The 53,763-nt window shown below is 60.5% G+C and carries 58 protein-coding genes and 2 pseudogenes (2 of these 60 only partly in view); 27 read left to right on the plus strand and 33 right to left on the minus strand.

Annotated features, from left to right (window positions below; all coding sequences use genetic code 11):
• Both glyS and glyQ read right to left on the minus strand, forming a co-directional pair.
• Window positions 1-1,167, minus strand: the 5' portion of a protein-coding gene (gene glyS / locus ATY02_RS01045) for a glycine--tRNA ligase subunit beta (protein ID WP_068576615.1). The gene continues 888 nt to the left of window position 1, outside the view; 1,167 of the gene's 2,055 nt are visible here — the first part of the coding sequence; the start codon lies at window positions 1,165-1,167; its stop codon lies off the left edge, out of view.
• Window positions 1,164-2,117 (minus strand): glycine--tRNA ligase subunit alpha, encoded by a 954-nt coding sequence (glyQ, locus tag ATY02_RS01050; protein WP_003177094.1) that lies wholly within the window; start codon window positions 2,115-2,117, stop codon window positions 1,164-1,166. Before glyQ ends, glyS begins: the two co-directional genes overlap by 4 nt.
• Window positions 2,118-2,198: 81 nt before the next feature.
• On the opposite strand from glyQ, the gene ATY02_RS01055 reads away from it, so the two are divergent.
• The 3 genes from ATY02_RS01055 (at window position 2,199) to ATY02_RS01065 (ending at window position 3,165) form a co-directional block, all read left to right on the plus strand.
• Window positions 2,199-2,693, plus strand: coding sequence for a DNA-3-methyladenine glycosylase I (locus ATY02_RS01055; protein WP_068576618.1), 495 nt, complete (start codon window positions 2,199-2,201; stop codon window positions 2,691-2,693).
• A 122-nt stretch (window positions 2,694-2,815) separates the two neighbouring features.
• Window positions 2,816-3,013: a hypothetical protein gene (locus ATY02_RS01060; RefSeq protein ID WP_070412911.1), complete on the plus strand. Its 198-nt coding sequence runs from the start codon at window positions 2,816-2,818 to the stop codon at window positions 3,011-3,013.
• Window positions 3,013-3,165, plus strand: coding sequence for a hypothetical protein (locus ATY02_RS01065; RefSeq protein ID WP_020302123.1), 153 nt, complete (start codon window positions 3,013-3,015; stop codon window positions 3,163-3,165). The genes ATY02_RS01060 and ATY02_RS01065 overlap by 1 nt, the downstream gene beginning before the upstream one ends.
• A gap of 48 nt (window positions 3,166-3,213) precedes the next feature.
• Here the strand turns inward: ATY02_RS01065 and ATY02_RS01070 are convergent, their stop codons facing one another.
• The 6 genes from ATY02_RS01070 to ATY02_RS01095 all read right to left on the minus strand — a co-directional run bounded on the left by ATY02_RS01070 (window position 3,214) and on the right by ATY02_RS01095 (window position 10,367).
• On the minus strand, window positions 3,214-3,765 hold the full coding sequence (locus tag ATY02_RS01070; RefSeq protein WP_083235629.1) for a DNA-3-methyladenine glycosylase I: 552 nt from the start codon (window positions 3,763-3,765) through the stop codon (window positions 3,214-3,216).
• 56 nt (window positions 3,766-3,821) lie between these two features.
• Window positions 3,822-4,175: a hypothetical protein gene (locus tag ATY02_RS01075; RefSeq protein ID WP_020302125.1), complete on the minus strand. Its 354-nt coding sequence runs from the start codon at window positions 4,173-4,175 to the stop codon at window positions 3,822-3,824.
• A gap of 535 nt (window positions 4,176-4,710) precedes the next feature.
• Window positions 4,711-6,132: a hypothetical protein gene (locus tag ATY02_RS01080; RefSeq protein ID WP_139146118.1), complete on the minus strand. Its 1,422-nt coding sequence runs from the start codon at window positions 6,130-6,132 to the stop codon at window positions 4,711-4,713.
• Window positions 6,133-6,206: 74 nt separating this feature from the next.
• On the minus strand, window positions 6,207-7,610 hold the full coding sequence (locus ATY02_RS01085; RefSeq protein WP_070412913.1) for a relaxase/mobilization nuclease domain-containing protein: 1,404 nt from the start codon (window positions 7,608-7,610) through the stop codon (window positions 6,207-6,209).
• A gap of 1 nt (window position 7,611) precedes the next feature.
• Window positions 7,612-8,388 carry a hypothetical protein gene (locus tag ATY02_RS01090; RefSeq protein ID WP_139146119.1) on the minus strand — a complete coding sequence of 259 codons (777 nt, stop codon included), beginning with the start codon at window positions 8,386-8,388 and terminating at the stop codon, window positions 7,612-7,614.
• 278 nt (window positions 8,389-8,666) lie between these two features.
• On the minus strand, window positions 8,667-10,367 hold the full coding sequence (locus ATY02_RS01095; protein WP_020301430.1) for a recombinase family protein: 1,701 nt from the start codon (window positions 10,365-10,367) through the stop codon (window positions 8,667-8,669).
• A 52-nt stretch (window positions 10,368-10,419) separates the two neighbouring features.
• Between ATY02_RS01095 and ATY02_RS01100 the strand changes: the two are divergent.
• From ATY02_RS01100 to ATY02_RS01110, 3 genes and pseudogenes are all read left to right on the plus strand, one after another.
• Window positions 10,420-10,506 (plus strand): annotated as a pseudogene (locus ATY02_RS01100) (DNA-3-methyladenine glycosylase I); the annotation flags it as partial.
• 91 nt (window positions 10,507-10,597) lie between these two features.
• Complete coding sequence (locus tag ATY02_RS01105) at window positions 10,598-11,485, plus strand: lysophospholipid acyltransferase (protein ID WP_068576623.1); 888 nt, start codon at window positions 10,598-10,600, stop codon at window positions 11,483-11,485.
• A gap of 72 nt (window positions 11,486-11,557) precedes the next feature.
• A complete protein-coding gene (locus ATY02_RS01110) occupies window positions 11,558-11,797 on the plus strand; it encodes a PilZ domain-containing protein (RefSeq protein WP_068576625.1) in 240 nt (79 codons plus the stop codon).
• Window positions 11,798-11,950: 153 nt separating this feature from the next.
• Here the strand turns inward: ATY02_RS01110 and ATY02_RS01115 are convergent, their stop codons facing one another.
• The 5 genes from ATY02_RS01115 to def all read right to left on the minus strand — a co-directional run bounded on the left by ATY02_RS01115 (window position 11,951) and on the right by def (window position 16,527).
• Window positions 11,951-12,268: a tetratricopeptide repeat protein gene (locus tag ATY02_RS01115; protein ID WP_068576627.1), complete on the minus strand. Its 318-nt coding sequence runs from the start codon at window positions 12,266-12,268 to the stop codon at window positions 11,951-11,953.
• A gap of 33 nt (window positions 12,269-12,301) precedes the next feature.
• Window positions 12,302-13,675, minus strand: a complete 1,374-nt coding sequence (gene trkA / locus ATY02_RS01120) for a Trk system potassium transporter TrkA (RefSeq protein WP_068576629.1) — start codon at window positions 13,673-13,675, stop codon at window positions 12,302-12,304.
• A gap of 24 nt (window positions 13,676-13,699) precedes the next feature.
• Window positions 13,700-15,010, minus strand: coding sequence for a 16S rRNA (cytosine(967)-C(5))-methyltransferase RsmB (rsmB, locus tag ATY02_RS01125; RefSeq protein ID WP_068576631.1), 1,311 nt, complete (start codon window positions 15,008-15,010; stop codon window positions 13,700-13,702).
• The gene (gene fmt / locus ATY02_RS01130) at window positions 15,007-15,951 is read right to left on the minus strand and encodes a methionyl-tRNA formyltransferase (protein WP_068576633.1); all 945 of its coding nucleotides are present in this window, start codon (window positions 15,949-15,951) and stop codon (window positions 15,007-15,009) included. The genes rsmB and fmt overlap by 4 nt, the downstream gene beginning before the upstream one ends.
• 69 nt (window positions 15,952-16,020) lie before the next feature.
• Window positions 16,021-16,527, minus strand: a complete 507-nt coding sequence (def, locus tag ATY02_RS01135; RefSeq protein WP_068576636.1) for a peptide deformylase — start codon at window positions 16,525-16,527, stop codon at window positions 16,021-16,023.
• A 310-nt stretch (window positions 16,528-16,837) separates the two neighbouring features.
• On the opposite strand from def, the gene dprA reads away from it, so the two are divergent.
• Window positions 16,838-17,941, plus strand: coding sequence for a DNA-processing protein DprA (dprA, locus tag ATY02_RS01140; protein WP_068576639.1), 1,104 nt, complete (start codon window positions 16,838-16,840; stop codon window positions 17,939-17,941).
• Window positions 17,942-17,995: 54 nt separating this feature from the next.
• A complete protein-coding gene (locus tag ATY02_RS01145) occupies window positions 17,996-18,553 on the plus strand; it encodes an L-threonylcarbamoyladenylate synthase (RefSeq protein ID WP_068576641.1) in 558 nt (185 codons plus the stop codon).
• 49 nt (window positions 18,554-18,602) lie between these two features.
• On the opposite strand, the gene ATY02_RS01150 is transcribed toward ATY02_RS01145, so the two are convergent.
• The gene (locus ATY02_RS01150) at window positions 18,603-19,580 is read right to left on the minus strand and encodes an NADPH:quinone reductase (RefSeq protein WP_068578028.1); all 978 of its coding nucleotides are present in this window, start codon (window positions 19,578-19,580) and stop codon (window positions 18,603-18,605) included.
• Window positions 19,581-19,747: 167 nt separating this feature from the next.
• Here ATY02_RS01150 and hemF point away from each other — a divergent pair, with 167 nt between their 5' ends.
• Window positions 19,748-20,665, plus strand: a complete 918-nt coding sequence (hemF, locus tag ATY02_RS01155; protein ID WP_068578031.1) for an oxygen-dependent coproporphyrinogen oxidase — start codon at window positions 19,748-19,750, stop codon at window positions 20,663-20,665.
• 34 nt (window positions 20,666-20,699) lie between these two features.
• Complete coding sequence (gene aroE, locus ATY02_RS01160; RefSeq protein ID WP_068578032.1) at window positions 20,700-21,521, plus strand: shikimate dehydrogenase; 822 nt, start codon at window positions 20,700-20,702, stop codon at window positions 21,519-21,521.
• Between the two features lie 133 nt (window positions 21,522-21,654).
• Here aroE and ATY02_RS01165 read toward each other — a convergent pair whose 3' ends face one another.
• The 3 genes from ATY02_RS01165 to betC form a co-directional block, all read right to left on the minus strand.
• Window positions 21,655-23,223: a SulP family inorganic anion transporter gene (locus ATY02_RS01165; RefSeq protein WP_068578034.1), complete on the minus strand. Its 1,569-nt coding sequence runs from the start codon at window positions 23,221-23,223 to the stop codon at window positions 21,655-21,657.
• Window positions 23,224-23,408: 185 nt separating this feature from the next.
• A complete protein-coding gene (choX, locus tag ATY02_RS01170; protein WP_068578036.1) occupies window positions 23,409-24,341 on the minus strand; it encodes a choline ABC transporter substrate-binding protein in 933 nt (310 codons plus the stop codon).
• Window positions 24,342-24,363: 22 nt separating this feature from the next.
• Entirely contained in the window at window positions 24,364-25,878 is a 1,515-nt protein-coding gene (gene betC, locus ATY02_RS01175) for a choline-sulfatase (RefSeq protein ID WP_068578038.1), read from the minus strand.
• Between the two features lie 114 nt (window positions 25,879-25,992).
• Between betC and ATY02_RS01180 the strand changes: the two genes are divergently transcribed.
• Complete coding sequence (locus tag ATY02_RS01180) at window positions 25,993-26,943, plus strand: choline sulfate utilization transcriptional regulator (protein WP_068578039.1); 951 nt, start codon at window positions 25,993-25,995, stop codon at window positions 26,941-26,943.
• On the opposite strand, the gene ATY02_RS01185 is transcribed toward ATY02_RS01180, so the two are convergent.
• Window positions 26,909-27,388 (minus strand): DoxX family protein, encoded by a 480-nt coding sequence (locus tag ATY02_RS01185; protein ID WP_068578041.1) that lies wholly within the window; start codon window positions 27,386-27,388, stop codon window positions 26,909-26,911. The two genes, ATY02_RS01180 and ATY02_RS01185, sit on opposite strands and share 35 nt — an antisense overlap.
• Window positions 27,389-27,447: 59 nt before the next feature.
• Window positions 27,448-28,386: a 4-hydroxybenzoate octaprenyltransferase gene (gene ubiA / locus ATY02_RS01190; protein ID WP_068578043.1), complete on the minus strand. Its 939-nt coding sequence runs from the start codon at window positions 28,384-28,386 to the stop codon at window positions 27,448-27,450.
• Window positions 28,387-28,600: 214 nt separating this feature from the next.
• On the opposite strand from ubiA, the gene ATY02_RS01195 reads away from it, so the two are divergent.
• Window positions 28,601-29,599, plus strand: coding sequence for a LysR family transcriptional regulator (locus ATY02_RS01195; RefSeq protein ID WP_068578046.1), 999 nt, complete (start codon window positions 28,601-28,603; stop codon window positions 29,597-29,599).
• Between the two features lie 3 nt (window positions 29,600-29,602).
• Here ATY02_RS01195 and ATY02_RS01200 read toward each other — a convergent pair whose 3' ends face one another.
• The gene (locus ATY02_RS01200) at window positions 29,603-30,262 is read right to left on the minus strand and encodes an NAD(P)-dependent oxidoreductase (RefSeq protein ID WP_068578048.1); all 660 of its coding nucleotides are present in this window, start codon (window positions 30,260-30,262) and stop codon (window positions 29,603-29,605) included.
• Window positions 30,263-30,344: 82 nt separating this feature from the next.
• Between ATY02_RS01200 and ATY02_RS01205 the strand changes: the two genes are divergently transcribed.
• On the plus strand, window positions 30,345-30,671 hold the full coding sequence (locus ATY02_RS01205; protein ID WP_068578051.1) for a DOPA 4,5-dioxygenase family protein: 327 nt from the start codon (window positions 30,345-30,347) through the stop codon (window positions 30,669-30,671).
• 39 nt (window positions 30,672-30,710) lie between these two features.
• On the opposite strand, the gene ATY02_RS01210 is transcribed toward ATY02_RS01205, so the two are convergent.
• From ATY02_RS01210 to trpB, 3 genes are all read right to left on the minus strand, one after another.
• Window positions 30,711-31,157 (minus strand): RcnB family protein, encoded by a 447-nt coding sequence (locus ATY02_RS01210; RefSeq protein WP_068578053.1) that lies wholly within the window; start codon window positions 31,155-31,157, stop codon window positions 30,711-30,713.
• Window positions 31,158-31,279: 122 nt separating this feature from the next.
• Window positions 31,280-32,092 carry a tryptophan synthase subunit alpha gene (gene trpA / locus ATY02_RS01215; protein ID WP_068578055.1) on the minus strand — a complete coding sequence of 271 codons (813 nt, stop codon included), beginning with the start codon at window positions 32,090-32,092 and terminating at the stop codon, window positions 31,280-31,282.
• On the minus strand, window positions 32,092-33,312 hold the full coding sequence (trpB, locus tag ATY02_RS01220; RefSeq protein ID WP_022642233.1) for a tryptophan synthase subunit beta: 1,221 nt from the start codon (window positions 33,310-33,312) through the stop codon (window positions 32,092-32,094). The genes trpA and trpB overlap by 1 nt, the downstream gene beginning before the upstream one ends.
• 124 nt (window positions 33,313-33,436) lie before the next feature.
• Here trpB and ATY02_RS01225 point away from each other — a divergent pair, with 124 nt between their 5' ends.
• Window positions 33,437-34,330 carry a LysR family transcriptional regulator gene (locus ATY02_RS01225; protein ID WP_068578057.1) on the plus strand — a complete coding sequence of 298 codons (894 nt, stop codon included), beginning with the start codon at window positions 33,437-33,439 and terminating at the stop codon, window positions 34,328-34,330.
• A 23-nt stretch (window positions 34,331-34,353) separates the two neighbouring features.
• Here the strand turns inward: ATY02_RS01225 and ATY02_RS01230 are convergent, their stop codons facing one another.
• Entirely contained in the window at window positions 34,354-34,680 is a 327-nt protein-coding gene (locus tag ATY02_RS01230) for a DUF883 family protein (protein WP_068578059.1), read from the minus strand.
• A gap of 157 nt (window positions 34,681-34,837) precedes the next feature.
• Between ATY02_RS01230 and ATY02_RS01235 the strand changes: the two genes are divergently transcribed.
• Window positions 34,838-35,053 carry a dodecin gene (locus ATY02_RS01235; RefSeq protein ID WP_022642236.1) on the plus strand — a complete coding sequence of 72 codons (216 nt, stop codon included), beginning with the start codon at window positions 34,838-34,840 and terminating at the stop codon, window positions 35,051-35,053.
• Window positions 35,054-35,187: 134 nt separating this feature from the next.
• Window positions 35,188-35,412 (plus strand): DUF1161 domain-containing protein, encoded by a 225-nt coding sequence (locus tag ATY02_RS01240; RefSeq protein WP_068578061.1) that lies wholly within the window; start codon window positions 35,188-35,190, stop codon window positions 35,410-35,412.
• A gap of 73 nt (window positions 35,413-35,485) precedes the next feature.
• On the opposite strand, the gene ATY02_RS01245 is transcribed toward ATY02_RS01240, so the two are convergent.
• Window positions 35,486-36,487: an LLM class flavin-dependent oxidoreductase gene (locus tag ATY02_RS01245; protein WP_068578063.1), complete on the minus strand. Its 1,002-nt coding sequence runs from the start codon at window positions 36,485-36,487 to the stop codon at window positions 35,486-35,488.
• 238 nt (window positions 36,488-36,725) lie between these two features.
• Here ATY02_RS01245 and ATY02_RS01250 point away from each other — a divergent pair, with 238 nt between their 5' ends.
• Complete coding sequence (locus ATY02_RS01250; RefSeq protein ID WP_068578065.1) at window positions 36,726-37,157, plus strand: OsmC family protein; 432 nt, start codon at window positions 36,726-36,728, stop codon at window positions 37,155-37,157.
• A 143-nt stretch (window positions 37,158-37,300) separates the two neighbouring features.
• The gene (locus tag ATY02_RS01255) at window positions 37,301-37,534 is read left to right on the plus strand and encodes a DUF1161 domain-containing protein (protein WP_022642240.1); all 234 of its coding nucleotides are present in this window, start codon (window positions 37,301-37,303) and stop codon (window positions 37,532-37,534) included.
• A gap of 6 nt (window positions 37,535-37,540) precedes the next feature.
• Here ATY02_RS01255 and ATY02_RS01260 read toward each other — a convergent pair whose 3' ends face one another.
• Together ATY02_RS01260 and ATY02_RS01265 are read right to left on the minus strand one after the other, a co-directional pair.
• Window positions 37,541-37,960, minus strand: a complete 420-nt coding sequence (locus ATY02_RS01260; protein ID WP_068578067.1) for a hypothetical protein — start codon at window positions 37,958-37,960, stop codon at window positions 37,541-37,543.
• 47 nt (window positions 37,961-38,007) lie between these two features.
• A complete protein-coding gene (locus ATY02_RS01265) occupies window positions 38,008-38,424 on the minus strand; it encodes a hypothetical protein (protein ID WP_068578069.1) in 417 nt (138 codons plus the stop codon).
• A gap of 59 nt (window positions 38,425-38,483) precedes the next feature.
• Here ATY02_RS01265 and ATY02_RS01270 point away from each other — a divergent pair, with 59 nt between their 5' ends.
• A complete protein-coding gene (locus tag ATY02_RS01270) occupies window positions 38,484-39,563 on the plus strand; it encodes an aminopeptidase (protein WP_068578071.1) in 1,080 nt (359 codons plus the stop codon).
• 64 nt (window positions 39,564-39,627) lie between these two features.
• Here the strand turns inward: ATY02_RS01270 and ATY02_RS35880 are convergent.
• The 3 genes and pseudogenes from ATY02_RS35880 to ATY02_RS01285 form a co-directional block, all read right to left on the minus strand.
• Window positions 39,628-39,714 (minus strand): annotated as a pseudogene (locus ATY02_RS35880) (transposase); the annotation flags it as partial.
• 20 nt (window positions 39,715-39,734) lie between these two features.
• Window positions 39,735-40,385: an HAD family hydrolase gene (locus ATY02_RS01280; RefSeq protein WP_068578073.1), complete on the minus strand. Its 651-nt coding sequence runs from the start codon at window positions 40,383-40,385 to the stop codon at window positions 39,735-39,737.
• 28 nt (window positions 40,386-40,413) lie between these two features.
• Window positions 40,414-40,959 (minus strand): gamma carbonic anhydrase family protein, encoded by a 546-nt coding sequence (locus ATY02_RS01285; protein ID WP_068578075.1) that lies wholly within the window; start codon window positions 40,957-40,959, stop codon window positions 40,414-40,416.
• A gap of 88 nt (window positions 40,960-41,047) precedes the next feature.
• On the opposite strand from ATY02_RS01285, the gene prlC reads away from it, so the two are divergent.
• On the plus strand, window positions 41,048-43,126 hold the full coding sequence (gene prlC / locus ATY02_RS01290; protein WP_164823614.1) for an oligopeptidase A: 2,079 nt from the start codon (window positions 41,048-41,050) through the stop codon (window positions 43,124-43,126).
• The gene (locus ATY02_RS01295; RefSeq protein WP_068578077.1) at window positions 43,123-43,410 is read left to right on the plus strand and encodes a YheV family putative zinc ribbon protein; all 288 of its coding nucleotides are present in this window, start codon (window positions 43,123-43,125) and stop codon (window positions 43,408-43,410) included. Before prlC ends, ATY02_RS01295 begins: the two co-directional genes overlap by 4 nt.
• A gap of 116 nt (window positions 43,411-43,526) precedes the next feature.
• Here the strand turns inward: ATY02_RS01295 and ATY02_RS01300 are convergent, their stop codons facing one another.
• Entirely contained in the window at window positions 43,527-44,183 is a 657-nt protein-coding gene (locus tag ATY02_RS01300) for a tyrosine-protein phosphatase (RefSeq protein ID WP_068578079.1), read from the minus strand.
• Window positions 44,184-44,481: 298 nt separating this feature from the next.
• Here ATY02_RS01300 and ATY02_RS01305 point away from each other — a divergent pair, with 298 nt between their 5' ends.
• Genes ATY02_RS01305 through ATY02_RS01315 form a run of 3 tightly spaced genes read left to right on the plus strand, consistent with a single transcriptional unit; the run spans window position 44,482 to window position 48,335 of the window.
• Window positions 44,482-45,231, plus strand: coding sequence for a gluconate 2-dehydrogenase subunit 3 family protein (locus ATY02_RS01305; RefSeq protein WP_068578081.1), 750 nt, complete (start codon window positions 44,482-44,484; stop codon window positions 45,229-45,231).
• Window positions 45,232-45,233: 2 nt separating this feature from the next.
• Complete coding sequence (locus ATY02_RS01310) at window positions 45,234-47,018, plus strand: GMC family oxidoreductase (protein ID WP_031320868.1); 1,785 nt, start codon at window positions 45,234-45,236, stop codon at window positions 47,016-47,018.
• Between the two features lie 12 nt (window positions 47,019-47,030).
• Window positions 47,031-48,335: a c-type cytochrome gene (locus ATY02_RS01315; protein ID WP_068578084.1), complete on the plus strand. Its 1,305-nt coding sequence runs from the start codon at window positions 47,031-47,033 to the stop codon at window positions 48,333-48,335.
• A 45-nt stretch (window positions 48,336-48,380) separates the two neighbouring features.
• Here the strand turns inward: ATY02_RS01315 and ATY02_RS01320 are convergent, their stop codons facing one another.
• The gene (locus ATY02_RS01320) at window positions 48,381-48,737 is read right to left on the minus strand and encodes a hypothetical protein (protein WP_068578086.1); all 357 of its coding nucleotides are present in this window, start codon (window positions 48,735-48,737) and stop codon (window positions 48,381-48,383) included.
• Window positions 48,738-49,035: 298 nt separating this feature from the next.
• Here ATY02_RS01320 and ATY02_RS01325 point away from each other — a divergent pair, with 298 nt between their 5' ends.
• The gene (locus tag ATY02_RS01325) at window positions 49,036-50,094 is read left to right on the plus strand and encodes a PA0069 family radical SAM protein (protein WP_068578088.1); all 1,059 of its coding nucleotides are present in this window, start codon (window positions 49,036-49,038) and stop codon (window positions 50,092-50,094) included.
• A gap of 202 nt (window positions 50,095-50,296) precedes the next feature.
• Here the strand turns inward: ATY02_RS01325 and ATY02_RS01330 are convergent, their stop codons facing one another.
• On the minus strand, window positions 50,297-50,947 hold the full coding sequence (locus tag ATY02_RS01330) for a hypothetical protein (protein ID WP_068578090.1): 651 nt from the start codon (window positions 50,945-50,947) through the stop codon (window positions 50,297-50,299).
• Window positions 50,948-51,370: 423 nt separating this feature from the next.
• Between ATY02_RS01330 and coxB the strand changes: the two genes are divergently transcribed.
• Both coxB and ctaD read left to right on the plus strand, forming a co-directional pair.
• Entirely contained in the window at window positions 51,371-52,498 is a 1,128-nt protein-coding gene (gene coxB, locus ATY02_RS01335) for a cytochrome c oxidase subunit II (RefSeq protein WP_068578092.1), read from the plus strand.
• Window positions 52,499-52,577: 79 nt separating this feature from the next.
• A protein-coding gene (ctaD, locus tag ATY02_RS01340) for a cytochrome c oxidase subunit I (protein WP_068578094.1) crosses the window boundary here: on the plus strand, window positions 52,578-53,763 show its 5' portion. 410 nt of this gene lie beyond the right edge of the window; only the first 1,186 of its 1,596 coding nucleotides appear in the window; its start codon is at window positions 52,578-52,580; the stop codon falls past the right edge of the window.

Raw genomic sequence — 53,763 nt, forward strand, 5'->3', positions numbered from 1 at the left:
CTTGGAGAGGATACCGGCACGGGCTGCACGCTGGGCGTCGCCACCGATACGCGGGGCAATGAAGGCGGCCAGCTTGGAAACACGCTCGGCCTTGTCGTAGACGCTGCCCAGCTTCTCCTGGAAAACCACGTTCTGCAGGCGCTGGTTGAAGTCCTCGAGTTTCTGCTTCTTGTCTTGCTTGAAGAAGAACTCGGCGTCGGTCAGGCGTGGGCGCACGACTTTCTCGTTGCCCTCGATGATCTGGCGCGGGTCCTTGCTCTCGATGTTGGCCACAGTGATGAAGCGCGGCAGCAGCTTGCCGTCCACGTCCAGCAGGCAGAAGTACTTCTGGTTGTCCTGCATGGTGGTGATCAGGGCTTCCTGGGGCACTTCCAGGAACCGCTCCTCGAACGAGCACACCAGCGGTACCGGCCACTCCACCAGGGCGGTGACTTCGTCCAGCAGGTCGGCCGGGACGATGGCGGTGCCTTCCTGCATGCGCGCCAGTTCCTCGGTACGCTTGCTGATCAGCTCGCGGCGCTCGTTGGCGTCGGCCAGCACGTAGGCGGCGCGCAGGTCGGCCAGGTAGTTGGCCGGCGCGGTGATGCGCACGCTCTCTGGGTGGTGGAAGCGATGGCCACGGGAGTCACGGCCGGCCTTCTGGGCCAGGATGGTGCAGTCGATGACCTCATCGCCCAGGAGCATGACCAGCCACTGGGTCGGACGCACGAACTCTTCCTTGCGCGCAGCCCAGCGCATGCGCTTGGGAATCGGCAGGTCGTTGAGCGAGTCCTCGACGATGGTCGGCAGCAGGCTGGCGGTCGGCTTGCCCTTGATGCTCTGGCTGTAGCGCAGCTTCGGGCCGCTCTGGTCGATCTCGCTGAGGTCCACGCCGCACTTCTTGGCAAAGCCCAGGGCCGCCTGGGTCGGGTTGCCCTCGGCATCGAAGGCGGCCTGGCGCGGTGGACCGTCGAGGTTGACGCTGCGGTCCGGCTGTTGGGTCGCCAGTTGGGTGATCAGCACTGCCAGGCGCCGTGGCGCGGCATAGACGTGCTTGGCTTCAAAGCTCAGGCCAGCGCTCTGCAGGCCTTTTTCGATGCCGGCCAGGAAGGCTTCGGCCAGGGTGCCCAGGGCCTTGGGTGGCAGTTCTTCAGTGCCCAGTTCAACCAGAAAATCTTGCGCACTCATTGTGCCGCCTCCAACTTAGCCAACACTTCATCACGCAGGTCCGGGGTCGCCATCGGGAAGCCCAGCTTGGCACGGGCCAGCAGGTAGGCTTGCGCGACGGAACGCGCCAGGGTGCGCACACGCAGGATGTACTGCTGGCGCGCGGTCACCGAGATGGCGCGGCGTGCATCCAGCAGGTTGAAGGTGTGCGAGGCCTTGAGGACCATTTCATAGCTCGGCAACGGCAGCGGCTGGTCCAGCTCGATCAGGCGCTTGGCTTCGCTTTCGTAGAAATCGAACAGTTCGAACAGCTTCTCGACGTTGGCGTGCTCGAAGTTGTAGGTCGACTGTTCCACTTCGTTCTGGTGGAACACGTCGCCGTAGGTGACCTTGCCGAATGGGCCGTCAGCCCAGACCAGGTCGTAGACCGAATCCACGCCCTGCAGGTACATGGCCAGGCGCTCCAGGCCGTAGGTGATTTCGCCGGTCACCGGGTAGCACTCGATGCCGCCAGCTTGCTGGAAGTAGGTGAACTGGGTCACTTCCATGCCGTTGAGCCAGACTTCCCAACCCAGGCCCCAGGCGCCCAGGGTCGGCGATTCCCAGTTGTCCTCGACGAAACGGATGTCATGCACCAGCGGGTCCAGGCCCACGTGCTTGAGCGAGCCCAGGTACAGCTCCTGGAAATTCTCGGGGTTGGGCTTGAGGACCACCTGGAACTGGTAGTAGTGCTGCAGGCGGTTGGGGTTCTCGCCGTAGCGGCCGTCAGTGGGGCGGCGGCTTGGCTGCACGTAGGCGGCGTTCCAGGTTTCCGGGCCGATGGCCCGCAGGAATGTAGCGGTGTGGAAAGTGCCGGCGCCTACTTCCATATCGTAGGGCTGAAGTACCACACAACCTTGCTCGGCCCAGTATTGCTGGAGGGCGAGGATCAAGTCTTGGAAGGTACGCACGGCTGGCGTAGGCTGGCTCACGAAATTCACCTGTTACTTGGGCTGCGATTTAAGGAGCGGGAGTATACCCGATTCAGTCCTGCGCACGCCCCCTGGAGCCTTATGCCACGCTGCTTTTGGTGTACCGATGATCCGCTGTACATGGCTTATCACGATCAGGAGTGGGGCGTGCCGCTGCGCGATGGGCAGCGCTTGTTCGAGTTGTTATTGCTCGAAGGGTTCCAGGCCGGGTTGTCATGGATCACTGTGCTGAAGAAGCGCGAGCATTATCGACAAGTGCTGTTCGGCTTCGATGTGCAGCGGGTGGCGCAGATGAGCGATGCCGAGATCGAGGACCTGATGCAGGATCCGGGCATCATCCGCAACCGCCTCAAGCTCGAGGCCGCACGGCGCAATGCCCAGGCCTGGCTGGAGCTGGACGATCCGGTGGCGTTCCTCTGGTCCTTCGTCGGTGGTGTGCCCAAGGTCAACCATTTCGCCGATCGCAGCGAGGTCCCGGCGGTGACGCCCGAGGCCGAGGCCATGAGCCGTGGCCTGCGCAAGGCCGGTTTCACCTTCGTCGGCCCGACCATCTGCTACGCCCTGATGAAGGCGTAGTCAATTCGTATAAAGAATCGGCAAGCTTCTGCTTGACCAGTAAACGCTTCAATGATATCAAGACGCCACGGTCTAATGGACTATATTTTTGACAGCCGTTTATGGGTTTGAGGGAAACACAAATGTTCAACTGCAAAAAGTGTGATGAAGAAGTTTCAAACGCAAAAATGGCAGGCTTGGTGATCGGCCAAATCGGACGTGAAACTGCGCAGGCGAAAGGACTTTCGCCACAATCGAAGGCAGATTTTATTGCTGGTCTGTTGAGCGGCGCAAAGATTCAGTGCCCTAACTGCAGCAGCACGAACTGGAATTATAGCTAATGGCTATCCTGATAGTTCTGGTCGTAGCTATCGTTTTTTTTGTTATGCTTTTCAAGAATCCTAAGCTGCTTTTTAAAGGCATTGGTCTTCTTTTCACTCTGCCTAAATTGATCTTGGCAGAAATGGTGAAGCAACAAGAGCGTAAAAAATGACCATATGCACTCGGTTTTCCGAGTGCATATAATAATTTAATTCAAAAATCATACCGTTTCAGTCTTATAGCAGTGGCAGTCTGTTGTATGGTCGTTAACCATACCTACCGCTTGAAGATAGGAATAGCAAATCGTCGGGCCAACAAATTTAAACCCTTTCTTTTTAAGTTCCTTACTCATTTTTAAAGACAGTTCGTTTTGAGTGGGAATATCAGAATGACTTTCGTAGTTATTTATAATTGGTTTCCCGTCAACGAATGACCAAAAATATTCAACTGGATTATCCAGCGCAAGCCAAGCTTTTGCATTTTCTCGCACCGCATTAAATTTTGCTCTATTTCGAATTAATGAAGAATCTTGCATCAGTTCATCAATTTTGGAATCTGGCATTAAAGCGAGTTTTTCAGCATCAAAATTATAGAGTGCTTGGCGAAAGTTCTCACGGCGCTTTAAGACTAATATCCAAGACAGTCCAGCCTGAAAACCTTCTAACAGTAGTTTTTCAAAGAGGTGGCGGGCATCGTATGAGGGAACGCCCCATTCTTCATCATGATACTTCTGATAAAGTGGGTCATTTGAACACCAAGCGCATCGCTGTATATCAGTCATAAGAACGCCCTATGAAAAGGGCATTATACGGCTTTGGTGATAGGTCGTTAAAGCATTTTTCTGAAATGGTCAGTCATTTGACTATCAAGATAATCTTTGTATTTATGCGCCAACGACTTCGCCAATTCATCAAGATTTCTTGAAAGTTTATTTTTATTGTTGCCACTGAATTTGATGAATTTGGACAACTCGGTAATATTAATTGATTGGCTAAACAGTTCTTGGCAAAGTTTTTTTGCGAGTGTTTGCGTGAGGATATTACTTTCTTGTTCATTGATATAGACCAGAATATTTATTTTAAAACTCTGCAATGCTCTCCTTAATGCCTGCGTCTGTTCACCGCCTTTTTTACCATTGTTAGATAAAGCCTTTTTTTGTGCGTCTGATAATGTATGTATCATAATGATGAAAATTTGTTATACCTCCATCATAACATATTGATTTGGCGATATATGCTTAAAGCAAAAAAGAACACACGCCTTTTTCAAAGGCGTCGAGAGTGAGATTGTTAAAGTTATCTTGAATAGACTTCTACAACCTCATTGCATGAGCCATCTTGGTATTTAAATCTATGAGCTTCCGTTATTAAGTGATTGTCAGAGGTGCGAGCTGATTTGAAATATGTTTTTGACACGCAATTGAAAAGGTTAATATTCTCTTGTCTTTGTTGTTCTTTGGCTCTTTCAGTTCTATTGTATTCAGCAATGGCTTGCTCATGTGCAGCTTTTGAAAAGGCGTTTGGATTGACATAAAGAACAAATACAAAAAAACAAAATGCAATAAATATAATGTCGCAGATTTTACAATATCCCATGGAAATAATTCTTGTTATATCTGAATTTTACATTTTTGCTTTTGATTTTGCTTTAAAAAAAGGCACATTTTTTTTCACACACATATGGTAAACAGGACAAAAAGTGCAACTAACAAAAAGCCTCAAATGAGGCCGTTTTTCTTCCTTGTATAATATGTTCGGCGACTTATGCCCAGAGCAACCCAAGGCTCTGATTTTGATTCCCCTGATTGTTTTTTCATACCTTGCTCACGCCTTAAAACTTCTTTTTTCTCTCTGTCCCTTCTTCTTTTTTCATTGTCAGAAATGATGGTTTTAAGGTGTTTCTGTTCTTCTTCTGTGATGTTGAAAACGCTTATTAAGTGGGAGTTTCTTGGAGTATAAAGCGGAATATAGTCATTATGTTTTATTGCATTTATCGACGTTTCAAGATTGTATTGTCTAACTCTATTTTCAAGAGTGCTTAAATCAGTAAAGCACCAGTTATTATCCTTGAAAATTTTCTGGCCGATTTTTTCTGCTTGGTCACGAAATTCAGCGTAATTCATTCGTCCAGTCACACACATAAAATTGCAAATCCAAAATGTGAAATTTATGCGCTCGCCTTCTACATCGCCACGCATTTCGATCAATTTTAGGAGGTCTTCATAGCGTGCTTTTGCAAGGCTTCTTGTGTTTTTCGCTATGAAATTCTTGCTTGGTTTTTGCTTTTCTTCATTAGCAACTGGCAATGACATTGCTTTTTTGATGACTGGTTGAACCTCTTTCAAAACTCTTGGTTTAGGTTCTTTTTTCTTACCCAAGACTTTATCAATATCTTCTTGCTCTGTATGTGGTTCGAGAACTTGAAGCAGATAGTCAAAGCTGTGGTTTTCATGCACCTCTAACAGTTCAGCACGTTTACCTGTTTTTCCGTTTATCGTTCCGCATAGGCGGAGCAAACGAGCAACATCAAGCGCTTTTGTATCAGACCCAAAATCTTCGAATAGTTTATTAATTACTCGCTGGGCGATTTTCCATTTTTGAACATTTAAAGGCGTTCTATATTTGCCTTTTCTGTTCTTTTTAGACAATTGAAAAACTGGCTGTTTTTCTTTGAAAATCCATTTTAAATAATACCCATTGCCTGAATACATTATTGTTGGATAAGGTAAATTATTAAGATGGCATAGCTCTTTAACGTCATTAATTAGTTTTTCATGTGTAGTGTCTTTATATAGTTCAGTCTTGTATGTGTCTAAATCGCAAGACAACATAACGAGATTGCATAGCCTTTTTTCGCTTCTTCCGAAGCTGAATTGATTAGATGTTATATAGCAGTTTTCAGCATCACGATATAATTCAAGAGTCTTGTCTAAACTTTGGACTTCGTATGACTCTTGCTTAAAGCCATTTGGATAATGCTCGCCTTTAAGGCATATCGCTACTTTGGCGAATTTAGGATAGTCTTTTAACTCACGTTCTGACTGAATATGATAGTTTAAGGGTTCAAAAATATTTTCAAAAAAGTTTGTTAACGGTCTTGCTTTTTGAAATTGTGCGGTATAATAAGTATGTAAGTTCAATTGAAATAATGTTTGGTCGTGCTTTCATTATAACAATTAAAAATTAAAATCAAGTCCCTAATGGGACTTTTTCTTTATTTATATTTATATAAGTTCCTGCGCTTTTTGTCTTCTTCCTCTTTTACCGAAGTATTGTCTACCGTGGCATTGAGAGGATGCTGGCGCTGAACCGGCTCGGCGGGTGCTGTGGCTTCAACGACCGGCGGTTTTGTATTTGTCAGCAATTCCAGTTGAGCCTGGAACGGCTCATGGTCAAAGGTTTTGTAACGCTCTGGATGCAGTGAATACCTTTCAAGCAACTCTTTCAAATCTTGCGCCTTTGGGGTGTAGCCTTCGATTTGCAAGCCCATCAGTGAGCCTACAAGCCACGCTTTTTTACGAAACGCATCACCACCAAAGAGATCGTATTTTTTGCCGCCATCACGCTCTTGGAGAGCCTGAAAACCGGCTTTAATGCTCATTTCAGTAGGGTTTTGAAAACTACAAGTTTTGTCTTGAATTGTGAAACTTGATTTGAATTTTGGGTTATTGCTGGTGAAGGTCTTGCCGTCCTGACTATCGAATTTTTGATAAAGCAGTTTTTTCTTGTTTGGTTGGTCAAAGTTTCGCTCTGGCGATATAGCACCAAAGCCACACGGTTCAGCGGTATCTGGTCTTGGGGGTGAATCCTCATAACTGCGCATTAACTCTATTAAACGACCTTCATCGTCAATTTTAAAGTGCTGTAAGAGCTTGTTAATCTGCAAGCCCATAGAGCTTGGTTTTATTGATATTGTGCCTTTGGTGATATAATACCCTGACGCTTTTGAAGGGTCTTTTTTGCTATTGTTTAGCTTGATTGTGTAACCGTTCAATTTTAGTTGGTCAAAAAATTGATGTGCTGTTTTTGACTTTTCAAGCAATGATTTCAGTTCTTTCTTATATTTTGCTTCATCGCTTTGTTTGCCAGAATGATGCTCAAATTTTTTTGCGCCAGCGGTTAGGTTGATACGATTTTCGTCATTTCGTGATTGTTTGATTTTGTCATTTTTCAATCCGTATTTGGTTTCTAATTCTTGTGCAAGATTTTCAATTTCTCGATAATTGTTTTTTCTGAAAAAAGGCTTATTGTCAAAATTACGATTTTCCATAAGCAAATGTATATGAGGGTTTGCAGTGTCTCGATGAATCGCAAAAACATAGTTTCTGTTTTTACCAAAATGCTTTTCAACAAATTCATCAGCAATCTTTTTTAATTTCTCATCAGACAATTGGTCATGACTTTCTTCAAAACTAATGACATAGTGCATTTCATTAGATTTCTGTTTTTCTGTTAACCTACTATTGAAATCGTCTTGAATGTCTTGCGCTGATTGCTTTAAATTATTAGCATCAATAGGAATGTTGCCACCTATGGCTGAACATTTTTTATCATTGAAAATGTAGGTGGCAAGATTTTTTGTGTTTGGTTTTATACGTGGGATTTCTTTGATTAGCATATTAAACCTCGGCGCTAATCATTTTCCTTAAACCAGCAAGGGAGCTTAAAATCTCTTTGTGAAGATCGGGAAAAATCTCTAAAAAATATTTGTTGAATTTCTCAACTGTTGCATTTGAAAATCTTTCATGAGCATAATCAGCATGGGTTTTGAAATTAGCATATCTATCTGCATTCAAATTAAAAAATGGTGATGCAAACGCTGACTGATAAATCTTTAACTCACTCATAAATTGAAAGAACAAATCATCAAATGTAAGTCTCTTATTTTCTTTCTTGAATAACTTGAACTTGGTTTTAATGAGAGAAAAATCTTTTTCCGAGTAGGTAAGATTTAGTTTTTTTATTTTCAAACCATCATCAGGTATTGGCATTGCCTCTGACAAACATTTAGCACTGACAGATGGCTCTGCTCTAAAAGTTCGAGAACTAAACAGAAGCTTTGAAAGGTCTACTCTTGACTGTCTTATTTGACGAATGATTTTATCTGCATCTGGTGTTCTGTGATGAGGATTGTCTTTTAGATATGTTGAGTAATTAGTCGTAAGGTTTGCAAGATATTGATTATAATTTCTCAATACAGCTTCGCTGTTGTTTTTAGCAATTATGTATGTGGCGCAACCATGTAGTATGTAATCCTTGAATGCTTTTGCAATTGAAAAAGCATTGGCTGAACTTCTATTAAAGCTGGCAATGAAGTCTTCTAAAATCTCATGATTGACTTCTGTTAAGCATGGGCATATTCGTTTTACTGGTGTTGCTTTTTTTGATGTTGTCATAGTGCTGAATAATTATTTTATACACTAATTTTAACATATTTTATTTTCAAAACCGCCGTTAAGCATTTTAGGATATGACCCTTGTGGGAATATCCTTGTCCCGACGATAGTAGGGCAAGCATAAAAAGCAAACATACCGTAAGGTTATGTTTGAGGGAAAACCGCCAGGGTTGACCGTCTTTTTATTCTGCTTGCTTCTTTTGATTACGCTTTTGATGTGATAGTTGTAAACAACCCATTTGATTTCATTAGTTATAGCAGAAGAAAAAAACGGATTTTTAATCCGGTTTTTTGTTGTGCTGATTGATTTCAATTATTGGCATAGATGCAGAGTCAAACATTTCGAAAACCTGACCTTCATTTTCTTCTGCATATGGGTCTGTCTGGTCTTCATGAATTACTAAATCAGAGGTTTGATTTTCTGGTAAATCATGCTCATATCTGTTTATAAAATCGTCTTGCTTGTGATAACTGATTTCAGTTTCGAGCCTATCACCTACTGAAATCTCAATGATAAAATCGCAACCAATTTCACCTTTTAAAATTGAAATTTCGGCCTGATTTGTTCTTAGAATTTTATTGATTACTGCACGCTGTTCTTCATCATTTAATGCTGTATCAAGTTGTTCATAGTCAAAAATTGCAGTCTCATTTTGTGAGCGCTTCAAAGCATTTTCTGCTTTGAGTTCATCAATACTTTTTTGAATTTCATCAGAATCTTTTTCAAGTTCTTCAAGTCGATTGACAAGAGACTTTGAGACTGTGCCCAGTTCGATTGCGTTCAAAATATTTGATTTTTGTTTTTCTGCTTTTAGCAAGTTCGATCTTAATTTTTCAATTTCTGCGTCGTCGATTTTCGTTTTTTGAGCCAAAGATTTTGTAAGAATTGATAGATTTACTTCATTGAAAAATACACGCTCAACATCATCATAGTCATACCATAGCCGACCTTTATCAATACATTGGTTAGTCTCTGATTTAGTGCAAACCAGATATTTCTTTTCTCCTTTTTTCCATTTCATATGTGAAAGTCGCATAGGTGCAAAGCAGTAACTGCAAGTCATGACATTGCGAAAAATATTTTTAAATCCTGAAACTCTGCCAGTCGATTTTGTGGTTCTTCTGCTTTGAATTTCTGCACGCAACTCTTCAAATTCTGCTCTTGAAATCAAAGCAGGGTAATAGTCATGAATGACTTCGCCCTGGACTCTGATTTTGTTTCCAGCTTCATCATATTCAATGCGATGAGTCTGCAAATCACCACATACCGCAGAGCGATTTAATAGATGCGAGACGGTTTCTTTTGAAAAAATCTTTGATGATTTTCTTTGTTCATTGATTTTAGCGGTTGCGGTATACATGCCATATGTCTTTAAAAGAGAAAGACATAATTTCACATCTGTGGCTTCTGGTTCTTTGAATTCAATCCAATCTGCGGTTCTGATAAGCCAGAACGGCAAAGAGCCATAAACAACATTTTTGTCTTTTGCTTTTTCACGCCGTGCTTGATGCTGGCGAGTAATACGGTCAGATTTTGTTCTGCTTTCTTCGTGAGCACGATAAAGCAATGTCTGAATTTCAATGCCTTCAATAAACTGATTTTCAGAATTTATTGAATATCGCTTATATGGTGAGAGTGTCGCAATATCTACGCCATTCTTGATAATATCGAGAATTACAGCATGTGCCAGATAACCGCCTTGGCGTGAAATGCGGTCAAAACTTTCAATTACGAGAACAGAACCTTTTTCAATTTCTCCTTTTTTGACCCTATCAAGAAAGTCTTTGATAGCGCCTTTTTTGATGTTCTTGCCATTGAACGATGAAAGCCTATCGAGAAAAACCGGCTCAACCAGTTCACCGTTATTTTCCTGCAAAAATCGCTCAATCTGGCCGAGCTGGCGGCGTTCAGAGTCGCCTTTTGCTTGCTCTACGGTGGACATGCGTATGTAGGCATAGACTGGTGTGCTACGGTGCATTTCTGTGGCTCCTGTGCCGTATACAGCGCATCATAGCGCTATACGAACAGGTTATGCCTGTATGCAGGCCTCGGGCATGGTCATGGACCACACCCGCGACTGCGATCGCTACCCCAGCCTCAGCTCCCCGGTGCCATGAGCGCCATGGCAGGCGCTTTCGCACAGGCGCCGATGGCCGGTTAGAATAGCCGGCTGCGACTAGGCCATGACCAAGAGATCAGGAGTCATCTGTGGATAAGTTCAAAGGCGCCCTGCTGGTGGGAGCCCTGCGGTTGTTTGCCCTGCTGCCCTGGCGCGCGGTGCAGGCGGTTGGCGCGGCCATCGGCTGGATCATGTGGAAGACGCCCAACCGCTCCCGCGAGGTGGTGCGCATCAACCTGGCCAAGTGTTTTCCCCAGATGGACCCCGCCGAGCGCGAGCGTTTGGTCGGGCAGAGCCTGAAAGACATCGGCAAATCGTTGACCGAAAGTGCCTGTGCCTGGATCTGGCCGGCCGAGCGCTCCATTGCCCTGGTGCGTGAAGTCGAGGGCCTGGAGGTGCTCCAGGAGGCCCTGGCCTCGGGCAAGGGCGTGGTGGGCATCACCAGCCACCTGGGCAACTGGGAAGTGCTGAACCACTTCTACTGCAGCCAGTGCAAACCGATCATTTTCTACCGTCCACCCAAGCTCAAGGCCGTGGACGAGCTGTTGCGCAAGCAGCGGGTACAGCTGGGCAATCGCGTGGCGGCCTCTACCAAGGAAGGCATCCTCAGCGTCATCAAGGAAGTACGCAAGGGCGGCTCGGTGGGCATTCCCGCCGACCCGGAACCGGCTGAATCCGCAGGTATCTTCGTGCCCTTCTTCGCCACCCAGGCGCTGACCAGCAAGTTCGTGCCCAACATGCTGGCCGGCGGCAAGGCGGTCGGCGTGTTCCTGCACGCCCTGCGCCTGCCCGATGGCTCGGGCTACAAGGTGATCCTCGAAGCGGCCCCGGAAGACATGTACAGCACCGACACCGAGGTGTCCTGTGCGGCCATGAGCAAAGTGGTCGAGCGCTACGTGGCGGCTTATCCGAGCCAGTACATGTGGAGCATGAAGCGTTTCAAGAAGCGTCCGCCCGGAGAGGCGCGCTGGTACTGACAGAGCTGGCACGGTCTGTGGATAACCCCCTTCCAGGTGTTATCCACAGCACACTGGAGAAGGGCGCAGAAGATGTCCGATCACCGCAAGTCGTTTCGTATCAAGATTTCCCACGAAAGCATCGGCGAATGCCTGGGGCAGACCCGCAACCTGTCGGCCAGCGGGGTCTATGTGCAAAGCCCGCAGTTGGCCCGCCTGCCCAAGGGCGCGGTGGTTTTCGGCCAGGTGCAGGGACTGCCGGTGGCTGCACCGCGGGTACGCATGGAAGTGGTGCAGGTGGACGCCGAAGGAATCGCCTTGCGCTATCTCTGAGCCCGGCCCTGTAGCCGCTGCCGAGCCCGCGAGGCTGCGAAAAGGACCGCAGGGCCTTGCTTGGCGGTCTTTCGCTGAGCCTTTGGTGATCTTGAGAGCCCCCGCGAACATTCCGCTCGTTCGCCGCCTGTGACAGCGGCTACAGGGTGATGGTCAGCCTTGGGACTGGCGCTCGAGTTTTTTCAGGAACACGGTCATTTCCTTTTCTGCCTGTTTGTCGCCCTGGCTCCGGGCCGCCTCCAGGCCCTGTTCCCAGGCCTGGCGCGCCGCTTGTAGCTCGCCCTGCCCTTGCAAGGCCTTGCCCAACAGCTTCCAGGCCGCAGAGTACTTCGGGTCCAGGGTCACGCACTGTTGCAGGTGGGTGGCGGCCCGGGCGTGTTCGCCCAGGTCCAGGTAGCCCTTGCCCAGGCCAAAGCGCAGCAGGGGGTTATCCACACCCTTGGCGAGCATTTTTTCCAGCGATTCCAGCATTGTCGTCACTCCTGTGGACAAGACAGCGTTCGATCAGAAGAAGCTCAGGCCCACGTGGAACAGCTTCTCCACATCGCGGATATGTTTTTTATCCACAAGGAACAGGATCACATGGTCCCCGGCTTCGATCACCGTGTCGTCGTGGGCGATCAGCACTTCTTCGTCACGGATGATCGCGCCGATGGTGGTGCCCGGCGGCAGGCCGATGTTCTCGATGGTACGACCGATCACCTTGCTCGACTTGGCGTCGCCATGGGCGATGGCCTCGATGGCTTCCGCCGCACCCCGGCGCAGGGAATGCACGCTGACGATATCGCCGCGCCGCACGTGGGCCAGCAAGGTACCGATGGTCGCCAGCTGCGGGCTGATGGCGATGTCGATATCGCCACCCTGGATCAGGTCGACGTAGGCCGGGTTGTTGATGATGGTCATGACCTTCTTCGCCCCCAGGCGCTTGGCCAGCAGCGAGGACATGATGTTGGCTTCGTCGTCGTTGGTCAGGGCCAGGAAGATATCGGCGTCGGCGATGTTCTCTTCCAGCAGCAGGTCGCGGTCCGAGGCGCTGCCTTGCAGGACCACGGTGCTGTCCAGGGTATCGGAGAGGTAGCGGCAGCGGGCCGGGTTCATCTCGATGATCTTGACCTGGTAGCGACTCTCGATGGCCTCGGCCAGACGCTCGCCGATCTGCCCGCCGCCAGCGATGACAATGCGCTTGTAGGATTCCTCGAGCCGGCGCATTTCGCTCATTACTGCGCGGATATGGGCCTTGGCGGCGATGAAGAACACTTCGTCGTCGGCTTCGATCACCGTATCGCCGGTAGGCATGATCGGCCGGTCGCGGCGGAAGATCGCCGCCACCCGGGTCTCGACATTGGGCATGTGCTCGCGCAACTGGCGCAGTTGCTGGCCGACCAGCGGACCGCCGTAGTAGGCCTTGACCGCCACCAACTGGGCCTTGCCTTCATAGAAGTCGATGACCTGCAGGGCGCCGGGATGCTCGATCAGGCGCTTGATGTAGTTGGTCACCACCTGTTCCGGGCTGATCAGCACGTCCACCGGGATGGCGTCGTTGTCGAACAGGCCGGCGCGAGTCAGGTAGGCGGCCTCGCGCACTCGGGCGATCTTGGTCGGGGTGTGGAACAGGGTGTGGGCGACCTGGCAGGCCACCATGTTGGTTTCGTCGCTGTTGGTCACCGCCACCAGCATGTCGGCATCGTCCGCCCCGGCCTGGCGCAGCACCGTGGGGAAGGAGCCGCGGCCCTGCACGGTACGGATGTCCAGGCGGTCACCGAGGTCGCGCAGGCGTTCGCCATCGGTATCGACCACGGTGATGTCGTTGGCTTCGCTGGCCAGGTGTTCCGCCAGCGTGCCGCCTACTTGGCCAGCGCCGAGGATGATGATCTTCATCCACTACTCCCTAGATTCTTGTGCTTACCCGCGCGAGGCGGCGATCTTGATCAGCTTGGCATAGTAGAAGCCGTCGTGGCCGCCTTCCTGGGCCAGCAGCTGGCGACCGTGGGGCTGGCGCAGGCCGGCTTCAGTGGCCAGATCCAGCTCCCGGGCGCCGGGGGTGCGGGCCAGGAAGGCGCCGATCACCTCGGTGTTCTCGGTGGGCAGGGTCGAGCAGGTGGCGTAGAGCAGGATGCCGCCCACCTCGAGGGTTTGCCACAGGGTATCCAGCAACTCGCCTTGCAACTGTGCCAGGGCCGCGATGTCGTCGGGCTGGCGGGTCAGCTTGATGTCCGGGTGCCGGCGGATCACCCCGGTGGCCGAGCAGGGGGCATCCAGCAGGATGCGCTGGAACGGCTTGCCGTCCCACCAGGCCTGGGTGTCGCGGCCATCGGCGGCGATCAGTTGGGCGTCCAGCCCCAGGCGGTCGAGGTTTTCCCGCACGCGGACCAGGCGCTTGGCCTCAAGGTCCACGGCCACCACGCCGGCCAGGGCCGGCTCGGCTTCGAGGATGTGGCAAGTCTTGCCACCAGGAGCGCAGCAGGCATCCAGCACCCGTTGCCCGGGGGCCAGGTCCAGCAGGTCGGCGGCCAGTTGCGCGGCTTCGTCCTGCACACTCACCCAACCTTCGGCAAAGCCTGGCAGGCCGCGCACGTCACTGGCCTCGGCCAGCACGATACCGTCCCGGCTGTACTGGCAGGCGCTGGCGCCAACGCCCGCCTCGGCCAGCAATGCCAGGTAGGCATCACGGCTGTGGTGGCGCCGGTTGACCCGCAGGATCATCGGCGGATGGGCGTTGTTGGCGGCGCAGATGGCTTCCCACTGCTCGGGCCAGAAGGCCTTGAGCGATTTCTGCAGCCAGCGCGGGTGGGCGGTGCGCACCACCGGGTCACGCTCCATACCGGCGAGCAGTTCCTCGCCTTCACGCTGGGCGCGGCGCAGCACGGCATTGAGCAGGCCCTTGGCCCAGGGCTTCTTGAGCTTGTCGGCACACCCGACGGTCTCGCCGATGGCGGCGTGGGCCGGGATACGGCTGTAGAACAGTTGGTACAGGCCCACCAGCAGCAGTGCCTGGACATCGGCGTCGGCCGCCTTGAACGGCTTCTGCAGCAATTGCGCGGCCAGCAGGTCGAGACGCGGTTGCCAGCGGGCGGTGCCGAAGGCCAGGTCCTGGGTCAGGCCGCGGTCGCGCTCCTCGACCTTGTCCAGCTGTGCTGGCAGTGAGCTGTTGAGCGAGGCCTTGCCGCTGAGTACGGCGGCCAGGGCGCGGGCGGCGGCCAGGCGTGGATTCATTGGCCCAGCACCTTGCCGCTGGCGAACTTCTCGCGGCGGCTGTTGAACAGGTCGCTGAAGGCCAGGGCCTTGCCGCCGGGCAATTGCAGGCGGGTCAGGCTCAGGGCGCCGTCACCGCAGGCGACGACCAGGCCGTCCTTGCTGGCGGATAGGACTTCGCCGGGGGTGCCCTGGCCTGTGGATACCTTGGCGGCCAGGACCTTCACGCTTTCACCGTCCAGCGTGCTATGGCACACCGGCCACGGGTTGAAGGCGCGGACCAGGCGCTCCAGTTCCACGGCGGGACGGCTCCAGTCGATGCGTGCTTCATCCTTGTTCAGCTTGTGGGCGTAGGTGGCCAGGCTATCGTCCTGGACTTCGCCTTGCGGGGTGCCGGCAGCGAGGCCCGCGATGGCTTGCACCACGGCGCCCGGGCCCATGGCGGCCAGGCGGTCGTGCAGGGTGCCGCCGGTGTCTTCGGTGTTGATCGGGGTGACCACCTTGAGCAGCATCGGCCCGGTGTCCAGGCCCGCCTCCATGCGCATCACGGTCACGCCACTCTCGGCGTCGCCGGCCTGCACCGCGCGCTGGATCGGCGCCGCACCGCGCCAGCGTGGCAGCAGCGAGGCATGGCTGTTGATGCAGCCCAGGCGTGGGATATCCAGTACCGCCTGGGGCAGGATCAGGCCGTAGGCCACCACTACCATCAGGTCCGGCTCGAGTGCCGCCAGTTCGGCCTGGGCCTCGGCGTTGCGCAGGGTCTGTGGCTGGTAGACCGGGATAGCATGTTCCACGGCCAGTGCCTTGACTGCGCTGGGCATCAGCTTCTGCCCGCGGCCGGCCGGGCGATCGGGCTGGGTATAGACGGCCACGATCTCGTACGGGCTGTCGAGCAGGGCCTTGAGGTGTTCGGCGGCGAATTCGGGGGTGCCGGCAAAGACGATGCGCAGTGGCTCAGTCATGGGGAGTCTCGCTTGCGAAGATGCGAAAAAGAAAAAGGCTTGCCATGGCAAGCCTTTGCAAGATGGCCATCAAGCCTGCTGGCGATGCTGCTTTTCCAGCTTCTTCTTGATCCGGTCGCGCTTGAGCGTGGACAGGTAGTCGACGAACAGCTTGCCGTTGAGGTGGTCGCACTCGTGCTGGATGCAGACAGCCAGCAGGCCTTCGGCGATCAACTCGTAGGGCTTGCCGTCGCGGTCCAGGGCCTTGACCTTGACCCGCTGCGGGCGGTCGACGTTTTCATAGAAGCCCGGTACCGACAGGCAACCTTCCTGGTACTGGTCCATCTCGTCGGTCAGGGATTCGAACTCGGGGTTGATGAACACCCGGGGCTCGCTGCGGTCTTCGGACAGGTCCATGACCACGACGCGCTTGTGCACGTTGACCTGGGTCGCCGCCAGGCCGATGCCCGGGGCCTCATACATTGTTTCAAACATGTCGTCGACCAACTGACGCACTTCGTCGTCCACTACGGCCACTGGTTTGGCGATAGTGCGCAGGCGCGAATCAGGGAATTCGAGGATGTTTAAAATGGCCATAGGCGTAACTGCTACACGTGTGAAGTGAGGGCGCAGGCAGGTCCTGGACCTGGGGCGCCGATGCAAAACGAGCTCTGGGAGTGAGCGAGCCGTACTGGCTCTGGCGTTTTACGCGAACGCACATGATAAAGGGATTCAGCCCCTGAGGAAATCTCTGTTCGCCTTGCTGCCGCTGGGCTGTAGCGTTTCTGGCGGCGTTTGCGACAACGCCTGTCTTCCTGGGGCGGTTTCTTTACTCAACAAGTTACCAACAGACTTATCCACAGGTTGTTCCGGTATTCGCCGGACCGATGACGATCAAGGATGATCCATGTCGCAGCCGATTACCGCCGCCATTTCCCCTGCGGAACTGGAGGCTCGTTTACGTTTGCATGGCTTGCCTGCCCTTGGCCCCATGCGTTTTCGCCGCCTGTTGCAGGCCTTCGATGGCGCAGCCAGGGCTCTCAGCGCCCCGGCCAGTGCCTGGCAGGCCTTGGGGCTGCCCGCAGTGTGCGCCGAGGCCCGGCGTACTGCCCAAGTCCGGGAAAGCGCGCGGCATGCCCTGGCCTGGATAGATGGCCAGGGCCAGCATTTACTGATGTGGGACCAGCCAGACTACCCGGCCCTGCTGGCCCAGTTGGACGATGCCCCGCCCCTGCTGTTCGTCGCTGGCGACCCCTCGATTCTGGAGCTACCGCAACTGGCAATGGTGGGCAGCCGTCGTGCGTCACGGCCAGGGCTGGATACCGCGATGGCGTTTTCCCGGAGCCTGGCCGAGGCGGGTTTCGTCATCACCAGCGGCCTGGCGCTGGGCATCGATGGTGCGGCGCACCAGGCGGCGCTGGAGGTGGGCGGACGCACCGTGGCGGTGCTCGGTACGGGCCTGGAAAATTGTTATCCACAACGTCACCGAAACCTGGCGAGGTCGATGATCGACCAGGGAAGTGCCGTGGTTTCGGAGTTTTCCCTGGATGCGGGCCCACGCCCGGAGCACTTTCCCAGGCGCAACCGGATCATCAGTGGCCTGTCCCTGGGGGTGCTGGTGGTGGAGGCCAGTGTGGCCAGTGGTTCGCTGATTACCGCCCGGCTGGCGGCAGAACAGGGCCGCGAGGTCTATGCCATTCCCGGCTCGATCCATCACCCCGGCGCCCGCGGCTGCCATCAGTTGATCCGCGATGGGGCGGTGTTGGTGGAAAGCGTCCAGCACATCCTCGAGACCTTGCAGGGGTGGCAGCGCCTGCCGCCTGCGGTCGAGCCGGTAGCCAGCAGCCAGCATCCGTTGCTGGCCCTGCTGCAAATCGCACCTCACACCAGCGAAGCCCTGGCGCTTGCCAGCGGCTGGCCCCTGCCGCGGGTCTTGGCGAGCCTGACCGAGTTGGAGATCGATGGGCGGGCCGTCAATGAAAACGGGCGCTGGTTTGCATGCCTGAGCTAGGTTTTATAAGCAGGATCGGTAAACTGCGCACAGCTTTTATCTGGAGAGTCGGCAATGGTCAGCAGTTGGCGTGTGCAACAAGCCGCACGAGAGATTCGCGCAGGGGCGGTGATTGCCTATCCAACCGAAGCGGTCTGGGGCCTGGGGTGCGATCCGTGGAATGAAGAGGCGGTGGATCGCCTGTTGGCAATCAAGTCGCGTTCGGTGGACAAGGGCTTGATCCTGATCGCCGACAATATCCACCAGTTCGACTTTCTTTTCGAGGATTTCCCCGAAGCCTGGATCGAACGCATGTCCAGCACCTGGCCTGGCCCCAATACCTGGCTGGTGCCCCACCAGAACCTGCTGCCCGAATGGGTCACCGGGGTCCATGACACCGTGGCCTTGCGGGTCAGCGACCACCCGTTGGTGCGTGAGCTCTGTGCCCTGGTCGGGCCGCTGATCTCCACCTCGGCCAACCCCCAGGGGCGGCCTGCAGCGCGCACGCGCATTCGTATCGAGCAGTATTTCCGTGGCCAACTGGACCTGGTCCTGGGTGGCAGCCTGGGTGGGCGCCGCAACCCCAGCCTGATCCGCGATTTGGCCACTGGTCGGGTGGTACGGCCTTCCTGAATGGCTCGTGGCGAGAGGCAAGCGCCCTCGCCACGACAGCCATGAACTTCTACGGCAGCAATACGGTGGAGCCGGTGGTGCGTCGCGCCGACAGCTCGACATGGGCCTTGGCTGCATCCGCCAGGGCGAAGCGCTGGTTGATTTCCACCGTGATCTGGCCGCTGGTGATCATGCGGAACAGGTCGTCGGCCATGTGCTGCAGGTTTTCGGCATTGTTGGCGTAGCTGCCCAGGGTCGGCCGGGTCACGTACAGCGAACCCTTGGCCGCCAGGATGCCCAGGTTCACTCCTTCCACCGCTCCAGAGGCATTGCCGAAGCTGACCATCAGGCCGCGTGGTGCCAGGCAGTCCAGGGAGGTCAGCCAGGTGTCCTTGCCGACACCGTCATAAACCACCGGGCACTTGCGTCCGCCGGTCAGCTCCAGCACCCGCTGGGCCACGTTCTCATGGCTGTAGTCGATGGTTTCCCAGGCACCGAGGGCCTTGGCGACGGCGGCTTTCTCAGGCGAGCTGACCGTACCGATCAGCTTCACGCCGAGGGCCTTGGCCCATTGGCAGGCCAGGGAACCGACTCCACCTGCCGCAGCATGGAACAGCACGGTCTCGCCGCCCTTGAGCTCGTAGGTCTGGCGCAACAGGTACTGCACGGTCAGCCCCTTGAGCATCACCGCGGCGGCCTGTTCGAAGCTGATGGCGTCCGGCAGGTACACCAGGTTGGCTTCGGGCAGCACATGGACCTGGCTGTAGGCCCCCAGTGGGCCGCCGCCGTAGGCGACCCGGTCGCCGACCTTGAAGCGAGTCACCGCGCTGCCCACGGCCTCGACCACCCCGGCGCCCTCCGAGCCCAGGCCCGAAGGCAGTACCGGCGGTGCATAGAGGCCGTTGCGGTAGTAGGTATCGATGAAGTTCAGGCCGATGGCCCGGTTGCTGACACGCACCTCCTGGGGGCCCGGCTCGGCTGGCTGGTAATCCACATACTCAAGTACTTCGGGGCCGCCATGGGCACGGAACTGGATACGTCTGGCCATCTGTCCACTCTCCTGGGTCGCATGCTGAAAGTGCTCTATCGGACTCCTCCGCTTGACCTTCGTCAACTGCGGCGGGCCCCGGCGCGGTGTTATGCTACGCGCCCATTTGCGCCGGCCTGCGCGTCATCCCTAGCGCCGCGTAGCTTTGCCCGACCCAAGGTGATGCCATGACTACCCGCACCGAGGCCGTGAAGGCCTACCTGCTCGACCTGCAAGACCGTATCTGCGCTGCATTGGAAACCGAAGACGGTGGCGCCCGTTTCATCGAGGACGCCTGGACCCGCCCCGCTGGCGGCGGCGGACGTACCCGAGTGATCGGCAATGGTGCAGTGATCGAAAAAGGCGGGGTCAACTTTTCCCATGTGTTCGGCAGCGGCCTGCCACCGTCCGCCAGTGCCCACCGACCGGAACTGGCCGGTCGCGGCTTCGAGGCCCTGGGCGTATCCCTGGTGATCCATCCGCATAACCCCCACGTACCCACTTCCCACGCCAACGTGCGCTTCTTCATCGCCGAGAAGGAAGGCGAGGAAGCGGTCTGGTGGTTCGGTGGCGGCTTCGACCTGACGCCCTACTACGGCAATGAAGAAGACTGCGTGCACTGGCACCGGGTCGCCGAGCGTGCCTGCGCGCCCTTCGGCCCCGATGTCTACCCGCGCTACAAGGCCTGGTGCGACAGCTACTTCCATCTCAAGCACCGCAACGAGCCGCGGGGCATCGGTGGCCTGTTCTTCGACGACCTGAACGAGTGGGACTTCGACACCAGCTTCGCCTTCATGCGCGCCATCGGCGACGCTTACATCGAGGCTTACCTGCCCATCGTCCAGAGTCGCAAGGCCACTCCCTACACCGAGCAGCAGCGCGAGTTCCAGGAGTTCCGCCGGGGCCGCTACGTGGAGTTCAACCTGGTCTACGACCGTGGCACCCTGTTCGGCCTGCAATCGGGCGGCCGCACCGAGTCGATCCTCATGTCGCTGCCGCCGCAAGTACGCTGGGGCTATGACTGGAAGGCCGAGCCAGGCAGCGAAGAGGCACGCCTGACCGAGTACTTCCTCAAGGATCGAGACTGGCTGGCCGGCAGCCACTGACACCGGCGAACCGCTACTGCACAAGGGGGATGAGATGGACCAGTACGTTGTCTTTGGTAATCCGATCGGCCACAGCAAGTCGCCGCTGATCCATCGACTGTTCGCCGAACAGACCGGCCAGGATCTGCAATACAGCACCTTGCTGGCGCCCCTGGACGATTTCGCCGGGGCCGCCCGTGGTTTCTTCGCCCATGGGCGTGGGGCCAACGTCACGGTGCCGTTCAAGGAAGAAGCCTATCGCCTGTGCGATAGCCTCACTGAACGCGCGCAACGAGCCGGGGCGGTGAACACCCTCTGCAAGCAGGCCGATGGCCGCTTGCTGGGCGACAACACCGATGGCGCCGGACTGGTGCGCGACCTGACGGTCAACGCCGGGGTCAGCCTCAAGGGCAAGCGCATCCTGTTGCTGGGGGCCGGCGGTGCGGTACGCGGCGCCCTGGAACCCTTGCTGGCCGAGCAGCCGGCTTCGGTGGTGATCGCTAACCGCACCGTGGGGAAGGCCGAGCAACTGGCCGCAGCGTTCGCCGACCTGGGACCGGTGTCGGCCAGTGGCTTCGACTGGTTGGAGGAGTCGGTGGACCTGATCATCAATGCCACTTCCGCCAGCCTCTCGGGCGAGCTGCCGCCGATCGCCGCCAGCCTGGTCGAACCGGGCAAGACGGTGTGTTACGACATGATGTATGGCAAGGAGCCGACCACCTTCTGCCGTTGGGCCAGCGAACAGGGCGCGGCCCTGGTGCTCGATGGCCTGGGCATGCTCGCCGAGCAGGCGGCCGAGGCCTTCTACCTGTGGCGTGGCGTGCGCCCCGACAGTGCTCCGGTACTGGGCGAGCTGCGGCGCCAGCTGGCGCTCTGACCGATCGCCTCATCGTTCAGCGCGGACAAGTCCTGGTTCCTACGCAGAGTACCCAATCCCCGTAGGAGCGAGCGGGCGGCGATCCGGCTTGCCCGCGATAGCGCCACCGCTATGACCCCGCAGCAACCGGTGCTCAATCCTCAAAGTGGATCGGGCACTGCTCCGCGCCTTCGAGCTTCCTCAATTCCTCGATCACCGAGGCCCGCGCCCGGCGCAGGGTCAGGCTGCGGCCCTGGCGCCTGAGCCGGCGCGCTTCCTGGTGCAGCATCTCGACCCCCGAATAGTCGATGAAGTTGATCTGCCGCGCGTCGATCACCAGTCTTGCCCCGTGGCAGCGCTGCATCTGCACCTGCAGGTAGTGACTGGCCCCGAAGAAGATCGAGCCCCCGACCCGCAAAATATCCTCATCGCCTTCGCGACTGTGCTGCACCCGGGGCTGCGAGGTGCGCTTGAGGTAGAAGAACAGCGACGCCAGGACCCCGGCATAGATCGCGGTCTGCAATTCCAGGAGCAAGGTGGCGACGAAGGTCAGGCTCATCACCACGAATTCGGCGCGACTGACCCGGAACAAGGCGCGGATGGCCCGGTGATCCACCAGCCCCCAGCAGATCAGCAGGATGCTGCCGGCCATGGCCGGGATCGGGATATGGGCGATCAGCCCGGCGCCGGCCACCGCGAACAGCGCCACCCACAGTGCCGAGAACACCCCGGCCAGGGGCGAGCGGGCGCCGGCCTCGTAGCTCAGCCCCGAGCGGGTGAAGGAGCCGGAGGACAGGTAGCCGGAGAAGAAGGCCCCGACGATGTTCGACAGGCCCTGGGCGCGTACCTCCTGGTTGGCATCCAGCAGCTGTTCCGAGCGGGCTGACAGCGAGCGGGCGATCGACAAGCTGGTCACCAGCCCCAGCATGCCGACTGCCACGGCACTGGGCAGCAGCCGCAGGATCAGTTCCAGGTCCAGCGGCAGCGAGGTCAGGGGCGGTAGCCGGCCGGCGAAGGCACTCACCAACTGCACATGAGCAAACAGCCCCGGCAGCAGCCAGGGCACCAGTGCGCTGATGACCAGGCTCAGCAGCAGGCCCGGCCAGCGCGGGGCCAGCAGCTTGAAGCCGACCCCCAGTGCCAGGGTGCCGAGCCCCAGCAGCAAGGAGGGGCGGTCGAGGTGGTCCAGGTGCTGTAACAGCTGGCCGAGGCTCGCGAGGGCGGTGGCCTGGTTCGGCAGGTCCAGGCCCATCAGGCTGGGCAACTGGCCCAGGGCAATGACCACCGCTGCACCAAGGGTGAAGCCCAGCACCACCGAATGCGAGACGAAGTTCACCAGGGCGCCGAAGCGCAGCATCCCCAGCAGCCACTGGAAGACGCCGGCCAGCAGGGTCAGGAGCAGGATCAGCGTGATGTAGTCCTCGGAGGCCGGTACGGCCAGGGGGCTGACGCTGGCGTAGAGGACAATGGAGATGGCCGCCGTGGGGCCGCAGATCAGGTGCCAGGACGAACCCCACAGGCAGGCCACCAGCACCGGGACGATGGCCGCGTACAGCCCGTATTCCGGTGGCAGGCCGGCGATCAGGGCGTAGGCGATCGATTGCGGCAGGGCGAGGATCGCGCCGCTCAGCCCCACCAGCAGGTCGCGCCCGACGCTGGCACGGGTCTGGCGCGGCAGCCAGCCGAGAAAAGGCAACAGTGAATGGCGGTTGGGCCAGGCCATGGGTCCTCGCGGTCGGCTTGTTCAGAGGTTTCAGGGTAAAGCATTGCCGCTGGGCTTACCCCACTCCTGTAGGAGCAAGGGGGGCGACCAGCCCAGGCCACGAGTTCTTTCAGAGGCAACGCGTGCGCAGGTCTTGGGGCTACTGCGTAGCCCCTCGCGGGCAAGCCTCGCTCCTACGATGGGGGCTAGAGGCGGGCTTGCACGGCTGGCAGCGCATCCTTGCCGTCGAGGGTCTTCACCCCGTCCAGCCATTGGTCCAGCACCGCCGGGTTGGCCTTGATCCAGGCCTTGGCGGCCTCGGCGTTGCTGATCTTGCGGTTGACCACCTCGGCCATGATGCTGTTCTCCATGTCCTGGGTGAAGCTCAGGTTGTCCAGCAGCCTGGCGACATTCGGGCAGGCCTGTGCATAACCCTTGCGGGTCAGGGTGTAGACGCTGCCGCTGGCGCCGAAGTACTTCTCGCCCCCCGTGAGGTAGCGCATGTTCAGTTGCACGTTCATCGGGTGCGGGGTCCAGCCGAGGAAGGTGACGAACTTGTGCTTTTTCACCGCCCGCGACACTTCGGCGAGCATCGCCTGCTCGCTGGATTCCACCAGCTTCCACTGGCCCAGGGCGAAGTCGTTGTTCTTGATGATCTCCTGCAACGACAGGTTGGCCGGAGCTCCGGAGCCGATGCCGTAGAGTTTCCTGTCGACCTCCTGGGGGTGCTGTTCGGCGTATTTGTTCAGGTCGTTGAAGTCATGCACCCCGGCGTCCCATACATAGTCCGGCACGGCCAGGGTGAACTGGGTGCCCTCCAGGTTCCGTGCCAGCCGGGTGACATCGCCGTTGGCCACGAACTTGTCATGGAAGCCCTGCTGCGCCGGCATCCAGTTGCCCAGGAACACGTCCACCCGGCCATCCTTGAGCCCGCCGAAAATGATCGGCACCGCCAGGGTATCGACCTTGGGCTTGTAGCCCAGGCCCTCGAGCAACAAGCCGGTGATGGCGTTGGTGGCGGCGATGTCGCTCCAGCCCGGGTCGGCCATCTTCACCGTCTCGCATCCAGGCTCGGCCCAGGCCGGTGCGTTGGCCAAGAGCACCAGCGTGGCGATCACTGCTGTGGATAACTTCTGCATGCGCTTCCCCTTCGATTGTTTGTCATTGGTCTTGGCAGGGTTGTGGATAACGAGCCTTGCGCTCCAGGTCATCGAGGTCGATGTGGTTGCGCATGTACTGCGCACTGGCGTCCACCAGCGGCTGGTGGTCCCAGCTCTTGAGCTTGCCGATGCCCAGGGCCGTGGCGACGAAGCGCCGACGCCGCTGGCTGGCGAGTACTTGTTGGTGGATCCGTGGCATGTCCCAGCGGCTGCGGGCTTCCTGGAGAAAGTCGGCGAACAGTTGGCGATGCGCCGCTGAGCGGGACAGTTCCTCGCGTTCGTGAGGGTCGTTGGCCACATCGAACAGCAGGCACGGGTCATCCTCGCTGTAGATGAATTTGTAGGCGCCGCGGCGGATCATCATCAACGGGCCGACGGTGCCTTCGGCCATGTATTCGCCGAACACCTCGTCATGCCCGCCCCGCCCTCGCAGGTGCGGCAGCAGGGAGCGGCCGTCCAAGGGCAGGTCAGGTTCCAGGGCGCCACCGGCCAACTCGACCAGGGTCGGCAGCAGGTCGGCGGTGGACACCGCCTGGCTGACCCGGCTGGCGGCGAACTGCCCCGGGGCATGAATCAGCAGCGGCACCCGGGCGGCCATTTCGAACCAGTGCATTTTGTACCAGAGGCCACGTTCGCCCAGCATGTCGCCGTGGTCGCCGGAGAACACCACGATGGTGTCGTCCGCCAGGCCGGTTTCCTCCAGGGTCTGCAGCAGTTGGCCGACGTTGTCGTCGATGTAGCTGCAGGCACCGAAGTAGGCTCGCCGGGCATCGCGGATCTTGTTCTCGGGCAGTGGTTTGTCCCACAGGTCGTAGACCTTGAGCAGGCGTTGGGAATGCGGGTCCTGCTGGTCCTGGGGCAGTGCCTGGGGCATGGGGATCTGCTCGTCGCGATACAGGTCCCAGTAGGCCTTGGCAATGGTGTACGGATCGTGGGGATGGGTCATCGACACGGTCAGGCAGAACGGCCGGTCGCCGGCCTCGCGGACATGGTCGAACAGGTATTGCCGGGCCTTGAACAGCACCTCCTCGTCGAAGTCCAGCTGGTTGGTGCGCACGCAGGGCCCGGCCTGCAGCACCGAGGACATGTTGTGGTACCAACTGGGGCGCACGTCGGGCTCGTCCCAGTTCACCGCCCAGCCGTAGTCGGCGGGGTAGATGTCGCTGGTCAGGCGCTCTTCATAGCCGTGCAACTGGTCCGGGCCGCAAAAGTGCATCTTGCCCGACAGCGCCGTGCGGTAGCCCAGGCGCCGCAGGTAGTGGGCGTAGGTCGGTACATCGGCGGGAAAGTCGGCGGCGTTGTCGTAGGCGCCGATCTTGCTGGGCAATTGGCCGCTGACCAGGGTGAAACGCGAGGGTGCACACAACGGGCTGTTGCAGTAGGCCGCCTCGAACACCACGCCTTGCGCGGCCAGGCGGCTCAGGTGGGGCAGCTGGATCGGTGACGGGCCGTAGAACGGCAGCAAGGGCGCGGCCATCTGGTCGGCCATGATGAAAAGAATGTTCTTGCGCTTCATGGGATCGCGGCATTCCATAGTCGATGGTTATGCGAGATTGCTGCGATCGAGGATGATTTCCCCACCGATGGCGGTAAAGCCCATGCACGACAATGACTAGGATAAGCACAGCTTATGCATGAAGCCCTGGGTGACCTGTCCCTGGACCTGCTGCGAGTGTTCGAAGCAGCGGCCCGCTTGCATAGCTTCACTGCCGCAGCGGTAGAGCTGGGTACCACCCAGCCCGCCGTCAGCCAGCAGATCAAGCGCCTGGAGGAGCAACTGGAGGTTCGCCTGTTCGATCGGATCTACCGTGGTATCGAACTGACCGAGGCGGGCTCCCTGTTGCTGGAGCACGTACAGGCCGGCCTGCAGTGCATCGAGGCAGGCTTGAATGCCATCGGCCAGCAGCACCAGCATGAGGTGCTGCAAGTGGCGACGGACTTTGCCTTCGCAGCCTACTGGCTGATGCCGCGCCTGCACCGCTTCCATGCCGCCAACCCGCAGGTGGATGTCAGCCTGGTGACCAGCGAACGCAGCCACGCCACCTTGCGCAGCGATATCGACGTGGCGGTGTTGTTCGGTGATGGGCGCTTCAAGCATGGGGAAAGCCGCTGGCTGTTCAACGAAGAAGTGTTCGCAGTGTGCAGCCCGGCATTGCTCAAGGAGCGCACCTTGCCCCTGCCCGCCCAAGCGCTTTTGCAATTGCCATTGCTGCACTTGCGCGGCGAGGCCAGCAGCCACTGGTTCGACTGGAGCGGAGTGTTTCGCGAACTGGGTATCGCCTCCGCGCCAGCGCCGGGGCAGTTGCGCTTCGATAACTACACCCTGTTGATCCAGGCGGCGATCGGTGGCCAGGGCGTGGCCATCGGCTGGCGCCACCTGGTGGACGACCTGCTGGCCCAGGGCCTGTTGTGCCGGCCTATCGCCGAGACGGTGATTTCCAGCTACGGCTATTACGTGGTGCTGCCCCAGCGTAAGCGCCGGGGGCCGTTGATCCAGCGCTTCGTCGATTGGTTGATGGCCGAGCAGGCCGCCAGCGCCCAGACCCTCAAGGGGCTGGCGTTGCCATCCATTGCCCTTTAGCCGGGGCCTTGAACAGCTCTGCCAGGGACAGCGCGCCATTGCCCAGGCATACCAGCGCCAGCGATACCACTGCCAGGAAGGCCAGGTACTCCCAGCCACCGCCCGGGCTGGTGTAGATCCAGCCGTGGGCGCCATGGACGAAGGCAATGGCCCCCAGCAGCATCGGCAACAGCGCCAGGGCCACCCAGCGCACGCCGATCCCCAGGATCAGCAGCAAGCCGCCCAGCAGTTCCGCGGCTACGGCCGGGTAGGTCATCCACTCGGGCATGCCGGTGAGGCTGAACAGCTTGATGACCCCGGGCCAGCCCAGGACCAGGATCTTGAACAAGGCATGGGCGATGTACATGGTGCCCAGGGCCAGGCGTAGCAGCAGTGCGGCCCACTGGTCCGGCAGGGGGCGTGGGGCTGGCGAGGCGTTTCTTGGGGCGAGCGAACGGGCAGGCATATGACAAGTCCTTGTGGGGTTGGAGGTCGTGGTTGTTGCGGGTATGGCCAAAGCCGTGGCTAGACGATGGCCACCGAGGCCCCGGCCAGCAGCAGGACGCCAATGTGGCAGTTGCTACGAAACAGCTGGTTGCAGGGGCCGGGATCATCCGGGCTGAACTGGCCGAGCTGGTAGGCCAGGGACAGGGCAATGGGCAACAGCAGGATGAAGAACCCGGGGCTGGCCCCGGCCAGGACTCCCGCTATGCACCAGCACACCAGGGTCGTGGCGTAGAAGCCGGCGATCCAGGCCTTGCCGTGCCCCGCGAACAGCGTGGCGGTGGAGCGCAGGCCCATTCTCAGGTCGTCTTCGCGGTCGCTGTAGGCGTACAGGGTGTCGTAGCCCAGTTGCCAGAACAGGCAGCCAAGCCACAGCGCCAGGGCACTGGGTTGCAGGGTGCCGGTGGTCTCTACGCTGGCCATCAGCACGCCCCAGTTGAACACCGCGCCGAGGAAGGCTTGGGGCCAGTGGGTGAAGCGCTTGAGCAGTGGATAGATCAGGGTCAGGGGCAGGCAGCACAGGGCCAATAGCACCGTGAGGGGTTGCAGGGTCAACAGCAGGGCCGCCGCCAGCAGCAACTGGATGCCCAGGCAGGCCAGCGCTTGACGCAGGCTCAACGAGCCGTTGGCCAGTGGGCGTTGGCGGGTGCGGTTGACCTGGGCGTCGAAGCGGCGGTCGAGGATGTCGTTGATGCTGCAACCGGCACTGCGCATCAGCACGGCGCCCAGGGTAAATACCAGCACCAGGCGGACCTCCGGGACTCGTCCGGCAGACAGCAGCAGCGCGGCCAGGGCCGGTAGCAGGGTCAGCCAGGTGCCGATGGGGCGGTCCAGGCGCATCAGCCGGGCATAGGGTTGCCAGGTGCGGGGTAGCCGGGTCGCGACCCAGTCCCTGGCAGGAATGTCATTGAGATCGGTGGTGTCGGGCGGCGCGAGCGGTCGGTTGCAGGGTGGGCTCATGTGCGGTTCCAGGGTGGTCTTCCATGGCGGCTGCAAGGCCCTGGAAACCATCGCTTCCAAAGGGTTTGCAGCAAACGTCGGGCAAGCCGCCAGCGTGAGCGCCGCGATGGTTTTCGAGGCGCTCTGGTTGCTTGTCGGATGCTGCTAAAGTTGCCCGCGCCCGCCCCTGGCGGCAAGCGAACAATCCGCAATAGCCTCCTGCAGGATATGCAATATGCTCCGTGACGAAGTGCCCGGCCTCCCCCGTTTCGACCTCAACCTGCTGCGGGTTTTCGCTGCCGTCTATGAGGACCGCAGCATCCTCCTGGCCAGCAAACGCCTGCACTTGAGCCAGTCGGCGGTCAGCCATGCCCTGACCCGGCTGCGCGAATCCCTGCAGGACGAGCTGTTCATCCGCACCGCCCGGGGCATGCAGCCCTCGGCCCGGGCCGAGGCGATTGCCGGCCCTTTGCGCGAGGCGCTGCTGAGCATCCAGCGCACCGTGGGCGTGGAGGCCTTCGACCCGGCCAGCGCCGTGCGCACCTTCACCCTGGCGAGCAACGACTACCTGAGTTCGGTGCTGCTGGCGCCATTGCTGCAGCGCCTGGCCCGGCAGGCGCCGGGGGTGGATCTGGTGGTCCGGCCCTCGACCCGCCTGGACCTGGCCGAACAGATCGATGTCGGGCGCATCGACCTGGCCATCGGCATGTTCGCCGAGCTGCCGAGCCGGGTGCACAGCGCCTGCCTGTGGGAGCAGCGGGATGTGTTGCTGATGTGCCCCGATCACCCGCTGCTCGAGTTGCCGCAGGTGACGCTACAGGCGCTGGCGGACTGCCCCTTGGTGATCCTCTCGGTCGGTGGCCAGGAGGAAGGCGCGGTCAACGGCTACATCCTCGAGCGGGGTATTGCCCGGCAGTCGGAGATGTTCCATCGCCAGCAACTGGAGCAGGCCATGGCGGCGATCGACCGCCGGCCCCGGTACAAGGTCACCCTGCCCCACTCCCTGGTGCTGCCGCAATTGCTGGAGCAGTCGCCTCTGGTGGCGATCGTGCCGCAACCCCTGGCCCGGGACCTGGAGCAGCGCTTGGGCCTGTGCCAACGGCCGTTGCCGCTGGCGGTCGAACCCTCGCCACTGTTGGCGATCTGGCATGGGCGCAACGATGCCGATCCGGCCCATCTGTGGTTGCGCCGGCAGCTGCTGGACGTGGCGGCGACCCTGGCCCCCCAGTCCTGAGCATCAAGCGTTTTCGTGGATGCCGATGAACTCCACATGCTCACGCAGGTGCAGATTCAGATGCAGCTCGTCATTGATGCCCACGGCCACGCCGTTGAGCCGCCGCAGGAGTTCGGCGAGCCCGGGTTCGAGGCTGTCCCCTACCTGGTTGAAGTGTTCGATGCCCAGCCCGGCCACGGAGCGCGGGGCGTTGACCAGGGTCCAGTCCAGGGGACTGCTGTGCAGGGCCTCGAGGATCTCCCCGGCGGCGTGATGGGGCAGGCTGGTGTATGCGGGCGGATCGTCGAGAATCGCGAAATTCCCCACCAGGACCAGCCGCTGCACCTGGGCGGCCTGCAGGCCTGCAACCAGTGCATCGGCGGCCTGCACCTGGGCCAGCGGATCGGCGATCCTGCCCGGGATCGCACTGCCCGGCAGGCCGGGAGCATCCAGCAGGCAGATCACCGCCGAGCAGCCGGCTACGCTCTGCTGCACGCCGTGGGCATCGAACAGGTTGCCGCCCTTGGCGCGCAAGCCTGGGCGCGGGGCCAGGGCGGTGAGATCGTCGAGTATGGCGATGACTTCATGCTGGCGCCTCAGGCTCTCCGCCATCAGCGCACTGCCCAGGCTGCTCATGGCACCATAGAGCGCCAGCTTGACCACTGGGGTTTCGGCATTTTTCATGGCCGGGCCTCCTTGTTTACTACAGGTAGGCTTGTGACCTGTGGCGGGTCCTGAGGGTTCGTCTTTTATCGCGAGGGTTTGCATGCAACGAATCAAGGGCTATCACGCCCATGTCTATTTTGACGCCAGCACCATCGACCAGGCCCGGGCCTTGTGCGAGCAGGCGGCGCACTTGTTCGACCTGCGCATGGGCCGGGTCCACGAGCGGCAAGTCGGGCCACATCCGGACTGGAGCTGCCAGCTGGCCTTTGGGCCGGAACTGTTCGGCCAGGTGGTGCCCTGGTTGGCGCTCAATCGCCAAGGGCTGGTGGTGTTCCTGCACCCGGAAACCGGCGATGAGCTACGGGATCACACCGACCATGCGATCTGGATGGGCGCGCTGCGGCCTCTGGACTTGACGGTGTTCTGAGCAGCCGGCCCCGAGGGAGCCGGCTCGGTGATGGGACGTTCAGTAGAGCACGCCGTCGAGGATGTCATAGACGATGCCGGTGCCGACCTCGATCAGGAAGACATCGGCACCCATGCGTCGCCATTCATAACCGGGGTAGACCGGTAGGCGCGACAGTGCCCGACTGTCCAGGCGTTCGCCGTAGTAGCCCCGGGGCAGGCGTTCGCCGCGTACCAGGTGGATCCCGCGCGGTGGTGGCGCGCCCCGCACGAAGTAGCCCCGGTTGTCGCGAATGGTCTGGCGCACCGGGCCGAAATCCCGGGGCGGGCCCCCACGGTGATCGTAGCCCGGGCCCTCACGGTGCTCCTCGCCACGGTGGTCCCAATGCTCCTGCTGTGGTCCGCCACGCTCATGGCCATCGCGTTCATCGGCCATGACCTGCAGCATTGGGCCGGCGCTGAACATCAGCAACGCGGCACCGGCAATCAGACGCTTGGAGATTTTCATCAGGTGTTCCTCGCAGCACACACAGCAAAAAGGGTTTCAGGACTGTGGTCCCGAAACCCTCGGTCTTGCCAGTTTAGTCTGCGTCCAGAGGGTGAGATTCCTCTGTATCAGGAACTTTACCTTCAGTTGGCGCGGGCCTTGCGCACGCCCTCGGACAGCGCCGAGCACAGGCTCAGTACACCGTCCACGGCCTGGGCGGGAGTTTCGGCGCTGGCGATGTGATCGATCAGCGCCGAGCCCACTACCACGCCGTCGGCGAGGCGGGCGATGGCCGCGGCCTGGTCCGGGGTGCGGATGCCGAAGCCGATGCTGATGGGCAGGTCGGTATGCCGGCGCAGGCGGGCCACGGCCTGCTCCACATGTTCCAGGGTCGCGGCACCGGCGCCGGTCACCCCGGCCACCGACACGTAGTAGACGAACCCCGAGCTGCCATCGAGCACCTTGGGCAGGCGCGCGTCGTCGGTGGTCGGCGTGGTCAGGCGGATGAAATCGATGCCCGCGGCCTGGGCCGGGTCGCACAGCTCGCTGTTATGTTCCGGCGGAATGTCCACCACGATCAGGCCATCGACCCCGGCAGCCTTGGCATTGGCGATGAAGCGCGGTACGCCGTAGTGGTGGATCGGGTTGAAGTAGCCCATCAGCACCAGCGGCGTGTCGCTGTTGTCCACGCGGAACTCGCGGACCATCTGCAGGGTTTTCGCCAGGTTTTGCTTGGCGCCCAGGGCTCGGATGTTGGCGAGCTGAATCGCCGGGCCGTCGGCCATGGGGTCGGTGAAGGGCATGCCCAGTTCGATCACGTCGGCGCCAGCGGCCGGCAGGCCCTTGAGGATCGCCAGGGACGTGTCGTAGTTCGGATCACCGGCGGTGATGAAGGTCACCAGGGCGGCGCGGTTCTGTTCCTTGAGTTCGGCAAAGCGCGTTTGCAGGCGGCTCATCAGTGTTTCTCCTGCTGGGACTGTTGCATGTGGTGCATCACGGTCTGCATGTCTTTGTCGCCACGGCCCGAGAGGTTGACCACCATCAGGTGGTCCTTGGGCAGGTTGGGTGCGCGCTTGAATACTTCTGCCAGGGCGTGGGAGGACTCCAGCGCCGGGATGATGCCTTCCAGGCGGCAGCACTGGTGGAATGCCTCGAGGGCCTCGGTATCGGTGATGGAGGTGTACTCGACCCGGCCGATGTCATGCAGCCAGGCGTGTTCCGGGCCGATGCCGGGATAGTCCAGGCCGGCAGAAATCGAGTGGGCGTCGATGATCTGGCCGTCGTCGTCCTGCAGCAGGAAGGTGCGGTTGCCGTGCAGTACGCCAGGCACCCCGCCGTTGAGGCTGGCGGCGTGCTTGCCGGTCTCGATGCCGTGGCCCGCGGCCTCGACGCCGATGATCTGCACGCCCTGGTCATCGAGGAACGGATGGAACAGGCCCATGGCGTTGGAGCCGCCGCCGATGCATGCCACCAGGCTGTCCGGCAGGCGACCTTCGTGGGCCTGCATCTGCTCGCGGGTTTCCTTGCCGATCACTGCCTGGAAGTCGCGAACCATGGCGGGATACGGGTGGGGGCCAGCCACGGTGCCGATCAGGTAGAAGGTGTTGTCGACATTGGTTACCCAGTCGCGCAGGGCTTCGTTCATCGCATCCTTGAGGGTGCCGGTGCCGGCCACGACCGGGATCACCTCGGCGCCCAGCAGCTTCATGCGGAACACGTTGGCCTGCTGGCGCTCGATGTCGGTGGTGCCCATGTAGATCACGCATTGCAGGCCGAAGCGCGCGGCCACGGTGGCGGTGGCCACGCCGTGCATGCCGGCGCCGGTCTCGGCGATGATGCGCTGCTTGCCCATGCGCTTGGCCAGGAGGATCTGGCCGATGCAGTTGTTGATCTTGTGCGCGCCGGTGTGGTTGAGCTCTTCACGCTTGAGGTAGATCTTGGCGCCGCCGCAGTGTTCGGTCAGGCGCTCGGCGAAGTACAGCGGGCTGGGACGGCCCACGTAGTCGCGCTGGAAATAGGCCAGCTCTTCGAGGAACTTGGGGTCCTGCTTGGCCTTTTCGTATTCACGGGCCAGGTCGAGGATCAGCGGCATCAGGGTTTCTGCGACATAACGGCCGCCGAACCCGCCGAACAGGCCGTTTTCGTCAGGACCATTACGCAATTGGGACTGGGTCATTGGAGCGCTCCCGGATGGATTCGTGGAAGAAAGCGTGGAAACAATGGACCCCACTCTACCCCTGCCACCGGGCCCTGAAAACCGATAAGATCGCCACAACCTGTCAGGAAAACTCACAAGTCAAATGAGCCGCGACCTGCCCCCCCTGAATGCCCTGCGGGCCTTCGAAGCCACCGCCCGGTTGAACAGCGTCAGCCAGGCCGCCGAGCAGCTGCATGTCACCCACGGTGCGGTCAGCCGGCAATTGAAGGTGCTTGAGGAACACTTGGGGCTGAGCCTTTTCAGCAAGGATGGACGTGGCATTAAACTCACAGATGCCGGGGTTCGCCTGCGGGACGCCAGCAGTGAGGCCTTCGAGCGGTTGCGGGATGTTTGTGCCGAGCTCACTCAAGGCAGCGCCGATGCGCCTTTCGTCCTCGGTTGTTCCGGCAGCCTGTTGGCGCGTTGGTTGATTCCGCGCCTGGGCCGGCTGAATGCCGACTTGCCGGACCTGCGCCTGCACCTGTCCGCCGGCGAAGGCGATCTGGACCCACGGCGGCCAGGGCTGGATGCCCTGCTGGTTTTCGCCGAGCCGCCCTGGCCGGCGGACATGCAGGTACATGAGCTGGCCAGCGAACGCATCGGCCCGGTGCTCAGCCCGCGCTACGCCGGTTATCCGCGCCTGCACCAGGCCCCGGCGGCGGCCCTGGCGGTTGAGCCGCTGTTGCACACCACCTCCCGACCCCAGGCCTGGCCCAGTTGGGCACGGCGCAACGGCATTGCCCCCGAGGCACTGAATTACGGCCAGGGGTTCGAGCATCTGTATTACTTGCTGGAGGCGGCGGTGGCCGGGCTGGGGGTGGCGATCGCCCCGGAACCCTTGGTGGCCGAGGACTTGCTGGCGGGTCGGCTGGTGGCGCCCTGGGGTTTTTGCGATACCCCAGGACAGCTGGCGCTATGGTCGCCCAAGCGCGCCGCCGACGGGCGCGCCCGGCAGCTGGCGCAGTGGTTGAAGACCGAGCTGCGCCAGCCGGCTTGAGTTCTGCTGTGGGGGAGCTGGACTCAGTTGTTGCGCTTGCACAACAGGTAGGCGGCCAGCAGGCCAATGGCCCCGACGGCGACGCCGGCGGTGGTCCAGGGGTGTTCCTGGGCGTAGTCGCGGGTGGCGATCCCGGTCTCGCGGGTTTTCACCTTGACCTCTTCATAGGCATCGCTGAGCAGGCTGCGCGAGTGTTTCAGCGCGCTTTCGGCATTGCTCTTGAGCGTCTTGAGGGTTTTGCGCGACTCTTCGGAAGCATCATCCTTGAGGCTTTCCAGGGATTTGAGCAGGCTCTCGATCTCGGCTTCCATACTTTCCAACGAGGCTTTGCGTGACGACGAATTGGCCATGTGGGCTCTCCTGCAACGGGGTGATGAGGTGTGTAGGTTCCGACTGCACGGCCTTGGGAAAGTGCAGAAAATCTGAATTGCCCCTGAGATAAGGCGTCACAAGTGCCCCAGGCAATCACTGCTAGGCTTTAGTTCATCACCGGAAAAGGAGAGTGCCATGAGTGATCATCACACCTACAAGAAGGTCGAACTGGTCGGTTCTTCGCCCAACAGCATCGAAGACGCGATCAATAACGCGCTGGCCGAGGCGCACAAGAGCATCAAGCACCTGGAGTGGTTCGAAGTCACCGAGACCCGTGGCCATATCAAGGACGGCAAGGCGGCGCATTTCCAGGTCACCCTCAAGGTCGGCTTCCGCATTGCCAATAGTTGAGGGCTTGAGCTAGGCTCTGGAACTTGTGCGCTGGCCGAGTGCCATAGGAAATGGCAAAGCGCTACAACTGTCTTGAGCCTCTGTCAGGCTGGCGTCCACGCCGCCTCTTTTGATCCGACCAGGGAATGTGACCGATGAAAAAACTAGTTTTAGCTGCTGCTTTGTTCAGTCTTGCGGGAACTGCCCTTGCTGCCGGCAAGCCATGCGAGGAGCTCAAGGGCGAAATTGCCGCGAAGCTCGATGCCAAGGGCGTCGCCCACTACTCGCTGGAAGTGGTCGACAAGGGCGCTGCGGCGGATGGCAAGGTGGTCGGCTCCTGCGAAGCCGGTACCAAGGAGATTGTCTACAAGCGCGGTTGATCCCTTGTAGCCTCCAGAAAAAACCAAGCCGACGCCAAGCGTCGGCTTTTTTGTGCCCGGGATCCAGGCCTGCTCAGCCCTTCATCACCTGAGACAGCAGCTCGTAGGAGTGCAGGCGGTCGGCGTGCTCGTAGAGGTCGCAAGTGAAGATCAGCTCGTCAGCGCCGGTCTGCTCCACCAGCACTTCCAGCTTGGCGCGGATCTTCGCCGGGCTGCCGATCATCGCCAGGCCGAGGAAACTGCCCACCGCTTCCTTCTCGTGGGGCAGCCACAGGCCGTCCATGCTCTTGACCGGCTTGCGCTGGACCAGGCTCTGGCCGCGCATCAGGGCGAGGATACGCTGGTACACCGAGGTCGCCAGGTAGTCGGCCTGCTCGTCGGTATCGGCGGCCACCAGCGGTACCCCGAGCATCACGTAGGGTTTGTCGAGTACCGCCGAAGGCTTGAAGTGATTGCGGTACACGCGGATCGCCTCATGCATGTAGCGCGGTGCGAAGTGCGAGGCGAAGGCGTAGGGCAGGCCCCGCTCCCCGGCCAGCTGCGCGCTGAACAGGCTGGAGCCCAGCAGCCATACCGGCACGTTGCTGCCGGTACCGGGCATCGCGATCACCCGCTGCTCCGGGGAGCGCGGGCCCAGGTAGGCCATCAACTCGGCTACGTCCTCGGGGAAGTCGTCGGCGCTGCCGGAACGCTCGCGGCGCAGGGCTCGCGCGGTCATCTGGTCCGAGCCCGGGGCACGGCCCAGGCCCAGGTCGATGCGGCCCGGGTACAGGCTTTCCAGGGTGCCGAACTGTTCGGCGATCACCAGCGGCGCATGGTTGGGCAGCATGACCCCGCCAGAGCCGACGCGGATGGTCGAGGTGCCACCGGCCAGGTAGCCGATGAGCACCGAAGTGGCGGAGCTGGCGATGCCGTCCATGTTGTGGTGCTCGGCGACCCAGAACCGGGTATAGCCGAACTTCTCCACATGCTGGGCCAGGTCCAGGGAGTTGTGCAGGGATTGGGCCGGGCTGCCGTCTTCACGCACGGGCACCAGGTCGAGGGTCGAGAACTTCACAGCGGACAGCGGTTTCATAAGCCTGCGTCTCCTTGGGATGTGCAGGCTTTTGTCATGGGCCAAAACCTGCCGAAGTTTGTAAGTCAGACCTATGCAATGTGGGCATATACCCGAGTTTCAATAGCCAGAGTGAATTTGTCGGGTAAATGGTCCGCTCACACCGGCTGAACTTTACCGTGGCATCTATCCTCACAACCCTTGAGATGCGGGAAATCATGGCGGTGCGCTCCCGTGCCGCGGCGTTGAGGAGAGACAGATGGCTATCAAGAAAAAGGCTTCGGCCCATTGGGAAGGCGACCTGAAAACCGGGATCGGCTCGATCTCCACTGAAACCGGGGTTCTGCGCGAGGCTCCCTACGGCTTCAAGGCGCGTTTCGAAGGCGGCAGGGGAACCAACCCGGAAGAACTGATCGGCGCGGCCCATGCCGGCTGCTTCTCCATGGCGTTTTCCATGATCCTCGGCGAGGCCGGGCTCAAGGCCGAGAGTATCGATACCCAGGCCGAGGTGACCCTGGACCAGGTCGATGGCGGTTTTGCCATCACTGCGGTGCACCTGGTCCTCAAGGCCAGGATCCCGGGGGCCAGCCAGCAACAGTTCGACGAGCTGAGCCGCAAGGCCAAGGACGGTTGCCCGGTATCCAAGGTGCTCAAGGCCAGCATCACGCTGGACGCGACCCTGCTCGGCTGACCGTGGTCGCCGGTTCCTGCATCGGGAGCCGGCACGCCCAGGCTGTGCGCCAGTTCAGAACCGGGTCATGGAAAATGTGGTCGAATACCGGACTGCGGCTTGAGTGTGCGTTCGCACGCGCCGCATCAAGGGAGTTTGCAATCATGAAACGTTTTGCCTTGGCGGTAGCAAGTTGTGCGCTGGCCACATCGGCCCTGGCCGCGCCCAAGCCCTGCGAGGAACTCAAGGCCGAGATCGAAGCCAAGATCCAGGCCCGGGGCGTCTCCTCCTACACCCTGGAAATCGTCACCAACGACGAGGTCCACGACGACAACATGGTGGTCGGCAGCTGTGAGAACGGCACCAAGAAGATCATCTACCAGAAGAACGATCGCTGAAGCGGCTCACGGCACGCAATTGACCATCCGCTCCTCGGCGACGATCTCGCGCTGGGCGTTGTACAGCCGGGCGCTGGGGGTGAACGCCAGGTTGCGGGCTTCCAGCCGGTAGCGCTGGCCGGCCTGGAAGTGGTCATAGCGCAGGCTCAGGTAGCACAGCCGCTCTTGTGGGTCGGTGGTCATGCCCATGCCGCCGGCGAACACCTCGAAATCGAAACGCACCATCAGTTCGTGGCTGCCGGGAGTGACCTGGAAGAACCGGCCATCGCTCAGGCGTTGGTTATCCAGGCGTTCGGCCATGATCAGCTTGCCACCGGGCACCGGGGTGGCCAGGTCGATCCAGGCCTGTTGCGGGTCGACGCTGGGCAGCGGCGTGCTGCAGGCGGTGAGGGTAGTAAGGGCAAGGACCAGCAGGGGCAGGCGCATGACGTAAGGAAGCCAGGTCGGAGAGGGGGCTTCCAGCATAACGCCGATCAACTGCGCTGGCAGCCTGCCGGTTGCGCCTTGCCCAGCAGGGTGTGCTGCTCGTCGTAGAGCCTGGCCCAGGGATGGAAGCCGATATTGCCGGCGCGCACCTGATAACGCTGGCCAGCGTTGAATCCGGCGAATTTCACATTCAACCGACAGTCGCGCCACAACGGTTCCTCGGCATCGCCGCCGATGTTGCCGGGCGCCACGGCGAACTGGTAGCGCAGGATCAGCTCATGGCTGCCCGGCTGGACCTGGAAGTAACGTGGGTCCTCGGCGCCTTTGGCATCCACTTTCAGGGCTTGCAGCTGGGTGTCCCGGGGTGGGGCGAGGTCGATCCAGGCTTGCGTCGGGTCAGGGTCGGGCAGGCCCGCGCAACCGTTGAGGGCCAGTAAACCGGTGGTCAGCAGCAACACGCGCATGGCGAAACTCCAGGCAGGCGAGATAGTCTTGCGGGCAGACTCTCTCTGGATGATTCGATTTGAATAGGCCGTGTCCAAGCCATGGGGTACTTGATCGCGTTTTGCGCTTTTGGTTTCCGCCCCTGGTGCTTTTATTGCTCAACGGTTGCAGCAGTGCTGGCTACTACAGCCAGCTGGCCAGTGGCCAATGGCAGTTGCTGCGCTCGCGCGTACCTGTGGCCCAGGTGCTGGCCGATCCATCCCGCGATGCTACCCTGCTTGCCCACCTGGCCCAGTCGCAGCGGGCCCGCACGTTCGCCAGCGAGCACTTGCACCTGCCGGACAACCGCAGCTATCGGCTGTACGTCGATATCGGCCGGCAATACGTGGTGTGGAATGTGTTCGCCACGCCGGAGTTTTCCCTGGCCCCGCAAACCCATTGTTTCCCCATCGCCGGTTGCGTGGCCTATCGCGGCTACTACAGCCAGGGAGCGGCCCGGGGCGAGGCGGCGCTGTTGCAGCAAAAGGGCATGGACGTGACCATCGGTGGGGTCGAAGCCTATTCCACCCTGGGCTGGTTCGACGATCCGATCATCAGCTCGATGACCCATTGGGGCGACGAGCGCCTGGCCACCCTGATCTTTCACGAACTGGCCCACCAGCGCTTCTATGTGAAGGACGACACCGAGTTCAACGAGTCCTTCGCCACCTTCGTCGAGCAGGAAGGCACCCGGCAGTGGCGCGCCTATCGCGGGTTGCCTGCGTCCACCGATAACGCATTGCGCCAGCGCGACCAGTTGACCCAGTTGGTGCTCGACACCCGCAAGCGCCTGGAACAGCTCTATGCCTTGCCCCTGCCCGCCGAGCAGATGCGCCAACGCAAGGCCCTGGAGTTCGAGCGGATGCGCCAGGACTATCGCCACCTACGGGACAGCCAATGGGCCGGCGCCAATCGCTACGACGCCTGGATCGACGCCCCCATGAACAACGCCCGGCTCTTGCCTTTCGGTCTGTACGACCAGTGGGTGCCAGCGTTCGCCGCACTGTTCAAGGAGGAGCACGGCGACTGGCCAGCCTTCTACGCGGCGGTTGAAAAGCTCGGCCGCCAGCCGGCCGATAAGCGCAAGGCGGCGCTCAAAGCCCTGATGGGTGGCCTCTAGAAACACGCCAAGCAATACGTTTGCTTTCGTAGGAGCCAGGCTTGCCCGCGATGAGGCCGGATCGTCAAATCCAGATCGCATCCCAAAGCGCAGAGTCGCCAACCCGTTTCACCAGCCCCGCGCGTAACGGGTTGGCCACGGGTTGGCGTGCTGGCCCGCGATGCGCTCGGTTCAGCGTTGCAGGAAGGCCTGGTGCAGTTGCTCCAGGGTCTGGAAGTGATAGGCCGGTGCCTCGGCGCTCAGTTCCTCGTGGCTGCCGAAGCCGTAACCCACCGCTGCCGCGTCCAGGCCGTTGCGCCTCGCACCGATCAGGTCGTGCTTGCGGTCGCCGATCATCAGGGTGTCGGCCGGGTCCAGGCGTTCCTGCTCCAGCAGGTGGGCAATCAGCTCCACCTTGTCGGTGCGGGTGCCGTCCAGCTCGCTGCCGTAGATCACCTTGAAGTGCTTGGCGAAGTCGAAGTGGCGGGCGATCTCCCGGGCGAACACCCAGGGTTTGGAGGTGGCGATGTACAGCTGCCGGCCCTGGCCGCCGAGGGTCTCGAGCAGCGGCATGACGCCGTCGAAGACACGGTTCTCGTACAGGCCGGTGACCTTGAAGCGTTCGCGATAGAAATTCACCGCGTCCCAGGCCCGGGCTTCGTCGAAGCCATAGAACTGCATGAAGGCCTGCAGCAACGGTGGGCCGATGAAGTGTTCGAGCTTGGTGAGGTCCGGTTCGTCGATGCCCAGCTTGCCCAGAGCGAACTGGATCGAGCGGGTGATGCCTTCGCGGGGATCGGTGAGGGTGCCGTCGAGGTCGAACAATACGGTTTGGTAATGCATGGGAATTCCTGGGCTGTGCAACGGTTGATCAGGGCCGGTCGTAGCCTTCGGCCAGGTGCTGGTCCTTGAGCTTCACGTAGTTGCCGGCGCTGTAGGTGAAGAACGCGCGTTCCTTGTCGGTCAGGGCGCGCACTTGTTTCACCGGGCTGCCGACGTAGAGGAAGCCGCTGGCCAGGCGCTTGCCGGGGGGGACCAGGCTGCCGGCGCCGACCATCACGTCATCCTCCACCACCGCACCGTCCATGACGATACTGCCCATGCCGATCAGCACCCGGCTGCCGATGCTGCAGCCATGGAGCATGACCTTGTGGGCGATGGTCACGTCATCGCCGATCAACAGCGGGAAACCCTCGGGGTTGAACGGGCCGGCGTGGGTGATGTGCAGCACGCTGGCATCCTGCACGCTGGTGCGGGCGCCGATGCGGATGCGGTGCATGTCGCCGCGGATCACGGTCAGGGGCCAGACCGAGCTGTCGGCGCCGATCTCGACGTCGCCGATGACCACCGCCGAGTGGTCGACGAAGGCCCGTTCGCCGAGTTTCGGCGTGTGGGCCTGATAGGTGCGAATAGCCAAGTGCGAGTGCCTCCCTGAGATTTATTAATGGGGTCTATAGCTGCCATGGCGGTCGATTGTAATTAAGATGGTGCTACGTTTCCCAAGCATGTTTCTTCCAGCCAAGGTGCCCACCGTGAGTGTGAACAACCCTCTTCTGCAGCCCTATGACCTGCCGCCGTTCTCGGCGATCCGCGCCGAACACGTACAACCGGCCATCGAACAGATCCTGGCTGACAACCGCGCCGCCATCGCCGAGATCCTCAAGACCCAGGCCACTGCGCCGACCTGGGCCGGCCTGGTGCTGGCCATGGACGAACTCAACGATCGTCTGGGCGCTGCCTGGAGCCCGGTCAGCCATCTCAATGCCGTATGCAACAGCGCCGAACTGCGCGATGCCTATGAGGCCTGCCTGCCGGCATTGAGCGCCTACTCCACCGAGATGGGCCAGAACCGCGAGCTGTTCCAGGCCTTCGACGCCCTGGCCAAGAGCCCGGAGGCGGCCGGTTTCGATGTGGCGCAAAAGACCATCCTCGAACACTCCCTGCGTGATTTCCGCCTGTCGGGTATCGACCTGCCGCCGGAGCAGCAGAAGCGCTACGCGCAAGTTCAGAGCAAGTTGTCCGAGCTGGGCAGCCGCTTCTCCAACCAGTTGCTCGATGCCACCCAGGCCTGGACCAAGCACATCACCGACGAAGCGGCGCTGGCTGGCCTCACCGACTCGGCCAAGGCGCAGATGGCCGCCGCGGCCCAGGCCAAGGACCTGGACGGCTGGCTGATCACCCTGGAGTTCCCCAGCTACTACGCCGTCATGACCTACGCCCAGGACCGTGCCCTGCGTGAAGAGGTCTACGCGGCCTACTGCACCCGGGCTTCCGATCAGGGCCCCAACGCCGGCCAACACGACAACGGCCCGGTGATGCAGGAGATCCTCGACCTGCGCCAGGAACTGGCCAAGCTGTTGGGCTTTGCCAACTTCGCCGAGCTGAGCCTGGCCACCAAGATGGCCGAGTCCAGCGACCAGGTACTGGGTTTCCTGCGGGACCTGGCCAAGCGCAGCAAGCCGTTCGCCGCCCAGGACCTGGCACAGCTCAAGGCCTATGCCGCCGAGCAAGGCTGCCCTGACCTGCAAAGCTGGGACAGCGGTTTCTACGGCGAGAAGCTGCGCGAGCAGCGCTACAGCGTGTCCCAGGAAGCCCTGCGCGCCTACTTCCCAATCGACAAGGTGCTGTCCGGCCTGTTCACTATCGTCCAGCGCCTGTACGGCATCGAGATCGCCGAGCAGAAGGGCTTCGACGCCTGGCACCCGGATGTCCGCCTGTTCGAGATCAAGGAAAACGGCCAGCACGTCGGCCGCTTCTTCTTCGACCTCTACGCCCGCGCCAACAAGCGTGGCGGTGCCTGGATGGACGGTGCCCGCGACCGTCGGCGTACCGCTGGCGGCGCGCTGCAGAGCCCGGTGGCCAACCTGGTGTGCAATTTCACTCCGGCCGTATCCGGCAAGCCAGCGCTGCTGACCCACGATGAAGTCACCACCTTGTTCCACGAATTCGGCCACGGCCTGCACCACCTGCTGACCCGCATCGAGCATGCCGGCGTCTCCGGGATCAATGGCGTGGCCTGGGATGCCGTGGAGCTGCCGAGCCAGTTCATGGAGAACTGGTGCTGGGAACCCGAAGGCCTGGCGCTGATCTCCGGTCACTACGAGACCGGCGACGCCCTGCCCCAGGACCTGCTGGACAAGATGCTGGCGGCCAAGAACTTCCAGTCCGGAATGATGATGGTGCGCCAGCTGGAGTTCTCGCTGTTCGACTTCGAACTGCACGCCACCCACGGCGATGGCCGCAATGTGTTGCAGGTGCTGGAAACCGTGCGCGATGAAGTCTCGGTGATGCGCCCACCGGCCTATAACCGCTTCCCTAACAGCTTCGCCCACATCTTCGCCGGTGGTTATGCCGCGGGTTACTACAGCTACAAGTGGGCTGAAGTGCTGTCGGCCGACGCCTTCTCGCGCTTCGAGGAAGAAGGTGTGCTCAACGCCGCGACCGGTCGTGCTTTCCGCGAGGCGATCCTGGCCCGTGGCGGTTCCCAGGAGCCGATGGTGCTGTTCGTCGATTTCCGCGGACGGACCCCGTCGATTGACGCACTCTTGCGCCACAGCGGCCTCAGCGAGGACGCGGCAGCATGAGTGAAGCCCCCGTGAAGACCAAGAAACGCTTTATCGCCGGTGCGGTTTGCCCGGCGTGCAGTGAGCAGGACAAGCTGATGATGTGGAGCGAAGACGACGTGCCCCATCGCGAGTGCGTGGCCTGCGGCTACGCCGACACCTTGAATGAGCAGGGACTGTCGGTACCCAAGGAATTGAGCACGCGGGTCAACACCGCGGCCCTCAAGGTGGCGGATGCCAAGGTGCAGTCGGTGCAGTTCTTCCCCAACCCCAAGTTGAAGAAGAAAACCGACGAACCCAAGTAACCGGGACCCCCTGTAGGAGTGCAGCTTGCGCGCGATAGCGGTGTGTCAGACACATCGCGGCGCCTTCATCGCCAGCAAGCTTGGCTCCTGCAGCAAAGCCCTCTCCCGCCTCGCAATCAGTTCGCCGGCTTGCTGGCGCTGACCGTCTCGAACCAGCTCTTCACCGAACAGGTGGCGAACACGCTGGTGCTGCAATCGCCGTTGGCCAGTGCGGTACGCAGTTTCTCCACATCGGCCTGCATCATGTAGCGAATGCCGTCCTTGAAGTGGGCGCTGTCGCCGAATCCGCCCTGGGTCATTTCACTCAAGGCTTCCTCTTTGCTCCAGCCCTGGATCACCACCCGGTACATCGCCGACATCAGGCCGGTGCGGTCCGAGCCATGCTTGCAATGCATCAGCACCGGGCCCTGGGCTTCGGCGCTCTGGATCGCGCGCAAGGCCTTGAGCACATCGGCGTCGTCCACGTGGTTGGTGCGGTAAGGCAGCTGGACCTGATGGATGTTTGGAGCCGCCAGCCAACTGCTGTCCGATTCCGGCAGGAAGTTGATCACCGTCCCGACTTTGAGTTGCTCCAGCAGTGGCACGGCGTCTTTGTCCGGCAGGGCGCTGCGGTACAGGGTTGGCGACATCTGGTACAGGTTGTACTGCTTGGCCACGGGCTGGGCCCATTGTTCCGGTCGGCTGGCGGGGACATCGGCAGCCTGGGCCAGTGGACCTGCCAACAGGGCCAGCAACGCCAGGCACAACGCAGGAACGAAATGAATTCTCGACATGGACAGGGGTCACTGATGAGGGGCAATGGTAGGGAGTGTCGACCATGGGCGGTCAAAGCCCTGTGAGCCTCCTGTCAAAGAATCGTGAAGCCTGTTTCTGGTCCGCTATTTTTTTCAGTATCTGATGTGTTTTTTCCGACTGAAACGATTCATCAGGATGCTTAGGCTGCTACCATTTGTAACTAAAGTTTGCTGATGTGTTCATAAGCCTGGGCCCTGCCCGGCTTTTTGCGTTGCCAAAACACAAAGTCGCGCCATGACGCGGCTGAAATCCATCAATGCCTGATGAGGTGCACCCATGTCCGATCAAGATCGAGACAACCCGCGGCGTGAGTTCTTGCGCAAATCCCTGACCTTGATCCCGGTGGTCACCGTGGCCAGTACCGGCCTGGGCAGCAGCATGCTGGCCGTGGCTCCCGAGGCTGTCGCAGCCGAAAAGCCCACTGCGCCGAGCAAGCAGGCCAGCAGCACCCACTATGAACCCAGCTACTTCACTGCCGAGGAGTGGGCCTTTATCCAGGCAGCGGTGGAGCGCCTGATCCCGGCGGACGACATGGGGCCTGGCGCGTTGGAAGCCGGCGTTCCGGAATACATCGACCGGCAGATGAACACCTCCTACGCCGCCGGTGCCCTGTGGTACATGCAAGGCCCGTTCAAGGCCGATGCTGCGCCAGAGATGGGCTGGCAGAGCAAGCTGGTGCCCAAGGAGATCTATCGCCTGGGTATCGCTGCCACGGACGCCTGGTGCAAAGGCCTCAAGGGCCAAACATTTGCTGCTCAAGACAGCGCTACCCGAGACGAATTGCTCAAGCAACTGGAGGCGGGTACGCCGCAGTTCGACACGGTTCCGGCCAAGCTGTTCTTCAACCTGCTGTTGCAGAACACCAAGGAGGGTTTCTTCAGCGACCCGATCCACGGTGGCAACAAGGGCCTGGTGGGCTGGACCCTGATCGGCTTCCCCGGCGCGCGCGCCGATTTCATGGATTGGGTGGAGCGTAACGAGCAGTACCCCTTCCCGGCAGTATCGATTCGCGGCGAGAGGGCTTGAGCATGGCGACAGTGATGAAGAAGGTCGACGCAGTGATCGTCGGGTTTGGCTGGACCGGCGCGATCATGGCCAAGGAGCTGACCGAGGCGGGGCTCAACGTGCTGGCGCTGGAGCGCGGGCCGATGCAGGACACCTACCCGGACGGCAGTTATCCCCAGGTGATCGACGAGCTCACCTACAGCGTGCGCAAGAAGCTCTTCCAGGACATTTCCAAGGAAACGGTGACCATCCGCCACAGCGTCAACGACGTGGCCCTGCCCAACCGCCAACTGGGCGCGTTCCTGCCGGGCAATGGCGTGGGCGGCGCCGGGCTGCACTGGTCCGGCGTGCATTTTCGTGCCGACCCCATCGAGTTGCGCATGCGCAGCCACTATGAAGAACGCTACGGCAAGAACTTCATCCCCAAGGACATGACCATCCAGGACTTCGGAGTCACCTACGAAGAGCTGGAGCCATTCTTCGACTATGCGGAAAAGGTCTTCGGTACCTCGGGCCAGGCCTGGACCGTGAAGGGCCAGCTGGTGGGCGAAGGCAAGGGCGGCAACCCCTATGCACCGGATCGCTCGGATCACTTCCCGCTGGAGTCGCAGAAGAATACCTATTCCGCCCAGCTGTTCCAGAAAGCCGCCAATGAAGTGGGCTACAAGCCCTACAACCTGCCTTCGGCCAATACCTCGGGGCCCTACACCAACCCCTATGGTGCGCAGATGGGGCCGTGCAACTTCTGCGGTTTCTGCAGTGGCTACGTCTGCTACATGTATTCCAAGGCCTCGCCCAACGTGAACATCCTGCCGGCCCTCAAGCCGCTGCCGAATTTCGAGTTGCGGGCCAATTCCCATGTGCTCAAGGTCAACCTGGACAGCAGCAAGACCCTGGCCACCGGCGTCACCTACGTCGACGCCCAGGGGCGCGAGATCGAGCAACCGGCAGACCTGGTGATCCTCGGCGCCTTCCAGTTCCACAACGTGCGCCTGATGCTGCTCTCGGGCATCGGCAAGCCCTACGACCCGATCACCGGCGAAGGCGTGGTGGGCAAGAACTTCGCCTACCAGAACATGGCCACCATCAAGGCCTACTTCGACAAGGACGTGCACACCAACAACTTCATCGGCGCCGGTGGCAACGGCGTGGCGGTGGACGACTTCAACGCCGACAACTTCGACCACGGCCCCCATGGTTTCGTCGGTGGTTCGCCATTCTGGGTCAACCAGGCCGGCAGCCGGCCGATCGCCGGGACGTCCAACCCGCCAGGCACCCCGGCCTGGGGCAGCGCCTGGAAGAAGGCCACGGCCGACTACTACACCCACCAGGTGTCCATGGACGCCCACGGCGCGCACCAGTCCTACCGGGGCAACTACCTCGACCTGGACCCGGTCTACCGCGATGCCTACGGCTTGCCCCTGCTGCGGATGACCTTCGACTGGCAGGAAAACGACATCAAGATGAACCGCTTCATGGTCGAGAAGATGGGCAAGATCGCCCAGGCGATGAACCCCAAGGCCATCGCCCTGCTGGGCAAGCAGGTCGGTGAGCACTTCAACACCGCCTCCTACCAGACCACTCACCTGAACGGTGGCGCGATCATGGGCACCGACCCCAAGACCAGCGCCCTGAACCGCTACTTGCAGAGCTGGGACGTACACAACGTGTTCGTGCCTGGAGCCTCGGCCTTTCCCCAGGGCCTGGGCTACAACCCCACCGGGCTGGTGGCGGCGCTGACCTACTGGTCGGCGCGGGCGATCCGCGAGCAGTACCTGAAGAACCCCGGCCCGCTGGTCCAGGCATAAGGAGCGATGACCATGAAAGCACTCGTTATCGCCAGTCTGGCGCTGTTGGGCAGCGCCTCTCTCCAGGCCGCCGAAGTCGACCAGGCCCTGGTCAAGCAGGGCGAATACCTGGCCCGTGCCGGTGACTGCGTCGCCTGCCACACCGCCAAGGACGGCAAGCCGTTCGCCGGCGGCTTGCCGATGGAAACCCCGATCGGGGTGATCTATTCCACCAACATCACTCCGGACAAGACCGGTATCGGCGACTACAGCTTCGAGGACTTCGACCTGGCCGTGCGCCATGGCGTGGCCAAGAACGGCAGCACGCTGTACCCGGCCATGCCCTTCCCGTCCTACGCCCGGGTCAACGACGCCGACATGCAGGCGCTCTACGCCTACTTCATGCACGGCGTGGCGCCGGTGGTACGGGACAACAAGGACAGCGACATTCCCTGGCCCCTGAGCATGCGCTGGCCGTTGTCGATCTGGCGCTGGATGTTCGCCCCGAGCGTGGCGCCAGCCGCCGTGGCTGCCGACAGCGACCCGTTGATCAGCCGTGGCGCCTACCTGGTGGAAGGCCTGGGCCACTGTGGCGCCTGCCATACGCCACGGGCGCTGACCATGCAGGAGAAGGCCCTGAGCGCCAGTGAAGGCAGTGCCTTCCTGTCCGGCAGCGCACCGCTGGAGGGCTGGATCGCCAAGAGCCTGCGTGGCGATCACAAGGACGGCCTGGGCAGCTGGAGCGAAGAGCAACTGGTGCAGTTCCTCAAGACCGGCCGCAGCGATCGCAGCGCGGTGTTCGGCGGCATGAGCGACGTGGTGGTCCACAGCATGCAGTACATGAATGACCAGGACCTGATGGCCATCGCTCGCTACCTCAAGTCGCTGCCGGCCAACGATCCGGCCGACCAGCCGCACCAGTACGACAAGCAAGTGGCCGATGCCCTGTGGAAAGGCGACGACAGCAAGCCGGGCGCCTCGGTGTACATCGACAACTGCGCCGCCTGCCACCGTACCGATGGCCATGGCTACACCCGGGTGTTCCCGGCGCTGGCCGGCAACCCGGTGCTGCAATCGGAGGACGCCACCTCGCTGATCAACATCGTGCTCAAGGGCGGTACCCTGCCCGCCACCCACAGCGCGCCGTCGACCCTCACCATGCCGCCCTTCGCCTGGCGGCTGTCGGACCAGGAGGTGGCCGACGTGGTCAGCTTCATCCGCAGCAGCTGGGGCAACCAGGGGGCGCCGGTGAAGGCCGCGGATGTGGCCGGGCTGCGTGACGGGCGCCTGCAGAGCACCTCCAACGATGACCTGGGCAACGTGATTCCACGTCACTAATGGCAGGAGCGGCGCCCGCAACGGGCGCCGGTTGGATGCAGCCCTTCAACCCCGGGGGAAGGGCTGGATCCCCAGCTGGCTTTGTAGCTGGTAGCCGGCGATGCAGTCCGCCAATCCGGCGTTCATCAGGTCTTCCCAGCTCGCCGGCAGCAGGCCGATGTCGTCATGGTGAGGGCGCCAGTGCGCCTCGGCGAACTTCGGATCGGCTGCATCGAAGGGCTGCGGGCCGCTCACCGCGGCTTGCCGGATGTCCTGGGTGCACAGGTCGAACTCGCAGGCCAGGCCCCAGAGCTGGCCATCCGCGGCCCTGACGATGATCAGGTCGGCGCCTTGCTCGTAGCTCGGCAGGTAGGCGTGCGCTGCATAGAAGATCTTTTCCAGTGTGCCGGGTGTCCTGGGCATTGTCGTGCTCCTTTGGTGGTCGCCCGCGTTATAGCGCAGGCAGCGTCGTTGCCGCGAATCCTTCGCAGGCCTTTGCGCCTGTCGACCTTCTGCGAGCTCAAGGACCAGGCCGGCCCTGATCTCGATTCGAAGGTGATGTTGAGCTTTGGCGGGAGTTGCCAGGAGCTGGAAACCATCAGGGATGGATGGGCGCTACTGACCCGTTCGCTGACCAAGCTTGCGAGCGTTCTGCTCGACGGCGCTAGGCAGCTTGTCGCAGCTCAATTACTGTATGTACATACAGTTATGGAGTGCCCCCATGTCCAGCCCCCTGCCGCCCCGCGGTCGTGGCACCGCGAGCAACCCGCACAACCGTTTCGCTCCCAGCCGCTCGGTGGCCGAGGATGACGGCTGGCACCAGGAAGTGCCTTTGACCCAGGGCACCGAGGTGCGCTTGGAAACCGCCAAGTCGATCATCACCCGCAACCATTCGCCGGACCTGCCCTTCGATCGCTCGATCAATCCCTATCGCGGTTGCGAGCACGGCTGCATCTACTGCTATGCGCGGCCCAGCCATGCCTACTGGGATATGTCGCCGGGGCTGGACTTCGAAACCCGGCTGATCGCCAAGAGCAATACCGCCACCCTGCTGGAGCAGCAGCTGTCCAAACCCGGCTACCAGTGCGCGCCGATCAACCTGGGTTCCAATACCGATCCCTACCAACCCATCGAGCGTGAACAACGGCTGACCCGGCGCACCCTGGAGGTGCTGCTGCGCTACCGGCACCCGGTGACCATCGTCACCAAGGGGTCGTTGATCCTGCGCGACCTTGACCTGTTGACCGAGCTGGCACGTCAGCGGCTGGTGGCGGTGATGATCAGCCTCACCACCCTGGACGATGAACTCAAGCGCATCCTCGAGCCCCGGGCCGCAGCGCCCAAGGCCCGCTTGCGGGCGATCCGGGTACTGCGTGGGGTGGGTGTGCCGGTGGGGGTGTTGTGTTCACCGATGATCCCGATGATCAACGACAGCGAGCTGGAGGCCCTGCTGACCGAAGCCCAGGCCGCCGGGGCGCAGAGTGCGGCCTACATGATGCTGCGCCTGCCCCTGGAGGTGGCGCCGCTGTTCGAGGAGTGGCTGGCGGCGCATTACCCGCAGCGGGCGGCCCATGTCCTGAGCCTGATCCGCCAGAGCCGCGGCGGCGAACTCTACGACAGCCGCTTCGGCAGCCGCATGCGTGGCGAGGGGCCTTTTGCCGACCTGTTGGCCCAGCGTTTCGCCAAGGCACTCAAGCGCCTGGGGTTGGAGCGGCGCGCGGGTTTCGATCTCGACTGTTCGGCTTTCTGCCCACCAGGCAGGCAACTGTCGTTGCTGTGAGCTGGCCTGGAGCGATTGAAGGGCTGGGGCGGGCCAATGCCACCAAGGGTTCGCGTCTGGTGATCGAGGCTCGGGGCCTGGGGCGTTGTCTTGAGGGGCGCTTGAACGATGTTGCGGGGATGGGGCAGTTGCAGTACGCGGTTGAAGCGGGCCAGGCCCTTCGCCACAAGGCCCGCTGCGGGCCTTGCTGGCGAGGAATGGGTCAGGCGGCGGGCTGGTCGAGTTCCAGTTCCACGCCCAGCTGGCGCGACAGGCACGGCCAGCGTTTCCAGGCGGCCTCGGTGTCCGGGCTGCTGAGTTTGTCGCGGTAGGCTTCCACCGATTCCAGGGCGAAGCTGTCTTCGTCGAGCATGGCGTCGACCGCGTGGTGCACGGCTTCGTCCAGTTGGTTGGCAAAGGTCTCGCCGATCAGTTGATGGGCGATGAGATTGGCGACCGTCATGTCCAGGGGGATCAGTGGGCGGCCGAAGTGCTTGATGTACAGGTCGTTGACTTCCTCTACCAGGCGCAGGGCCAGGTAGGCTTCGTCCAGCAGGCTGTCGAGGCCCACATGGCCGTCCATGATGGCCGGCGGCTGGAGGAAGAATTGCTCGGCGATTTTCAGCACCGGCTTGATTTGCGGCTCGATGCCCGCTTCACGGGCAACGGCGTTGGCGGCGTCCAGAAGGTCTGGCACCTGATCGATGTATGCGCTGACAAAACGGGTCATGACGCCTTGTGCGTCGACTTCGGGCAGCTGGATGGCAGGGTGCAGGTGAGGCAGTTGTACTTCCAATTGACGGGCCAGAAGGCCCGTGCTGGCTTCGTGCTGTTGAGCCAATAGGATCTGCTCGCGTAATGCGGCGGTGTTCATGAAAGCTCCAGGGACAAGGGCGGTCGATCGGGACAACCGAGGTGGGATGACGGCCTGCCGCCCATTAGCGACCATCCCTCGGGGGAGAACATAAGTTAGCCTGCTCATGAAAGTGTTTAAGACATATTTGTAATATTCACTTATTACTTAGTCGGGTGCGTTATATCGTCGCACCCCATCTTTTTCTCCAATCCCTTGATTCCCGTGGCCTGCAAAGCCTCCTTGGGGTGTTTCAGCAGGTTTACGCCATTGCGTTGCGAGGTGAGAGTCGCTGGCTATACTCGCCAAGGTATGAAGTTAGCTGATGATGCCCGACTGCAATTGCAGCGAGGCTCGATGGTCTAAGTTCGTAGTCTAGGCAGTCGCTCCCTTGCCGCAGGTGTATAGCCGGCGGGATAACAAGAACGATAAGGGGAACCCGCAATGAAGCGACATCCACAAGTCTGGATGGGCCTCCTGTTGTGGACGATATTCAGCCAGGCGCAAGCTGCCTGGACGGTGAATATGGCGCCTGGGGCTACCGAGATAAGCCACGCGGTATTCGACCTGCACATGACCATCTTCTGGATCTGTGTGGTGATCGGCGTCATCGTCTTCGGCGCGATGTTCTGGTCGATGATCGTTCACCGTCGCTCTACCGGCCAGGTCCCGGCCAGGTTCCACGAAAGCACCACGGTGGAAATCCTCTGGACCATCATCCCTTTCCTGATCCTGGTGGCCATGGCCGTGCCGGCCACCGCGACCCTGATCAAGATGTACGACACCAGCGAGCCGGACGTGGACGTGCAGATCACCGGCTACCAGTGGAAGTGGCACTACAAATACCTGGGCCAGGACGTGGAGTTCTTCAGCAACCTGGCCACCCCCGCCGAGCAGATCCACAACAAGAGCGCCAAGGGCGAGCACTACCTGCTGGAGGTCGATCAGCCGCTGGTGCTGCCAGTGGGCGCCAAGGTGCGTTTCCTGGTGACCGCCGCCGACGTCATCCACTCCTGGTGGGTGCCGGCCTTCGCGGTCAAGCGCGATGCCATCCCCGGCTTCGTCAACGAAGCCTGGACCCGGGTCGACAAGCCCGGCATCTACCGTGGCCAGTGCGCCGAGCTGTGCGGCAAGGACCACGGCTTCATGCCGATCGTGGTGGAGGTCAAGAGCCAGGCCGACTACGACACCTGGATGGGCGAGCGCAAGGCCGAGGCCGCCAAGCTCAAGGAGCTGACCAGCAAGGAATGGACCCTCGACGAACTGGTGGCCCGCGGCGACAAGATCTACCACACCACCTGCGTGGCCTGTCACCAGGCCGAGGGCCAGGGCCTGCCGCCGATGTTCCCGGCGCTCAAGGGCTCGAAGATCGCCACCGGACCCAAGGAGGCCCACCTGAGCCTGGTGTTCCACGGCAAGCCGGGCACCGCCATGGCCGCCTTCGGCAAGCAGCTGTCGGAAGTCGATATCGCCGCCGTGGTGACCTACGAACGCAACGCCTGGGGCAATAACAAGGGCGACATGGTGACGCCCAAGGATGTCCTGGCACTGAAACAGGCGGAAAGCAAATGAACCGCCCTATTGGAAGTCTGCGCAAGCGGTCGCGGCGTGCCGCCGATCGTCCCGTCCATTCGCGTGCAGGAGACAGGACATGAGTGCTGTGATCGATGACCACGGCCATGCCGGCCATGATGACCATGCCCACGGGCCGGCCAAGGGCCTGATGCGCTGGGTGCTGACCACCAACCACAAGGACATCGGCACCTTGTACCTGTGGTTCAGCTTCACCATGTTCCTGGTGGGCGGCACCTTCGCCATGGTGATTCGTGCCGAGCTGTTCCAGCCCGGGCTGCAGATCGTCGAACCGGCGTTCTTCAACCAGATGACCACCATGCACGGCCTGGTGATGGTCTTCGGTGCGGTGATGCCGGCCTTCGTCGGCCTGGCCAACTGGATGATCCCGTTGATGATCGGCGCGCCGGACATGGCCCTGCCGCGGATGAACAACTTCAGCTTCTGGTTGCTGCCCGCGGCCTTCCTGCTGCTGCTCTCGACCCTGTTCATGCCCGGCGGCGGACCGAACTTCGGCTGGACCTTCTACGCGCCACTGTCGACCACCTATGCGCCGGAAAGCGTGACCTTCTTCATCTTCGCCATCCACCTGATGGGCGTCAGCTCGATCATGGGGGCGATCAACGTGATCGCCACCATCCTCAACCTGCGCGCTCCGGGCATGACCCTGATGAAAATGCCGCTGTTCGTCTGGACCTGGCTGATCACCGCGTTCCTGCTGATCGCGGTGATGCCGGTGCTGGCGGGCGTGGTGACCATGATGCTGATGGACATCCATTTCGGCACCAGCTTCTTCAGCGCCGCCGGCGGTGGCGACCCCGTGTTGTTCCAGCACGTGTTCTGGTTCTTCGGCCATCCCGAGGTGTACATCATGATCCTGCCGGCCTTCGGCGCCGTCAGTTCGATCATCCCCACCTTCAGCCGCAAGCCGCTGTTCGGCTACACCTCGATGGTCTACGCCACCGGGGCCATCGCCTTCCTGTCGTTCATCGTCTGGGCACACCACATGTTCGTGGTGGGCATCCCGCTGGTGGGCGAGCTGTTCTTCATGTACGCCACCTTGCTGATCGCCGTGCCCACGGGGGTCAAGGTGTTCAACTGGGTGAGCACCATGTGGCAGGGCGCGCTGACCTTCGAGACGCCGATGCTGTTCGCCGTGGCCTTCGTCATCCTGTTCACCATCGGCGGTTTCTCCGGGTTGATGCTGGCCATCGCCCCGGCGGACTTCCAGTACCAGGACACCTACTTCGTGGTGGCGCACTTCC

This window comes from Pseudomonas sp. BIOMIG1BAC (genome assembly GCF_001705995.2).
Classification (GTDB): domain Bacteria; phylum Pseudomonadota; class Gammaproteobacteria; order Pseudomonadales; family Pseudomonadaceae; genus Aquipseudomonas; species Aquipseudomonas sessilinigenes.

Bases quoted from the DNA above. Each gene is read 5' to 3' on its own strand.
- ATY02_RS01055 (WP_068576618.1), top strand. From the start codon at position 2,199: ATGCCACGCTGCTTTTGGTGTACCGATGATCCGCTGTACATGGCTTAT.
- ATY02_RS01060 (WP_070412911.1), top strand. From the start codon at position 2,816: ATGTTCAACTGCAAAAAGTGTGATGAAGAAGTTTCAAACGCAAAAATG.
- ATY02_RS01065 (WP_020302123.1), top strand. From the start codon at position 3,013: ATGGCTATCCTGATAGTTCTGGTCGTAGCTATCGTTTTTTTTGTTATG.
- ATY02_RS01075 (WP_020302125.1), bottom strand. From the start codon at position 4,175: ATGATACATACATTATCAGACGCACAAAAAAAGGCTTTATCTAACAAT.
- ATY02_RS01085 (WP_070412913.1), bottom strand. From the start codon at position 7,610: ATGCTAATCAAAGAAATCCCACGTATAAAACCAAACACAAAAAATCTT.
- ATY02_RS01090 (WP_139146119.1), bottom strand. From the start codon at position 8,388: ATGACAACATCAAAAAAAGCAACACCAGTAAAACGAATATGCCCATGC.
- ATY02_RS01095 (WP_020301430.1), bottom strand. From the start codon at position 10,367: ATGCACCGTAGCACACCAGTCTATGCCTACATACGCATGTCCACCGTA.
- ATY02_RS01110 (WP_068576625.1), top strand. From the start codon at position 11,558: ATGTCCGATCACCGCAAGTCGTTTCGTATCAAGATTTCCCACGAAAGC.
- ATY02_RS01115 (WP_068576627.1), bottom strand. From the start codon at position 12,268: ATGCTGGAATCGCTGGAAAAAATGCTCGCCAAGGGTGTGGATAACCCC.
- trkA (WP_068576629.1), bottom strand. From the start codon at position 13,675: ATGAAGATCATCATCCTCGGCGCTGGCCAAGTAGGCGGCACGCTGGCG.
- rsmB (WP_068576631.1), bottom strand. From the start codon at position 15,010: ATGAATCCACGCCTGGCCGCCGCCCGCGCCCTGGCCGCCGTACTCAGC.
- fmt (WP_068576633.1), bottom strand. From the start codon at position 15,951: ATGACTGAGCCACTGCGCATCGTCTTTGCCGGCACCCCCGAATTCGCC.
- def (WP_068576636.1), bottom strand. From the start codon at position 16,527: ATGGCCATTTTAAACATCCTCGAATTCCCTGATTCGCGCCTGCGCACT.
- dprA (WP_068576639.1), top strand. From the start codon at position 16,838: ATGTCGCAGCCGATTACCGCCGCCATTTCCCCTGCGGAACTGGAGGCT.
- ATY02_RS01145 (WP_068576641.1), top strand. From the start codon at position 17,996: ATGGTCAGCAGTTGGCGTGTGCAACAAGCCGCACGAGAGATTCGCGCA.
- ATY02_RS01150 (WP_068578028.1), bottom strand. From the start codon at position 19,580: ATGGCCAGACGTATCCAGTTCCGTGCCCATGGCGGCCCCGAAGTACTT.
- hemF (WP_068578031.1), top strand. From the start codon at position 19,748: ATGACTACCCGCACCGAGGCCGTGAAGGCCTACCTGCTCGACCTGCAA.
- aroE (WP_068578032.1), top strand. From the start codon at position 20,700: ATGGACCAGTACGTTGTCTTTGGTAATCCGATCGGCCACAGCAAGTCG.
- ATY02_RS01165 (WP_068578034.1), bottom strand. From the start codon at position 23,223: ATGGCCTGGCCCAACCGCCATTCACTGTTGCCTTTTCTCGGCTGGCTG.
- choX (WP_068578036.1), bottom strand. From the start codon at position 24,341: ATGCAGAAGTTATCCACAGCAGTGATCGCCACGCTGGTGCTCTTGGCC.
- betC (WP_068578038.1), bottom strand. From the start codon at position 25,878: ATGAAGCGCAAGAACATTCTTTTCATCATGGCCGACCAGATGGCCGCG.
- ATY02_RS01180 (WP_068578039.1), top strand. From the start codon at position 25,993: ATGCATGAAGCCCTGGGTGACCTGTCCCTGGACCTGCTGCGAGTGTTC.
- ATY02_RS01185 (WP_068578041.1), bottom strand. From the start codon at position 27,388: ATGCCTGCCCGTTCGCTCGCCCCAAGAAACGCCTCGCCAGCCCCACGC.
- ubiA (WP_068578043.1), bottom strand. From the start codon at position 28,386: ATGAGCCCACCCTGCAACCGACCGCTCGCGCCGCCCGACACCACCGAT.
- ATY02_RS01195 (WP_068578046.1), top strand. From the start codon at position 28,601: ATGCTCCGTGACGAAGTGCCCGGCCTCCCCCGTTTCGACCTCAACCTG.
- ATY02_RS01200 (WP_068578048.1), bottom strand. From the start codon at position 30,262: ATGAAAAATGCCGAAACCCCAGTGGTCAAGCTGGCGCTCTATGGTGCC.
- ATY02_RS01205 (WP_068578051.1), top strand. From the start codon at position 30,345: ATGCAACGAATCAAGGGCTATCACGCCCATGTCTATTTTGACGCCAGC.
- ATY02_RS01210 (WP_068578053.1), bottom strand. From the start codon at position 31,157: ATGAAAATCTCCAAGCGTCTGATTGCCGGTGCCGCGTTGCTGATGTTC.
- trpA (WP_068578055.1), bottom strand. From the start codon at position 32,092: ATGAGCCGCCTGCAAACGCGCTTTGCCGAACTCAAGGAACAGAACCGC.
- trpB (WP_022642233.1), bottom strand. From the start codon at position 33,312: ATGACCCAGTCCCAATTGCGTAATGGTCCTGACGAAAACGGCCTGTTC.
- ATY02_RS01225 (WP_068578057.1), top strand. From the start codon at position 33,437: ATGAGCCGCGACCTGCCCCCCCTGAATGCCCTGCGGGCCTTCGAAGCC.
- ATY02_RS01230 (WP_068578059.1), bottom strand. From the start codon at position 34,680: ATGGCCAATTCGTCGTCACGCAAAGCCTCGTTGGAAAGTATGGAAGCC.
- ATY02_RS01235 (WP_022642236.1), top strand. From the start codon at position 34,838: ATGAGTGATCATCACACCTACAAGAAGGTCGAACTGGTCGGTTCTTCG.
- ATY02_RS01240 (WP_068578061.1), top strand. From the start codon at position 35,188: ATGAAAAAACTAGTTTTAGCTGCTGCTTTGTTCAGTCTTGCGGGAACT.
- ATY02_RS01245 (WP_068578063.1), bottom strand. From the start codon at position 36,487: ATGAAACCGCTGTCCGCTGTGAAGTTCTCGACCCTCGACCTGGTGCCC.
- ATY02_RS01250 (WP_068578065.1), top strand. From the start codon at position 36,726: ATGGCTATCAAGAAAAAGGCTTCGGCCCATTGGGAAGGCGACCTGAAA.
- ATY02_RS01255 (WP_022642240.1), top strand. From the start codon at position 37,301: ATGAAACGTTTTGCCTTGGCGGTAGCAAGTTGTGCGCTGGCCACATCG.
- ATY02_RS01260 (WP_068578067.1), bottom strand. From the start codon at position 37,960: ATGCGCCTGCCCCTGCTGGTCCTTGCCCTTACTACCCTCACCGCCTGC.
- ATY02_RS01265 (WP_068578069.1), bottom strand. From the start codon at position 38,424: ATGCGCGTGTTGCTGCTGACCACCGGTTTACTGGCCCTCAACGGTTGC.
- ATY02_RS01280 (WP_068578073.1), bottom strand. From the start codon at position 40,385: ATGCATTACCAAACCGTATTGTTCGACCTCGACGGCACCCTCACCGAT.
- prlC (WP_164823614.1), top strand. From the start codon at position 41,048: ATGTTTCTTCCAGCCAAGGTGCCCACCGTGAGTGTGAACAACCCTCTT.
- ATY02_RS01295 (WP_068578077.1), top strand. From the start codon at position 43,123: ATGAGTGAAGCCCCCGTGAAGACCAAGAAACGCTTTATCGCCGGTGCG.
- ATY02_RS01300 (WP_068578079.1), bottom strand. From the start codon at position 44,183: ATGTCGAGAATTCATTTCGTTCCTGCGTTGTGCCTGGCGTTGCTGGCC.
- ATY02_RS01305 (WP_068578081.1), top strand. From the start codon at position 44,482: ATGTCCGATCAAGATCGAGACAACCCGCGGCGTGAGTTCTTGCGCAAA.
- ATY02_RS01310 (WP_031320868.1), top strand. From the start codon at position 45,234: ATGGCGACAGTGATGAAGAAGGTCGACGCAGTGATCGTCGGGTTTGGC.
- ATY02_RS01315 (WP_068578084.1), top strand. From the start codon at position 47,031: ATGAAAGCACTCGTTATCGCCAGTCTGGCGCTGTTGGGCAGCGCCTCT.
- ATY02_RS01320 (WP_068578086.1), bottom strand. From the start codon at position 48,737: ATGCCCAGGACACCCGGCACACTGGAAAAGATCTTCTATGCAGCGCAC.
- ATY02_RS01325 (WP_068578088.1), top strand. From the start codon at position 49,036: ATGTCCAGCCCCCTGCCGCCCCGCGGTCGTGGCACCGCGAGCAACCCG.
- ATY02_RS01330 (WP_068578090.1), bottom strand. From the start codon at position 50,947: ATGAACACCGCCGCATTACGCGAGCAGATCCTATTGGCTCAACAGCAC.
- coxB (WP_068578092.1), top strand. From the start codon at position 51,371: ATGAAGCGACATCCACAAGTCTGGATGGGCCTCCTGTTGTGGACGATA.